This is a genomic window from Pedobacter jeongneungensis (assembly GCF_000633455.1).
In the GTDB taxonomy this organism is placed as follows: Bacteria; Bacteroidota; Bacteroidia; order Sphingobacteriales; family Sphingobacteriaceae; genus Pedobacter; species Pedobacter jeongneungensis_A.
On sequence record NZ_AYMG01000016.1, the window covers coordinates 113,667 to 171,337 of the forward strand.

52 protein-coding genes and 1 pseudogene (2 of these 53 cut by a window edge) are annotated in these 57,671 nt (G+C 41.9%); 25 read left to right on the forward strand and 28 right to left on the reverse strand.

Translation table 11 applies throughout. The features are described from left to right. The 5 genes from U859_RS0115775 to U859_RS0115795 all read right to left on the reverse strand — a co-directional run. Window positions 1–316, reverse strand: partial view of a hypothetical protein gene (locus U859_RS0115775; protein WP_025144312.1) — the 5' portion only. 62 nt of this gene lie to the left of the window's left edge; 316 of the gene's 378 nt are visible here — the first part of the coding sequence; it begins with the start codon at window positions 314–316; its stop codon lies beyond the left edge, outside the window. 155 nt (window positions 317–471) lie between these two features. After that, the gene (locus U859_RS0115780) at window positions 472–2,967 is read right to left on the reverse strand and encodes a TraG family conjugative transposon ATPase (RefSeq protein WP_025144313.1); all 2,496 of its coding nucleotides are present in this window, start codon (window positions 2,965–2,967) and stop codon (window positions 472–474) included. Then, window positions 2,964–3,293, reverse strand: a complete 330-nt coding sequence (locus U859_RS0115785) for a DUF4133 domain-containing protein (protein WP_316931573.1) — start codon at window positions 3,291–3,293, stop codon at window positions 2,964–2,966. Before U859_RS0115785 ends, U859_RS0115780 begins: the two co-directional genes overlap by 4 nt. After that, window positions 3,293–3,670 carry a DUF4134 domain-containing protein gene (locus U859_RS0115790; protein WP_410477225.1) on the reverse strand — a complete coding sequence of 126 codons (378 nt, stop codon included), beginning with the start codon at window positions 3,668–3,670 and terminating at the stop codon, window positions 3,293–3,295. The genes U859_RS0115785 and U859_RS0115790 overlap by 1 nt, the downstream gene beginning before the upstream one ends. Window positions 3,671–3,680: 10 nt before the next feature. Beyond that, a complete protein-coding gene (locus U859_RS0115795; protein ID WP_162799949.1) occupies window positions 3,681–4,151 on the reverse strand; it encodes a hypothetical protein in 471 nt (156 codons plus the stop codon). 1,089 nt (window positions 4,152–5,240) lie between these two features. On the opposite strand from U859_RS0115795, the gene U859_RS31140 reads away from it, so the two are divergent. From U859_RS31140 to U859_RS0115830, 5 genes are all read left to right on the forward strand, one after another. Beyond that, entirely contained in the window at window positions 5,241–8,018 is a 2,778-nt protein-coding gene (locus U859_RS31140) for a PAS domain-containing protein (RefSeq protein WP_025144317.1), read from the forward strand. A gap of 101 nt (window positions 8,019–8,119) precedes the next feature. Beyond that, window positions 8,120–8,476, forward strand: coding sequence for a response regulator transcription factor (locus U859_RS0115810; RefSeq protein WP_025144318.1), 357 nt, complete (start codon window positions 8,120–8,122; stop codon window positions 8,474–8,476). Between the two features lie 500 nt (window positions 8,477–8,976). Beyond that, complete coding sequence (locus U859_RS0115820) at window positions 8,977–10,173, forward strand: FAD-dependent monooxygenase (protein ID WP_025144319.1); 1,197 nt, start codon at window positions 8,977–8,979, stop codon at window positions 10,171–10,173. 317 nt (window positions 10,174–10,490) lie between these two features. Continuing rightward, window positions 10,491–10,856 (forward strand): hypothetical protein, encoded by a 366-nt coding sequence (locus U859_RS0115825; protein ID WP_025144320.1) that lies wholly within the window; start codon window positions 10,491–10,493, stop codon window positions 10,854–10,856. Next, window positions 10,840–12,243: a YihY/virulence factor BrkB family protein gene (locus U859_RS0115830; RefSeq protein WP_025144321.1), complete on the forward strand. Its 1,404-nt coding sequence runs from the start codon at window positions 10,840–10,842 to the stop codon at window positions 12,241–12,243. The genes U859_RS0115825 and U859_RS0115830 overlap by 17 nt, the downstream gene beginning before the upstream one ends. A 1-nt stretch (window position 12,244) precedes the next feature. Here the strand turns inward: U859_RS0115830 and U859_RS0115835 are convergent, their stop codons facing one another. Together U859_RS0115835 and U859_RS0115840 are read right to left on the reverse strand one after the other, a co-directional pair. Beyond that, on the reverse strand, window positions 12,245–12,559 hold the full coding sequence (locus tag U859_RS0115835; RefSeq protein WP_240183064.1) for a ribonuclease inhibitor: 315 nt from the start codon (window positions 12,557–12,559) through the stop codon (window positions 12,245–12,247). Window positions 12,560–12,641: 82 nt separating this feature from the next. Beyond that, window positions 12,642–13,157 (reverse strand): RNA polymerase sigma factor, encoded by a 516-nt coding sequence (locus U859_RS0115840; RefSeq protein WP_025144323.1) that lies wholly within the window; start codon window positions 13,155–13,157, stop codon window positions 12,642–12,644. Between the two features lie 229 nt (window positions 13,158–13,386). On the opposite strand from U859_RS0115840, the gene U859_RS0115845 reads away from it, so the two are divergent. Further along, window positions 13,387–13,668: a hypothetical protein gene (locus U859_RS0115845; protein WP_025144324.1), complete on the forward strand. Its 282-nt coding sequence runs from the start codon at window positions 13,387–13,389 to the stop codon at window positions 13,666–13,668. 689 nt (window positions 13,669–14,357) lie between these two features. Then, window positions 14,358–14,810: a hypothetical protein gene (locus U859_RS0115850; RefSeq protein ID WP_025144325.1), complete on the forward strand. Its 453-nt coding sequence runs from the start codon at window positions 14,358–14,360 to the stop codon at window positions 14,808–14,810. 246 nt (window positions 14,811–15,056) lie between these two features. Here U859_RS0115850 and U859_RS0115855 read toward each other — a convergent pair whose 3' ends face one another. Continuing rightward, window positions 15,057–15,530, reverse strand: coding sequence for a hypothetical protein (locus U859_RS0115855; RefSeq protein WP_025144326.1), 474 nt, complete (start codon window positions 15,528–15,530; stop codon window positions 15,057–15,059). A 748-nt stretch (window positions 15,531–16,278) separates the two neighbouring features. Here U859_RS0115855 and U859_RS0115865 point away from each other — a divergent pair. Beyond that, the gene (locus U859_RS0115865; protein ID WP_162799950.1) at window positions 16,279–16,995 is read left to right on the forward strand and encodes a hypothetical protein; all 717 of its coding nucleotides are present in this window, start codon (window positions 16,279–16,281) and stop codon (window positions 16,993–16,995) included. Between the two features lie 110 nt (window positions 16,996–17,105). Here U859_RS0115865 and U859_RS0115870 read toward each other — a convergent pair whose 3' ends face one another. Beyond that, window positions 17,106–17,843 carry a S41 family peptidase gene (locus tag U859_RS0115870; RefSeq protein WP_162799951.1) on the reverse strand — a complete coding sequence of 246 codons (738 nt, stop codon included), beginning with the start codon at window positions 17,841–17,843 and terminating at the stop codon, window positions 17,106–17,108. A 563-nt stretch (window positions 17,844–18,406) separates the two neighbouring features. Here U859_RS0115870 and U859_RS0115875 point away from each other — a divergent pair. Continuing rightward, a pseudogene (locus U859_RS0115875) lies at window positions 18,407–18,990 on the forward strand (CHASE3 domain-containing protein). A 185-nt stretch (window positions 18,991–19,175) separates the two neighbouring features. After that, complete coding sequence (locus U859_RS0115880; RefSeq protein ID WP_025144331.1) at window positions 19,176–19,598, forward strand: LytR/AlgR family response regulator transcription factor; 423 nt, start codon at window positions 19,176–19,178, stop codon at window positions 19,596–19,598. A gap of 755 nt (window positions 19,599–20,353) precedes the next feature. On the opposite strand, the gene U859_RS30480 is transcribed toward U859_RS0115880, so the two are convergent. Continuing rightward, window positions 20,354–20,578: an HU family DNA-binding protein gene (locus tag U859_RS30480; protein WP_240183065.1), complete on the reverse strand. Its 225-nt coding sequence runs from the start codon at window positions 20,576–20,578 to the stop codon at window positions 20,354–20,356. 811 nt (window positions 20,579–21,389) lie between these two features. Between U859_RS30480 and U859_RS0115900 the strand changes: the two genes are divergently transcribed. Beyond that, on the forward strand, window positions 21,390–21,533 hold the full coding sequence (locus U859_RS0115900) for a hypothetical protein (protein ID WP_162799952.1): 144 nt from the start codon (window positions 21,390–21,392) through the stop codon (window positions 21,531–21,533). 885 nt (window positions 21,534–22,418) lie between these two features. Here U859_RS0115900 and U859_RS0115915 read toward each other — a convergent pair. Beyond that, complete coding sequence (locus tag U859_RS0115915) at window positions 22,419–23,780, reverse strand: putative sensor domain DACNV-containing protein (RefSeq protein WP_025144336.1); 1,362 nt, start codon at window positions 23,778–23,780, stop codon at window positions 22,419–22,421. 717 nt (window positions 23,781–24,497) lie between these two features. Then, window positions 24,498–24,812, reverse strand: coding sequence for a DUF3892 domain-containing protein (locus U859_RS0115920; RefSeq protein ID WP_025144337.1), 315 nt, complete (start codon window positions 24,810–24,812; stop codon window positions 24,498–24,500). 296 nt (window positions 24,813–25,108) lie between these two features. Here U859_RS0115920 and U859_RS0115925 point away from each other — a divergent pair, with 296 nt between their 5' ends. After that, a complete protein-coding gene (locus tag U859_RS0115925) occupies window positions 25,109–25,375 on the forward strand; it encodes a hypothetical protein (protein WP_025144338.1) in 267 nt (88 codons plus the stop codon). 92 nt (window positions 25,376–25,467) lie between these two features. Here the strand turns inward: U859_RS0115925 and U859_RS0115930 are convergent, their stop codons facing one another. The 3 genes from U859_RS0115930 to U859_RS32495 all read right to left on the reverse strand — a co-directional run bounded on the left by U859_RS0115930 (window position 25,468) and on the right by U859_RS32495 (window position 27,141). Further along, window positions 25,468–26,019, reverse strand: coding sequence for an RNA polymerase sigma factor (locus U859_RS0115930; protein ID WP_025144339.1), 552 nt, complete (start codon window positions 26,017–26,019; stop codon window positions 25,468–25,470). A 694-nt stretch (window positions 26,020–26,713) separates the two neighbouring features. Further along, window positions 26,714–26,920, reverse strand: a complete 207-nt coding sequence (locus tag U859_RS32390) for a response regulator (protein WP_029985834.1) — start codon at window positions 26,918–26,920, stop codon at window positions 26,714–26,716. An 80-nt stretch (window positions 26,921–27,000) separates the two neighbouring features. After that, on the reverse strand, window positions 27,001–27,141 hold the full coding sequence (locus U859_RS32495; protein ID WP_084153089.1) for an ATP-binding protein: 141 nt from the start codon (window positions 27,139–27,141) through the stop codon (window positions 27,001–27,003). 204 nt (window positions 27,142–27,345) lie between these two features. Between U859_RS32495 and U859_RS0115950 the strand changes: the two genes are divergently transcribed. From U859_RS0115950 to U859_RS31145, 3 genes are all read left to right on the forward strand, one after another. After that, the gene (locus U859_RS0115950; RefSeq protein WP_025144341.1) at window positions 27,346–28,452 is read left to right on the forward strand and encodes a hybrid sensor histidine kinase/response regulator; all 1,107 of its coding nucleotides are present in this window, start codon (window positions 27,346–27,348) and stop codon (window positions 28,450–28,452) included. A 137-nt stretch (window positions 28,453–28,589) separates the two neighbouring features. After that, entirely contained in the window at window positions 28,590–30,389 is a 1,800-nt protein-coding gene (locus tag U859_RS31475) for an ATP-binding protein (protein WP_025144342.1), read from the forward strand. A gap of 17 nt (window positions 30,390–30,406) precedes the next feature. Beyond that, on the forward strand, window positions 30,407–30,796 hold the full coding sequence (locus U859_RS31145; RefSeq protein ID WP_025144343.1) for a two-component system response regulator: 390 nt from the start codon (window positions 30,407–30,409) through the stop codon (window positions 30,794–30,796). A 48-nt stretch (window positions 30,797–30,844) separates the two neighbouring features. Here the strand turns inward: U859_RS31145 and U859_RS0115970 are convergent, their stop codons facing one another. The 3 genes from U859_RS0115970 to U859_RS0115980 form a co-directional block, all read right to left on the reverse strand. Further along, window positions 30,845–31,309: a low affinity iron permease family protein gene (locus U859_RS0115970; RefSeq protein WP_025144344.1), complete on the reverse strand. Its 465-nt coding sequence runs from the start codon at window positions 31,307–31,309 to the stop codon at window positions 30,845–30,847. 343 nt (window positions 31,310–31,652) lie between these two features. Beyond that, on the reverse strand, window positions 31,653–32,990 hold the full coding sequence (locus U859_RS0115975; protein ID WP_162799953.1) for a serine hydrolase domain-containing protein: 1,338 nt from the start codon (window positions 32,988–32,990) through the stop codon (window positions 31,653–31,655). Between the two features lie 222 nt (window positions 32,991–33,212). Then, the gene (locus U859_RS0115980) at window positions 33,213–34,097 is read right to left on the reverse strand and encodes an RteC domain-containing protein (RefSeq protein ID WP_029985836.1); all 885 of its coding nucleotides are present in this window, start codon (window positions 34,095–34,097) and stop codon (window positions 33,213–33,215) included. 608 nt (window positions 34,098–34,705) lie between these two features. On the opposite strand from U859_RS0115980, the gene U859_RS0115985 reads away from it, so the two are divergent. Next, window positions 34,706–34,879, forward strand: a complete 174-nt coding sequence (locus U859_RS0115985) for a hypothetical protein (protein WP_162799954.1) — start codon at window positions 34,706–34,708, stop codon at window positions 34,877–34,879. 108 nt (window positions 34,880–34,987) lie between these two features. On the opposite strand, the gene U859_RS0115990 is transcribed toward U859_RS0115985, so the two are convergent. From U859_RS0115990 to U859_RS0116000, 3 genes are read right to left on the reverse strand one after another with little or no spacing between them, the layout of a single operon-like run. Beyond that, entirely contained in the window at window positions 34,988–36,448 is a 1,461-nt protein-coding gene (locus U859_RS0115990; protein ID WP_025144348.1) for a hypothetical protein, read from the reverse strand. A 1-nt stretch (window position 36,449) separates the two neighbouring features. Beyond that, window positions 36,450–38,498, reverse strand: a complete 2,049-nt coding sequence (locus tag U859_RS0115995) for a hypothetical protein (RefSeq protein WP_025144349.1) — start codon at window positions 38,496–38,498, stop codon at window positions 36,450–36,452. Between the two features lie 9 nt (window positions 38,499–38,507). Further along, window positions 38,508–39,716 carry a 3'-5' exonuclease gene (locus U859_RS0116000; RefSeq protein WP_025144350.1) on the reverse strand — a complete coding sequence of 403 codons (1,209 nt, stop codon included), beginning with the start codon at window positions 39,714–39,716 and terminating at the stop codon, window positions 38,508–38,510. Window positions 39,717–39,929: 213 nt separating this feature from the next. Here U859_RS0116000 and U859_RS0116010 point away from each other — a divergent pair, with 213 nt between their 5' ends. Then, window positions 39,930–40,568, forward strand: coding sequence for an alpha-ketoglutarate-dependent dioxygenase AlkB (locus tag U859_RS0116010; protein WP_025144351.1), 639 nt, complete (start codon window positions 39,930–39,932; stop codon window positions 40,566–40,568). Between the two features lie 110 nt (window positions 40,569–40,678). Here the strand turns inward: U859_RS0116010 and U859_RS0116015 are convergent, their stop codons facing one another. After that, window positions 40,679–42,463: a DUF6119 family protein gene (locus tag U859_RS0116015; RefSeq protein ID WP_025144352.1), complete on the reverse strand. Its 1,785-nt coding sequence runs from the start codon at window positions 42,461–42,463 to the stop codon at window positions 40,679–40,681. Window positions 42,464–42,478: 15 nt separating this feature from the next. Between U859_RS0116015 and U859_RS0116020 the strand changes: the two genes are divergently transcribed. After that, window positions 42,479–43,081, forward strand: a complete 603-nt coding sequence (locus U859_RS0116020) for a hypothetical protein (protein ID WP_025144353.1) — start codon at window positions 42,479–42,481, stop codon at window positions 43,079–43,081. A 256-nt stretch (window positions 43,082–43,337) separates the two neighbouring features. Here U859_RS0116020 and U859_RS32665 read toward each other — a convergent pair whose 3' ends face one another. Next, a complete protein-coding gene (locus U859_RS32665; protein ID WP_115684155.1) occupies window positions 43,338–43,571 on the reverse strand; it encodes a BsuBI/PstI family type II restriction endonuclease in 234 nt (77 codons plus the stop codon). A gap of 252 nt (window positions 43,572–43,823) precedes the next feature. Between U859_RS32665 and U859_RS0116030 the strand changes: the two genes are divergently transcribed. Then, on the forward strand, window positions 43,824–45,614 hold the full coding sequence (locus U859_RS0116030) for a PIN-like domain-containing protein (protein ID WP_025144355.1): 1,791 nt from the start codon (window positions 43,824–43,826) through the stop codon (window positions 45,612–45,614). Between the two features lie 249 nt (window positions 45,615–45,863). Next, window positions 45,864–46,460 carry a Crp/Fnr family transcriptional regulator gene (locus tag U859_RS0116035; RefSeq protein WP_025144356.1) on the forward strand — a complete coding sequence of 199 codons (597 nt, stop codon included), beginning with the start codon at window positions 45,864–45,866 and terminating at the stop codon, window positions 46,458–46,460. Window positions 46,461–46,498: 38 nt separating this feature from the next. Here the strand turns inward: U859_RS0116035 and U859_RS30485 are convergent, their stop codons facing one another. After that, a complete protein-coding gene (locus U859_RS30485; RefSeq protein ID WP_025144357.1) occupies window positions 46,499–46,771 on the reverse strand; it encodes a helix-turn-helix domain-containing protein in 273 nt (90 codons plus the stop codon). Between the two features lie 714 nt (window positions 46,772–47,485). Here U859_RS30485 and U859_RS0116045 point away from each other — a divergent pair. The 3 genes from U859_RS0116045 to U859_RS0116055 are packed head-to-tail and all read left to right on the forward strand — an operon-like array spanning window position 47,486 to window position 53,706. Next, entirely contained in the window at window positions 47,486–50,845 is a 3,360-nt protein-coding gene (locus tag U859_RS0116045; protein ID WP_025144358.1) for a SusC/RagA family TonB-linked outer membrane protein, read from the forward strand. A gap of 4 nt (window positions 50,846–50,849) precedes the next feature. Continuing rightward, window positions 50,850–52,223, forward strand: coding sequence for a RagB/SusD family nutrient uptake outer membrane protein (locus U859_RS0116050; protein ID WP_025144359.1), 1,374 nt, complete (start codon window positions 50,850–50,852; stop codon window positions 52,221–52,223). Continuing rightward, window positions 52,210–53,706 (forward strand): TlpA family protein disulfide reductase, encoded by a 1,497-nt coding sequence (locus U859_RS0116055; RefSeq protein WP_025144360.1) that lies wholly within the window; start codon window positions 52,210–52,212, stop codon window positions 53,704–53,706. The genes U859_RS0116050 and U859_RS0116055 overlap by 14 nt, the downstream gene beginning before the upstream one ends. Window positions 53,707–53,812: 106 nt before the next feature. Here U859_RS0116055 and U859_RS0116060 read toward each other — a convergent pair whose 3' ends face one another. The 3 genes from U859_RS0116060 to U859_RS0116070 form a co-directional block, all read right to left on the reverse strand. Next, window positions 53,813–54,136 carry a hypothetical protein gene (locus U859_RS0116060; RefSeq protein ID WP_025144361.1) on the reverse strand — a complete coding sequence of 108 codons (324 nt, stop codon included), beginning with the start codon at window positions 54,134–54,136 and terminating at the stop codon, window positions 53,813–53,815. A gap of 25 nt (window positions 54,137–54,161) precedes the next feature. Continuing rightward, on the reverse strand, window positions 54,162–54,617 hold the full coding sequence (locus U859_RS0116065) for a MauE/DoxX family redox-associated membrane protein (protein WP_115684156.1): 456 nt from the start codon (window positions 54,615–54,617) through the stop codon (window positions 54,162–54,164). A gap of 239 nt (window positions 54,618–54,856) precedes the next feature. Further along, window positions 54,857–55,444, reverse strand: a complete 588-nt coding sequence (locus U859_RS0116070; RefSeq protein WP_025144363.1) for a Crp/Fnr family transcriptional regulator — start codon at window positions 55,442–55,444, stop codon at window positions 54,857–54,859. Window positions 55,445–55,743: 299 nt separating this feature from the next. Between U859_RS0116070 and U859_RS31150 the strand changes: the two genes are divergently transcribed. Further along, on the forward strand, window positions 55,744–56,466 hold the full coding sequence (locus U859_RS31150) for a LytR/AlgR family response regulator transcription factor (protein WP_025144364.1): 723 nt from the start codon (window positions 55,744–55,746) through the stop codon (window positions 56,464–56,466). On the opposite strand, the gene U859_RS32015 is transcribed toward U859_RS31150, so the two are convergent. Then, window positions 56,463–56,606: a hypothetical protein gene (locus tag U859_RS32015; RefSeq protein WP_162799956.1), complete on the reverse strand. Its 144-nt coding sequence runs from the start codon at window positions 56,604–56,606 to the stop codon at window positions 56,463–56,465. The two genes, U859_RS31150 and U859_RS32015, sit on opposite strands and share 4 nt — an antisense overlap. A 66-nt stretch (window positions 56,607–56,672) precedes the next feature. Here U859_RS32015 and U859_RS0116085 point away from each other — a divergent pair, with 66 nt between their 5' ends. Then, window positions 56,673–57,671 carry the 5' portion of a sensor histidine kinase gene (locus U859_RS0116085; RefSeq protein WP_025144365.1) on the forward strand. Its footprint extends 93 nt past the window's final position, so 999 of the gene's 1,092 nt are visible here — the first part of the coding sequence; the start codon lies at window positions 56,673–56,675; its stop codon lies off the right edge, out of view.

Below are 57,671 nucleotides of genomic sequence, written 5' to 3' on the forward strand. Positions count from 1 at the left end.
AGCGGATCAGCCTGCCTTTTTTCTGCTCCTGCATCACCTGCCGCCCTTCATCCCATATCCCAGTCCAATGCTCGCTGTCCCACTCCCGTTTGCCCAGCCTGCCATCCAGTAAAACCTGATAAGCGGTGTTGCGAACAATGGGGTACACATTACCTTTTGCCTCACCAATTACGAGCGTGTCTGATGCTACCGCGAATTCTCCATGGCTATGGCTCACATACACGCCCCTTATAAATTCCTCAAGCGAAGCCCGCCTGCAATTGCCCAACACGCCCAGCATGGCTAGCAGTGCTATCACCATCAATCTGTTTTTCATACGTTTTTATTGATTTTAACTGGTTTATGATTTATTTTTTATCCCTAATAGGCTCAATAATTTTGCCCTCACCAATCCAAACTGGCCTCTCTACACCAACCTAAATTAACCCCCGCTCGCCAAAGCAAATTGCCCATCCAAAAAAGCCGCTATCCTCACCTACTTTTCACTCTCATCTCCGCCGCAAGCGCTTTTATCCCCGCTTCGAGGCTGCCCAGCTTTTCGCTATAAGCATCTACCTGCAAACGCTCAGTTTCTTCGGTCGTAAAGCATAAATATTCTTCCAGACTCACCTCTGTCCGGTACACCATCGACTTCTGACCTCCGAGCGAAACAAAGACCTCCTTATAGCGGAAGCTGGGATCATTCGCCCGATTCATCGAGAGCACCTGCGCCTTTTCCTTTTCCGATAAGCCCAGCAGCGCCTGGATGTCATCAAACTTGTTTTGAAATTTAGACTGATCTAAAAGTATCTTACAATCTGAATTATTGATAATTGCCTGCTTGACAATTGGAGAGGAAATAATATCCTCTACTTCCTGCGTGACTACGATTGCCTCCCCAAAAAACTTACGCACCGTTTTAAAAAGAAACTTGATGTATTCCGCCATGCCTTCCTTGGCTATCGCCTTCCAGCTTTCTTCAATCAGAATAATCTTGCGTACCCCTTTAAGTTTGCGCATTTTAGCCACATACATTTCCATAATGATCAGCGTGACAATAGGAAAAAGTATCGGATGGGATTTAATCGAATCAATCTCAAAGACAATAAAAGGCTGATTCAATAAATCCAGGTTTTCTCTCGCATTAAGCAGGTACCCAAACTCACCATTTTTATAATAGGGATTAAGCACAAAAAGAAAATTATCAATATCAAAGTTCCGCTCGGCCACACGCCCATCCTTTAGCACTTCTAAAAAATCATCCATCAAAAACTCATAAAAGCTGTCAAAGCAGGCAAAAACCGAAGGATGATCCGAGAGATAAGCATAGTACAGGTTCAGCGCATTTGACACCGCCACATATTCACTCTGTCGGTAAGTTTCCCCTTCGCGTTTCCATAGCGCGAGTAGCAAGGTTTTAATGCTTTCCTTTTTTTCGGTATCCAATACTTCCCCGGCAGCAATAAAAAACGGATTAAAGCAGATTGGTGAATCCTCGGAATAGGTAAAATAATAGCCGCCCGCCTGTTCACATAAGCCGCGGTAACTGTGTCCGATATCCACAATGACTACATGCGCATCTCCCGCGAAGCAGCTTCGCATCAGATGATTGGTAAAAAAACTCTTTCCAGACCCGCTAGGCCCCAGGATAAACTTATTGCGGTTGGTGATCAGCCCCAGCCGCATCGGCTCATCGGATAAATCCACATGCACGGGAAAACCCGAAAGCCTGTCCCCAAGCCGAAAACCAAAGGCAGAATCAGAAGATTGATAATTCCCTTCCAGATTTAAAAAGCAACAGCCTTGCTCCAAGAAAGTATCAAAACTGTCATTCATCGGAAAGTCCGCCGCGTTGCCGGGAATTCCAGCATACCAGATCTGAGGTGCCCCGTCTCGCTCCAACTTGCACACCGCATCGAGCCCCGCCATGGCTGAGGCTACCCTTGTACCACTAGACTGCCCTGAAGACTCGTCCATTGACCAGCACAGCACATTGAAATGCGCCCGAACAGCCAGCCGCTGCATCACCACCGCCTCATTCAAAAAATCATTCACCGCATCCCTCGCCGCCGCGTTTTCCCTGGAATAAGCCGAAAGCGAATTCAGCCGCCTGCGTTTAGCCTCCAGATTTTTCAGCGTCTTCCGCTCATCCCCGATAAAAATATACTGGTTATAGATGTGCTCGGTATCCAGCAGCAGTCCCAGGGGCGAAGCAAATCCTACCGAAAACTTAGACCTATCGGTGCAGTAAGGCTCATAGTTAATCCTTGGGCCACAGTTGCCCGGTAAATCCTCCGCATCGGACAGGGAAAACAATTCCACCTTTTTTTCACCGACAGAAATCCCACCCTTTAAGTGCACGTCCCGAAGCACCGAGGGCGAATCCTCCCCAATCAGAAAACAATAGCGCTCCAATAGGCCCGGCCTATTCGCCGTCCCGCAGAGCGCATCCTCATCTAACCGCTCAAGTTTAAAATAGCCACTGTCTTCGAGCACCCGTACGAACTGCGCCACCCCATCGAAGAATGCGGAAAACCCTTTATCCAGAAGAACTGATTTCGGTACGATCCGTTTTCGAAGCAGATTACTGGCCGCGGAACTGGAGAGTTTCCTGCAATGCCCCCTGCAGGTGATAAATACAAAACTTTCCTGCGAGAGACGCTGCCGACCGAAAAAATGCGCATTGCTTGCCACTTCCAAAAAATCACCCGCAGCTGAGCTGGCGCTGAACTTTTCCCTCAAGAACCAGTCCTGCTTATGAAAGATGCTATGCTCAGGCAATAAACGGATCGCTCTGATGAAAGCCTGATGCATCGCCTCATAGTCATTCGATGAAAGCGTAAAGATTTCCGGAAGCGTAAGCTTAAAAGCAACCGTTACATCCCCATTTACCGAAAGCAGACAATCCTTTTCTACTTTATAGATAGGAAATATCCCTTTCATTTTTACGCCTCCACCAGCCAGGCTATATTCAAATCTTCCCTTCATTGCTTTATAGATTTAAGCTGGGTAAACAGCCGCCTGGAATTAAACCACAGATATCTTGGCATTCTCCTCGCCGCCAAAAACTTCATCAGTCCATCTCTGCCAAAACGTTTTGAGAGCGTATTCACCACCGTAAATAGTCCTGCGCCAAGCATCCCCGTCAATGGCAAGAGCAATAGCAGCGGCAATCCTATAATGTACCCTGCTGCAAACCCCACTAGCAAAATCACCAGACCTGCACCCAGGTACGCAATGTACTGCGCCTGAAGCCCTTTGAAACTAATCGGCCTATTCAGCCCCTTATTAATCTGATATACTGTTCCCATCATTACACCCCGAAGAAAGATTTAAGGACCGAAGTCACAATGACCAAAAACACGCAGCTCCCGAACCAGGCCGCCGCCACTTTGCCCGTATCAGGTTCCCCTGCGTTCCATTTCTGATACACTTTCACCGCCCCGATGATGCCCATCACCGCGCCAATTGCATACATCAAATTAGTCCCAGTTGCAAAATAGCTTCTCACCTGGTTGGTTGCCTCCTGAATCCCCGCCTGCCCGTTCTGGGCATGACCAGCAAATGCCACCCCCAGCATCAAAACCAACACCCCGGTCAGGCTGCCCCAGAAACCAATTGAAAAGTAGCTTGTATCCAGGTCTGTTCTGGTAAAACCCCAGCACTTAAATTTTAAATATCTATTCATCATAAAAATTTTACTATCCCCAAAAACCTGTTAATTCTTCCCTCGACAGCGCAAAAGGCGCATGCGACTTAATAAACTGTCGCACTTCCACGAGCCCTGGATGAGAGAAGAGCTCCTCGTACTTCTCCTCGAGGCCAATCATTTCCCGAAAGAAATCCACCTTCCCTTTATCCCCGGCAGCGAGCTGCTGAAAGATAATTTTAAGCTCTGCTGTTACGTCCGCTACCAAACCCGACCCAGTACCCGAAACCGAAAAACGCAGTTCAGAAACCGGCACCTCGATCACCCCCTCATCCAGCCTCACCTTTCCCATCAGGTTATGTTCAGCAGGCTGATGAAAACTTAAATCTTTTACAGGTCCGCCGCGAATGCTTTTAATTCGCCAAGCCTTCAGCCAAAATAAGAGAATACCAAATACTAAAAGACCAGATAAAACCGAGACCTCAACCCAGTAAGGGGACAGTTTAGATAGTAAATCATCCATCGTTTTATTAATTAGACATCGGGCTTGATTGCCCATGCAGAACAAAGATTTGGATTTAGTGTAGCTGCTTTTCAGAACTGGGAAAAATAGTATTTGATAATTTCGCGATATCGGCCAGGCAATGTCTGAGCGCAGAAATATTCCAGTAATCCTTTAATCATTATTGCTAGAACTTGTGAAAAGACCACGGCCATCCAGAAATCAATTGGGTCCATTCGGCGTGTCCGAACGGACCCTTTGCCGTGGAAACATCACAGCAAGGATATCTAAACTTACACTTAAGCGCCAGAAAGCCAACCAGGCAGCAGACAAACCCAAAAAGCTTAACCTTTTTTAGAAGATCTCAAGGTCTTTAATCAGGCATAAAATGCCACGAGTTATTGTAGGATTGCTTGCTATTTTGTTGAATCACCACCCAACATCTTAACGCCTAACCGGTTAAATTTCCGAATGTCCATCCGGCCATTCGGAATGGCCTTAGTCCACTCAACATGCCCGAACGGCCCAATCAATACCAAGCTGGGCATGCTAACTTGCTTGAAAGATATGTGAAAATTATCTATAGCAAGTATACCTGATTAAGATAGATGGCTTAGTGGACCAGCCAGTAACCAGACACTTAAACACCACCCCAAAAAAACAAAAACGAAGGGTGTGGTTTTAATTAATACCCACTACCTGGACGGTATTCATCAGCAGCATCAAACTTTTCTTACAGGCCTATTTGCAAAAGCGCTAAGGCTTGAGTCTAATCTGTGTCACCAGACACAAATGAAGCATTTTTTAGTTACCAGTTTTAAGCTCTCCTGTCCAGAATTTAAAATTTGGAGCTCCATAAACCAGATCTAAAATACCGTAGATACTACTGAAAAGAAGCCATTTAATGCAAAACCCATAAAAATCTTATATTCCTAATTCGCCCTTAAACATTTGAAAATCTTTTACATTACAGGCGGCGAATTCCGACGGTAAAAAAGCGCTATACTGCATTATTTATCACTAAACGATGTTGCCTGTAGCCTAACATTCCCCAATGTTGTTAGCAATTGCAGAGCGATAAGGGCAATAATTTCCCAAATATTTTAGGAAATGTTATTTTTGAAAGCTATTTTTAAGCCTACTTACCTGTTGATGAACAACCTCCTTTCCGCTATGAGCAATCCGGCATTGCTCGAAATCTTAAACCAATCCACCCAGGCTACCGCGATTTATATTGGCCCAGACTTGGTTATACAGCTTGCCAGTCAAGATATGCTCAAATTCTGGGGAAAGGATGCGTCTGTAATCGGTAAAAAATTTGAAGAAGCCTTGCCTGAACTCAAGGGCCAGCCTTTTACCGCATTGCTAAAGGAGGTTTGGAATTCTGGAGAGAAATATGTCGGAAAAGATGTGGAAGCTACACTGGAAATTAACGGTGAACTGGTCAGTTCTTATTTTGATTTCGTCTACAAGCCCGTTTTTGACTCCCAGGGCAATATATTCTGCATCCTGCATACCGCTTCCGATGTAACTGAGCGGGTAAATGCCTGGAAACTGGTCAGGGAAAAAGAAGAGCGAGAGCAACAGATTAATGAGGAACTGGAGGCTGCTAATGAAGAGTACCAGGCCACTAACGAGGAGCTTGCAGCGGCCAATGACCAGCTTTCAAAAATCCATAACCAATTAATCTACACGGAGAACAGGATGCAGCAATTGGTGAGCTCATCACCTATCGGCCTGACCCTACTGAAAGGGAAAGATATGCTGATCGAGACCGCTAACCCGGAGATGCTCAAAATTTGGGGACATCGACAAGAGAAGGTGATCGGAAGGCCAATGCTGGAGGTATTTCCATTATTAAAAGACCAGATATTTTCCACCCAGCTTGATAAAGTATTTTCTTCGGCTGAAAAAATTTCCCTGCAACAGGTACTGGATTCGTCAAGACAGGATGAACACAACGGGGCCAAGTATTTGAGCATAGACTTTATTCCAATACTGGATCCGTATGGTAAAGTAGATGCCATCATGGCCACCGTTCAGGATACCAGCGAGCAGATCAGGGCAAAGCTGGCTTTACGAGCGAGCGAAGAGAAATTGCAGGAATATAATGAGGAACTTACCGTGTTGAATGAAGAACTGCAATCGACCAATGAAGAACTGAGCGTGATAAACGAAGAGTACACTTCAACCAATGAGCAGCTCGAAGCATTCAACCAAACGATCAGAACAATCAATCTCCAGCTGGAAGAAAAGAATGATCACTTGAATGATTCGAACATAGGTTACGAACTTGTAAACTCAGAACTGAACCAGGCGAACAATAGCCTTGAGCGAAACAATGTGGAGTTAAAGGCGCTTTATGATTCGGTAAATAAGCTTAACATCAAATTAAGCGATAGCGAAGCTGGCTTTAAGAACCTCATCGCTCAGGCACCTGTTGCGATGCTACTGGTCAAGGGAGAAGACTTTATTGTTACCATGATCAATTCGCCGATGCTGGAATTGATCGGAAAGGACGAAAGTATTATCGGAAAACCACTATTTAAGGAAATCCCCGAACTGGTCGGTCAGGACGCAGCAAAAAAACTGATTGAAACTTTCCAGGATGGACATCCGCGATCGGAATCATCGAGTACGGTAAGCCTTATTCGAAATGGAGAACTTACCGAAGGATTTTTTAATTTCAGTTATGCACCCTATATCGAAGACGGCCAGGTGACCGGCGTAATCGATATGGCGCTCGACGTTACTGACCAGGTTGTTGCCATCCGGGAGCGTGAACGTACGATACAGGAAAAAACAAAACTCGAAGAAACGCTGAGAGACAGTGAGCAAAGGCTGCAGGGAATTCTGGAGACTATGGCTGAGGGGGTCGGGATTATAGATATTACTGGACAGCTGGTTTATGCCAACCCAATGGCGCAGCAAATTCTCGGGCTTAGCTTGAGCGAAATTGAAGACCGCACCTATGATGACCCCCGATGGCAAAATCTTCGTCTCGACGGAACCCCGCTCCCGCAAGAAGAGCACCCGATGTCCGTCATGATGTCTACCGGGCGTCAGGTTTACGATGTGGAGATCGGTGTACAGCCGCCTGACCGAGACCGGATCTACATCTCCATCAATGCAGCGCCGATTTTTGATGAACAGGGCAATCTTACAGGTGGAATAGGAACCTTTATGGACGTGACTTCCAGAAGACTAATCACACAGGGAAAAGATGATTTTATCAGCATTGCCAGTCACGAACTCAAAACTCCCGTTACTTCGCTCAAAGCTTCATTACAATTGCTCGAAAGATCACACAATAAATTACCTGAAGAATCAAGGGAGAAACTGATTTTACAATCCATCAGAAGCCTGGAAAACCTTTCCCGATTAATCAATGATTTACTGGATACCAGCCGCATGGAACAGGGACAGATGAAAATGGAAAAAACGCTGTTTTCATTGGACCAGCTCTTCGACGATTGTTGTTCGCACGTCGCACAGAGCTCTAAACAGCAGATCGTTTTTGAAGGCGAAAAAGCGCAGATGATCCTCGCTGACAACCAGCAGATTGGACAGGTGCTCGTCAACTTCATCACCAATGCCATCAAATATGCCCCGGATTCTGGCAAAATCGTCGTAACGGCCAACAAAACAGCTGACAACGAAATTAAAATCGGAGTGAAAGATTTCGGACCAGGAATTGCCCAGGAAAAGCTTAAACATCTTTTCAACCGTTATTACCGGACCGACTACAAGGGACAAAAATTTACCGGGTTGGGATTGGGGCTTTACATCAGCGCAGAAATCATTAAGAATCACGGCGGGAGAATAGGAGTAGAAAGTGAACTCGGAAATGGAAGTGAGTTTTGGTTTTGCCTGCCTATTGGAAATTAATAGTTCAATTAAATCAACTCGCTATACCTTGATAATAACACGATTACAGAATATCCAAAACTAATAAACGGCGGATGTTGTTGTTTGGTTATTAAAAGGGTATGAGAAAAATATTTTTACTAGAGGACGACCAGGGTATAAGAGAGGTGCTCGAGCTACTGCTTACTTCAGAAGCTTACATTGTACAATCATTTGCAACCATTACCGATTTCAGGAACAGGGATACTTCCATCCTTCCGGATTTATATCTGTTTGATGTGATGCTGCCGGACGGATCAGGGATTGACTTATGCAAAGAGATGAAACAAAGTTCAGAATATGATGAAGTTCCGGTAGTCATTATGAGTGCCCACGCGCATCTTGAAGATTTAACTGGAATATGTGAACCTGAAAACTTTATCAGTAAACCTTTTGACATCAATGTTCTACTTGAGCGAATAAAATCTGCGATCGCCTAATTTCCTTGATAGTCATACGAGATAGTAAGCATCAATTATTTTGCCCCCAATTAAAACTAAAAACATGCTTTTGGGCCAATGAAATATTTAGCTGATACTCTTTTCTTAATCGTACTATTTCTTCTTGCTTTAATGATTTTAAGAGCGATATTACTGGTCATTGAATTTCGGATTATGCCATTACTTAGAAAGCGGAAAGGAAAACAAGAATGATACTCAAAGTGAGTTAAGATTAAGTGTATGACAGCCACCTTGACTCAGGAATTACCGATAATTGTGTATGAAGTTTATGCACTTGATTTTTTTGTAACACAATCAAAAAACATGTTGTTAGTTCATCAGCTGGAAAAACAGAACCTACATAAATCACGCTGCATTAAACTCATCTGGCTAGCGAAAATAAATTGCACTAACTTTTCGACACAGTAAAAGTGGCTTCATATTGTATACGAGAATCAAATAAATTGCACTACCCAATTAAAATGTATCATCAATTTTAAATGAAAAATTCAAATATCCTTGTCTCTGGAGCAAGTATTGCGGGCCTTACACTTGCTTTCTGGTTAGACCGGTACGGCTTTAAGGTTACTGTTGTGGAGCGATGTACCGAACTCCGTTTAGGTGGCCAGAACATTGATGTCAAGGGAAGTGCCTGGGAAATTATGAAAATGATGGGCCTTGAGCACAACATCAAACAGGCCAACACCACAGAGATCGGGATACGTTTTGTTGATCAAAAAAACAATACTCTTGCTGAATTCCCAAAAGAAGATGCACTGAGTATGACCCAGGAAATGGAAATCCTCAGGGGTGATTTCGTTAAAATTTTATATGAAAAGGTTAAAGAAAATGTAGCGTTCAGGTTTGGTGAACGGATTGAAGGTATTGAAGTGCGAAATGATAAAGTTAATATCGCCTTTAGCAATGGGCAATCAGCCTGTTTCGATCTGGTCATTATTGCCGAAGGTATCGGATCCTCTACCCGTGAAAAGGTTTTTGGAACAGCCGTTACATTCCGGTACCTTGGGCTGTATACTTCATATTTCACAGCGGCCAGAAAACCTTCAGATAATCAATGGGCCCGCTGGCATAATGCCCCGGGCGGAATCGTGTTTTTAATCCGGCCGGACAACCATGGAAGTACCCGGGTTTGCATTAACTTCCGTTCCAAAGAACAGGGATTCGAAAAGCTTTCAATCCAGGACCAGAAAGAAATACTCCTGCAACGCATCAAAGACGCGGAATGGGAAGCACCAAGACTGAAGAAAGACATACAGGAAAGTGAAGATTTTTATATGGAAAGACTCAGCCAGGTCCTCGTTTCCAAATGGAGTAAAGGAAGGGTTGCGATGATAGGTGACGCTGCCTATTGCGTAACGCCCATTGGCGGTAAAGGCACAGACCTCGCCGTTGCCGGAGCATATATCATTGCTGGAGAACTACATAACAATGCAAATTATCAGCACGCTTTCGAAAGCTTTGAAAACCAGCTGAGGCCATTTGTGGAAAAAGTCCAAAAGCTGCCACCCGGAGTTCCAGGGCTGGTGTACCCCAAATCCAGGACGGGTGTAAATATTTTAAACACTTTGTTTTCAATTGCAGGGAGCAAGCCAGCTAAATACATCATGAGGCTTTTTAGCCGAGATAAAAAAGCACCGCAAAAGGATCTGGAGTTAAAGCACTATTCAGGGGCATAGTCATGACAAATATTTTTTGAAATTTTTCAAACAAATTATCAATGTCAAGGTTGGATTTAAATAAAAAAAGATAGTATTACTATCCAACGAATTTAATGAACATCAAGTGTTGGTATGCAGGCGACCATCCATTCTGTCAATATTTAAAATGGATTTAACTATAGGGAGATGATAAGTAATTACCTATCCTGAATAAGCGGTTAAGCCGGCATTAGCTTAAAACTGATTAGAAAAACAAACATAAAACGGGACTCTTTAAATAAGATCATGATAGAAGTTATCGGAAAATATTGCATCATCAACCACAACGAACAGATATGGCTATAGCTAACAACAGACATGAGCGCATCATTGTCGAAATTCGCGAAAATTTGAAACTTAGACTGGAACTACTCAAATCGCAAATACTCATCTTGGTCGCAAAAGTGTTCTCGGATGTGCTTACTAACCTGCTGATTTCGGTTTGCATTTTACTCGCTTTTCTCTTTGGGACAGTTACCCTTGGATTTTTCTTTTCTGATTTGCTAGACAGTTATTGGATAGGGTTCAGCTGCCTTACCGCATTTTACATACTGGTTGCACTCATCATGCTTTCCAGAAATGCTTTCGTTGAAAAACTACTGATCAATTTTAGCATTAGAAGACTTTTAGAAAAACATTTAGCAAATGAAAAAACTCAGTAGGGATATCAGGAACATAGGCGATCTCACTGCTCAGCAATCCTTGTTAAAAAAAGAGATTGAAGCAGGCGAAAACAGCATCAGGCAGTCCGTTAAGGAAGCTGCCTGGGAAATCCCGGCAACAGTCGCTGAAAGCCTAACAAAAACGCCCTTCGAGCGAAATCTGGAAAGTCTGTCGGATCCTGCCGGTAAACTTTTACCCGAACTTTCCTCCCTGCTGGTTAAAAAAATCATTCCCAAAAAGGTCGGCTTTTTCAAGCGCATCATGCTCACCAGTGCTGCCAAACTGCTGGCGAAAAAGGTATTGAAGCCTTCCACAACCCCTAAAGGACGTTTAACCGAACACACGCACAAACTCATAGCACCCGAGCCCAAAGTTCTGGAACCAGAATTAAATATCAACCCCAAAAAAAATGATCCGCTTCCAACTCAGCAAAAAAAGAAAAAGATTAGTTTCAAAGGACTCTGGCAAGTCCTGAAAACGTCCTTTACCGGTTTCGGTGATCATAAAGTAACCAAAATCAGTGGATCATTAGCTTACTACACCGTTTTCTCCATGGGTCCCCTACTGGTTGTCATTATATCTCTATGCGGAATCTTTATGAAAAAGGAAGCTGCCCAGGGTAAAGTATTTGATCAGTTGAAAGGATTCTTGGGATCTGAAACGGCCATGCAGCTTCAGGATATCATCAAAAATGCAGGCCTGGGGGATAAAGGAACTATCGCATTTATTATTGGGCTAGTTACCCTTCTCCTTGGCGCCACCAGTGTATTTGGAGATATTCAGGATTCCATCAATACCATTTGGGGAATCAAGCCTAAGCCCAAACGGGGATGGCTAAAGATGTTGCAGAACAGGTTTCTTTCCTTTTCAGTCATTGTCTCCCTGGGTTTTCTGCTGCTGGTTTCTTTAGGCGTCACCGCAGTTCTGGATGGGTTCAGCACCCGGCTGCAGGCCAGGTTTGCCGATATATCGGTCATACTTTTTTACATCCTGAATACCGTCATCACCCTTGGGGTGGTCTCAGCTATCTTCGCTGTCATATTCAAAGTTTTACCAGATGCCAATATCAAATGGAGAGATGTAGCGGCCGGAGCATTGGTGACAGGCGTTTTGTTTTTGATCGGTAAGATGGGTATCTCATTATACATCTCCAAGAGCGATGTCGGCAGCACTTACGGGGCGGCAGGATCATTGGTTGTTCTATTGCTCTGGACCTATTATTCCTCCATCATTCTGTATTTTGGCGCTGAATTTACCAAATCTTACGCGATTACATACGGATCAGAAATTTTGCCAAACCATTATGCGGTTACCATAAAAGAGATTGAAGTCGAACAGGGATCAAAATCTGTACAGGACACCCACGCGGAAAACGATAAGCAATAAATTAAACTAAAAACAACTGAATGTTTTCATGGCTCCGAATGATTTCAACAATTTTATCAAAGTAAGTCATCCCGCGCCCAGCATCAAGCTCATTTAGCTGTTGCATAAAAAATGTTTTGTTGAAAGGGGATCCAGGCTCCAGTTTTTTTAAATAATACTTTCTGGTCAGCTCTCGCCCCAGCGCATCAGCAGAGAATTGGTGATTTCTCCAAATGAGGTTGATATGGGGATGTGATTTTAAAATACCATAACCTCCATATAACAGATCATCAAATGCATCCAGACTCTCTGCAATGCTCCAGTCTTCTTCCTCCATAAAGAGGCTATTTATGTGCCGGTAGAAGGAGTAGATATCTATAATCAGCTCCCCTTCTATGGTAAGCGCTTTGGGACTGTCGTTAGTTTTCACAACAGGAATATTGATGTAATGCCTTTTGAAGTTGGACACGGGCCGTATGGATTCGCCGTTTCACCGTACCCACCGGAATACTCAATGATGCAGCTATTTCCTCATACTTATAACCTTCAAAATGGCGAACAAAGGCAACGGCATAGATGGGGCTAATGCCTGCAAGAGCATGTTGGATATCGCGTTTAATAAAAGATCCCTCACTCAGGTTCTGCGCAGCTCCCGGCAAGAGTTCAGCATAAGAAACATCTGAAACTAACCGACCTGAAATCTTGCGAAGACTCATCTTCTTAATATCATTGATGTAACTGTTCCTCATGATCCAATATAGCCAGCCACCAAGATTACCATCCTCCCGGTAGGTTTCATATTTATCCAGCGCTTTTAAGAATGTATGCTGCAAAAGATCTTTTGCAGCATCTTCATCTCTGGTCAAATTCAGGGCATGGGCGCTGAGTATATCAGCATGGTCAGCGATCATTTTTCCAAAGATTCGTTTTTTCATCTATTTTATTAAAACTTTAGCAACAAATATAATAAGGATTATTGACCGAAATGGGATTGAATGAAGTAAAACATAGGAAATCATCATCTCCATTGGTTTTTTAACTTGACAGAAGTAATAAGTCATTGACATGATTGATTGATTTAAAAAGAAAATATCACCCTAAGTTGTCTACCATCACTGAACATTCCAGCACTAAGCGTTGTTATGTTATTTAAAACGATAAAATATGATTGACACTACAGAAAATAAGCAGCTGTTATTCGACTACTACCGCAAGCAGTTTATCGATAGCTATCGCAGTAAAGTTGAGGGGGATAATACCATGATTTTTTTAGTCAGGGAGGACACCGATTTATTGCTTTATGCGAAGGCAGCAAAGCAGACCTGGGAATCGGCAGGCGATTATCCGGATAGTTTTACAGGTATCGTAAAAACAGAAAAAGGAAACGGATTTGCAAGTTTTACCTATATCGGTGCAATAGCTGCTGTTCAGAAGGCTCTCAACTAATTGAAAGTTGATGAACATACGCTGTTTTAAATAACAATGAGAAGAGAAGAGGCCTTGAAAATACCTATTTCCTTAGTATTCAAAATTATAACCCATGGCCAAGTTAAATTACCCACCAGTGGACTAAAATAACTCAAATCACAAGCAACGAAAAAGCAGCTATGTTTTTTACCTGAACTAAAAAAGTCAACAGTTAATCCAAACTATCGAGATGCATTGGCCATTGACCATCTAAATGGATTAATAATAAGCGTCTAAATTATATTAAATGGCAAATCAGTTTTTAATTTTAGATACTATCCCATACTCTTGATCGGATTATGTTCAATAGTCATATAATTTGGGGCTGATCTGATTAATCAGCTTAGGTTGCGAAAAGTTATCACTCCTGCAAAAGAGATGCAACGGTGTCAATTCCCAGATGTATGATCCTAACAATTATCAACCCTTGCTTTAGGAGATATAAAATGGTGATTTGTAAAATATGGTGATGATGTTTATCAGGCCTGGCCGCACATTATATATAGTTTTATATTAAAACGACAATATTGTAGTTTTCATTTGATAAAAATAGTCAAGCAAACAAGTCTATAGAAAACTTATGAAAGGGCAATACCAAAGTTCGTCGAACCTTCATGTATAACTGGCTTTAAATTTGATTGTGTTAAGGAAAACTAAAAAAAAACAACATGATATATAAAATGATACTGGGGTTGACACTAATTCCAATTTTATCACTCGCAGATATAAAAAGAAACGATAACCACTCACTTTTCGACAACGAAACTGATAAGGCAATAGCAACAATCAACCAGGAAAAAGTACCTAAAACAATCATCATTAAAACTAAAAAGTTTAAAATCAGAATCGACAAACAGCCAAACGGAAACTACCTATACCAGTCCTGGGGAGCAAATGCCAAAATCACTGCAAAACCAGACATGATCATTGCTGATGGTGAAATCATTCCCGATGGAAGCGGTGGCAACTATTATTATGAATTCAATAATAACAACTATAGCTACAAAGTGTACAGAAATTATCTTACTGATTCGCTAAACCGAGCTCCATATACTTTGGTTGTAATCGACATCAACAATAAAACCTTGGTAAGACAAGATGGTGTTGTTGTAAAACAATAAGATCATATACTAAGCAAGAAAATAACTTTTCTATCGAATTAATAATTATTTATTGAAGATGGGGTTTTAGCTATTCCCCAACACAACTTACGTACACTTACTCGAGATTGCATGCAAAATAAATTTTCTCCCAACAGAGCGGATTCACCAAAGATTAAACAAATCCTTGCCTTTTGGACTTTAAATAAATCACCGGGTAATTCACCAACTTCCCGACCGCTCCAAAATATATCTCATGTACTCGATTTACCGGGATTTTTTATTAATAAAACTCACCTGGTAATCTTTGACTAACTGTCCATCCATGATATAACTACTGAATTCGCAACCCCAATTGCTGTTCATCATCGTAAAATGGGGATTGACGGCATAAGCAAACCCATATATTTTTTTTGCCGGTTCACCAGCAATTTTTATTATCAAAGTATCGCTTAGCAGGATGCGTCTTTCAATGGTGTAATGTCTTTGTAGCCTTAGTGAATCAAAAAACTTTTTAGTAATCGTATCCTTATAATCCGCTATTATTTTTCCACTGCGTAATATTTTTACGGATACCGAATCTGCATCTTTAATGGCATAACCAGACAAACTAAGCTCCAGCCTATCGAGACTGTTTTTTTGCGAACATTCCTTTTCTGCCCTAGCAAACTTTGTCTCATCACTTTCACAAGCAATAAAAAACAACATAATAATAACAGGTACAACTTTTATGAATTTCATAACAAGGTTACATTTAGATAATTGAATACAAAAGATTATACGAGATCAGGCTGAAACGGCTTCAGCTTATGGAGTATTAGCCAAAACACTAATGATGCAACGAGCAAATAAAGATAAGAAGAAAAAAAAACGCTGATGAATACATCCGCGTGAGAATAAGAGCTCCATGAGCCTACCCGGGCATCGAAAAGGTTATTATTGACCATGTAAAGCAACAAAAAAAACAACACTGTAGTGATGCCATTTTTTAGCTGAATATTCAAGTTAAATACTTTGAGCACTTGCACTGTCGGAAAAATAAAGAGCACCAGCAAACTGACTACCAGTATTTCCTTATAGAACGGACAATTGAGACAGTCTGCAGACAGCTCTGTCGCATAGTGCCGCATGCTCAGGTAACTTTGCAGACCACAAAGCATATAGGCAATGATAGTCAGGTAAATGGTTTTTAAAAATTTCATTCCCAGCGAATTATTCTCCTTTAGATTGTAATCTTTGAATTTATATTAGTTAGCTCTCAAAACCATGATATGACATTAAACGATAACTATACAAAATAATACCCTTTTATGCAGCAATCAATTCCGATGTTAATTTGCTCCCTGCGGTTTAAGGTAAGAAAATTTATTTATTAACTTTGGTAAGTCACCTTTTACAGAGGCACAAAATTGAAATCATTAGCGCTTCCTTTATCAAATTATTAAAGCTATCTATGGCAAAAAAGTTTTTCAAAACCTTATTATTATTTATGGTCCTGTTCATCGGAAAATCCTATGCAGGCTGGTATGAATGTTACAACTTCAAAGGAAATATCGCTAACAACCCAATAACACTTTCTATTCAAATCAGAGAAAGTTATTTTGGAGAAAAAGAGAAAAAAAATTATAACCTCGTCGGTACTTACAAATACGACAGGTACAATTCGCCGATAAGGCTGGAAGGAAAAATTGATCTTAAGAATAATCAGGTCGTCCTGTATGAGCTCGTTAACGAAAAACAAACTGCTGTTTTTGAGTTTAAATTTTCACAAAATGCCATTAATGGTTCCTGGTTGAATAAATCCACTTCAAATAGACGCCCATTGCATTTACAAGTGGTATCGAAAATTACGGACCTAAATCTGGCAAGCCAATTTTCAAATGTTGATGTACTCCAATACCAGTCACTCAAGGATTTTTACCTGATTGGTAGCTATTCGAAGACCAAGGGAATTGATCAAGCGCAAATGAAATTACTAAAGATCATGAGCAAAAAAGACAATTCATTATATCAAACCATTGATCTATCGAATGTGAGCTATCAAACAGGAAACCTGATGACCATAATTTTTGATAATGTCCTGGTAGTTGATTTCGACAAAAACAACCTGGGTTTATCCCGTCAGCTGGGAAAAAATCAGGATCCGCTGAACATCTTTTACAACGTCCGAACCAGAAAATTTGAGATAGACCAAAACAACAAATAGTGCCGAAGCCAATTGTTTAATTAGGCTCGAATTATAAAAAAACTACTTCCATTTACCTACAGCACTACCCAATAGCTTAAATTTACAGGCTTTTAACAAAGTCGATAATTTCATCCTGAGCAGTCAATGGGATTATCCATCACGCTATGCTGAGGCAAAACCGGTTTTGAATCTTTTAAATTCCCATTAGCTCTGATAAATTGCTTGGTAGATGTGGAAAAAGTAAAACCAGTGTTGGATAGCGTTAGATTAATCAATTCTCCATAATCATTTGTCTGCTCTCCGGACGGTTCCCCGACCAGCGTCGAAAGTTTGTAATCCTGTATCTTATTGGCCATCATATTAGCGCTAGAGAAGGTCTTCGCCCCGATTAAAACAAAGAGTTTACCAGTGTGACGCAAAGGATTCCGTTGGCTAGAGGTTGCATTAATATTTGTGTCGGAAAGTATACTCCTATTGACAGCCTGAAAATAATATCCCATTTTTTCCGCGCCCCTACCATTCATATTTTTATTCAGTTGCTCTTTGTATTCCTGGCTAACTTTCCACCTCACCCCGCCGGTCATGAGGTAAGGCTTATTGGTAATATAGCCCAAAAGGGTCTGCGCAAGCTGTGAATGCCCTCCTGCATTCCTCCGCAGGTCAACAATTAGTTTACTTGCATGACCTTGCTGCAAGCTGGTAAAGCAAGAATCCAGAAAACCTTTAAATGCATCGGGTTCAGCAGCTAAGGAATTGACCGAAAGCAGTCCAATTTTTGAATCCAGATACTTAAAGGAATACTTTGGATAGGCTGGTGCAGATAAAAACGTTTTTCCTCTTTCCTTGGCATTAGCCCGTAAAGTCATCCAATTGATCGCCTTTAAAATAACACGACCAGTCTGACCGTTTCTCAGATCATTAATCCGGTACGGACTGGTTATACCATAGAGATAAAGGTAAGTAATCAAATTTCGGCAAACATCAATAGATCTGTATGAATTTTAACCCACCAGCATACCCGCTTAATTTATCTATCAAGTCTGATGAACTTATACCATTGATGGAAACAATTATTGTCCAGGCCAGTTACAAAAATGCATTTTTGTGTTTGAATAAATATGTCATACAATGTTATTAGCATAAATAGGGAGTGAAATTTTTTCGGCGTTAATACCGAATATTAACTGAGTCTCAGACAGGTCTAAAGTATGCTGAAAAAAGTAGATGAAAAAAAGTTATTTTTGCTACAAAAACCTAGATGAAAACATCCTTTATTAACCGGCCTATATCAGGCTTTATCATCTCCATAGTCTTTACTATAGCCACTTCAGCCTTCTCTTTTTATTCTATAGAAAAATTTTTTAAGAGTGAACAATGGGTTGAGCACACAAATATGGTTCGTGGGAAGCTAGAATCCATTATTTCAAAAATGAAAGATGCTGAAACCGGACAACGTGGATTCTTATTGACTGGAAATGAAGTTTCCTTGAGCCATATTCAAACTCGGAAGTATCAGTCAGGTCAGCCTTTGATACCGTGCGTGTACTTACTGCGGACAATGGCGCACAACAGTCCGAATTAAGGGGGTTAAAGAATTTAATTGACGCAAAATTTGACTTGATCAAAAACACCATTGTACAAAAGAAACAGGGCGGACTGGTAAGCACTGAATTGCTGCTAATGGGTAAATCCTACATGGATAGAACCAGAACCATAATTACCAGAATGGAAAACAGGGAAGAGATTCTTTTAGCTGTTCGTCTGGCCACCTCAAATGTCGATGGCACTATTACGCAGGTATCTATCATACTTGCATTCCTGATTTCACTGGCCAGTACTATCTTTTTTTATAACAGAACGGTTAAAAATTATTCAGAACGTCTCCGGCTAGAGCAATCCCTTCGGGATGAAACAGCCAATCTTGAAAGGAGAATTGCGTTCCTGAAATCGCATTCGGAACGAATAGGAAATGGGGAGTATGGTATTCAGCTTGACAGTGACCAGTTGCGTTAATTAACCGGGCGCGGGATAGGTTTATTTCCAACTCAATTTTTAAAAAATAGAAGCGAATGGCCTGATATTTTTCCCTTGAAAGCACCATGTTCCAGATTTTTAATTCCCTGTTGAAGTGCGTTTTTAGAGTGTTAGAGATAAGATAGGCATAACATTTGTTTCCATTACTCCGAAAAAACGCTTTAATGAAATCAACCAGTAATAAATGGTCATGTGCTGTTGTAGATGATGATGCCACAATGGTCGCTATTTTAGAAAGTTATATCAGTCAGATTCCAAAGCTGGAACTAGTGGGGAGTTATACTGACCCTAAAGAGGCTTTAAATAGACTTGGCCATGGGCAAGAAGTAGACTTTTTATTTTTGGATATAAAAATGGAAATCTCAGGTTTGGACATCGCCCGTATGCTGCGAAACAAAATTAACCATATCATTTTTATCACTGCTTATAAGCAATTTGCGCTGGAGGCTTTTCAGGTGCACTGCGATCATTATCTTGTAAAGCCTGTCGATTTTTCCAAATTTCTCACTGCTATCAACGATGTCGTAAAAAGAAAGCGGAGACAGGAAATCTTAACAGAGAAATTGGAGATCAAAGAGACATATTAGACAGCCTATTTTATTTTTTTTAGGTAATATCTGTCTATTCCACTTTTGCCAAGTATCTTTCTTGCTTCAAAAATCCTTCGTTTTACCTTTTCTGAGCGTGAGACCAAGTATTTCAGATATTTCTAAATACTTGTCTCCGTGGATGTAATAAACTAAAGGAGACCGGTAGAGAGGGGCAACCGAATTTACAGTAATACAGATGTCCGGAATGGATAGGTCTGAATCTGCAGTGTTGTCAACAATTAATTTACCAGTAGCGGCCGTATCGAGATGTTCAACAGGAATAAGAGTGGTATTTCTTTTGACTTTAGAGCGAAAATCGTTTATAAACTGGCTTTTCATGATTCGGAATAGCCAGTATTTCACATCTGCTTAGGTGATCATAATGATGCCGATAGGTGTAGACACGAAAAAAAGTTTGCTGAATAAGATCCTCCGGATCATCAGAATTTCTGGTTAGGTTAATGGAAAGCTGCCGCATTTCTTGCGAATTTCTGTAAACCCTGTTTGAAAATTCCTGAAATGTCATAAAAATATTCCAAGCTCGTTTGTTAAAAGAATATTTTTTCTGCAAGTATGTGATTGGATACTATTAATGATTTTACGGTCTTTTTTGCACAGAAAATCAATATTTACGATCAGCTATGAAGTCATAGGACAATCTTGTCCACTAGTTTCTTTTCTCATCATTTCTTCAACTGTTCACATGAGCAAAATCGGAAGTTACGCAATGCGCTGAACAATTTGAGCATTATTCACAATTCAACCAGTTTGGTTTTCATCATCGCCTTGAACTCTTTTGAAGGCTTGAAATATGGTATATAGTGCGCCGGTATTTTAAGAACCGTGTCTTTGGAGATATTCCTTCCTGTTTTAGCTACACGCTTTTTAACGATAAAGGATGCAAACCCACGGATGTAGATAGGCTTTCCTTCACTCAAGTTTTGCTTAACCGATTTTAGCAGGCTTTCCAGGATCATGCCACGACTTCTTATTCCTTTCCGGTTCGATCGGCTATCATCTTAATTACATCAGTCTTTGTCATAGGTTTGGTCAAAGCGTAAGGTCTAAAGTAGAAAAGTAAGCCTAAGCTTATGAGCGGTATACATCCAAACGACAAATACTTTCCGCTTTTTAGCCACAAAGTGCCCAAGGAAACGCAAGACTCTTAACGACACCGATGAGTTTATTTCCCAACATGACAGAGACAGGTTAAGATTAGATATATCGTGCTACAACCTTCCAGAATGTGTTTTATAGCTGGAGCTGAGAATTTATTGGTTATATTGAATTCTAAATTAACGGCAATGAATATATCAAAAGGTGAAGAGTTGCGAAAACTTCTCTTTGAACATTTTAAACTCTCAAACGCTAGTTCCTCGGATTGTGAATATATCTCGATAGCAATATTTCAACAGACCGGGGACTACCTCAGCAGGTCAACTCTAATAAGGCTCCTTGCGCAAGATGGCAACAGCATCTACAAGCCCACTCCCTTTGTTCAAAAAGTTATTTACGAATTTATTAATCAAGGGTTTTCGAAAGACAACCACAACCGCCCTGGCTGATAATGTCATGTTAAATAACCAGATTAGAGGTTTCTCATCGCGAAATAATGCGTTTTAGATGCTGCCGGCAGCAAATTCATCGTTCGTAATTTCAAGTAGAGGTATTCATTTCATCCAACCTGAACACTTTTAATAATTTGCGAATATCAAACTGTATGTTTGTGTAATGATTAGACATGGTACCATCCAATCTATTGATCCAGTGAATAAAACTGGAATAATCATGGATTCCAATTTGCAGGATATAGAATTCATCTTACCAGACGAACATGAATTTTATCCAGGGATGGATGTGGTTTTTGTTATTATTATCAATAGCCAGTCCGGTGGGCTTATTGCATCTGGCGTGGCCAGAGATGCAATATAACACATACCTAATTTGGTTTTTTTTATATCCTGGATTTCAAAAAGATGTTGGTTCAGGGGGACTGAGGAAGAACGGTTACCCGAATTCGTTTGTCTTTGGGAAAGTATCGGCGGACCCTGTCAAATTTTATTTCCTTGTGGTCTTCCCGGGAAATCTGCAAATCAACTTAACCCATACAATCGGAAATTCTGAAAATACCAGTTCCCGTCCTGAAGAAAGTTTTAGCGCTTGCAATTGATTTATCAGGTCTATAAAGTTCGGAAATCCTCCTTTGGCTATATCGATATATTGGGATGTATCTAATCGTTCGGCTTCTTTTAATGCTGTTATGAGCAGCATATTTTTTTTGTTTTGGCACTAATATTTCGGGTTGTTGCTTAGCCATAACGCTGTTGTTGGCCTGATGCTCATTTTATAAAATCCAATCACATCAGAATATCAGCGAATTGAGATAGCTGTTGAAGTTCGCGTTTATTTTTCACATGTTATCAGCATATACATCTTTCGCCCTCAATGCCCGAAGCTGGCGATCCGCGATATGAAACAGATTCTTATAGAATATATCATCATCTGTGTGCTCGATATTTGCCAAATAATAGCTTAAATGCCGCTGATAAAATTCAAGAAATCCAGATTTTTTCAGCGATTTTTTTTTTAAAACAGGTGTTTTAAAAAATACGATCGGATCCAGGTTATAGGGTTCCCGATATCCGAACTTTCATCAGAGAAATCGAAACGATTACACGGCCTGAAATAATTATTGAGCATATTTAACCGGTTTATCCACATATATCACATTTCTTTCAAAAAGGATTAAAGATGCTTTATCACCACTGCTAAGGGCAACCTTGCTATTACGGTTTTTGATATAAGTTTGAAATACTTCTATCCGATATCATCACGCATTTTCTTTTTAATGGTAATGTATTTCTTGCCAGTGGACTTTCTTTGTGTACGGATATATTTTTGCGTTCGAATGTTTTCCCATACCACAACACCCTCTCCCAAAGCCATAATTGCCCTCACATCTCCATCTTTGGATACGACAAAGCCAACCGAATCCTGCACAGCGCCACAAAAGGTGATCATCGACTGATGTCTGGTACCAAGGTCTTTAGGGTCTCCATGATTTAGGTTGTTGCCAGCAGTATCACCAGCAAAAAAAATCTTTTCAGGTACCTTTAGCTTTTCAATTACCCCTCCGAAGCCAACCATTTCCATTTCTGAATTAAACAGGATCAGTCCATCTACGCAGCTCGATGAGGCAACAAAACGAATTGCTCCCCTAAGCTCTTCATTGGCAGAGGCCAAATCCTGGCGTGCAAGGGCGATATCGCTAGCCAGCCTGGGCGGCAGCGCCTTTGAACTGAATTTTAAAGCCTTACTTTCATACAGGTCCACCTGGGCTGTAAAAAAGGAAACCCGGGTAACTGCCTCGGCAAGCCTTGAATAATCCAGCTCATATTTACATTTAATACCTTTTATTTCCTTTGTGATTAAAAATGCACCGCCCTGGTTATAACTCCTGATTTGTATGAGCAGACGGGATAGTGTATTTTTCCATACTTTATCAAATACATCCAGCCAGGGTTCTGTCGGAATTTTTAAATATTCTGAAATGTTTTCCAATAGTTTATTCCTTCTTGCAGCGGTATTTTCTTTAATAAGGGTAGCAATTGGCCCCGAATTCAAAACATCCAGAAAGGAAGTGGCGAGTATGTTTTGCTTTAAGGTTGCTATCAAATCAAAGCGGTAAACTATGGATAAGCTCCCGATGCCTATTATAGAGGCCTGAAAAATACCTGCCTGTTCTGGTTTTGCATCCGTTTCATGGTTGATGTAGCTCTGGGTGTGTACCGCCTGGTCAATCAAGCCATGGATAATCAGATTGTCATCATTGTCAAGGTAAACGCCTATAGAGCTTGACCAGGGATCTGCTGCGCGGGAAAGTTTTAAGAGGTTCTTGATGTCCAGTTTCCTGCTTTCCTTGAAAAGCATGAGCTCCCAGCTATGAGAAGAGAAAGCAGCTGTTGCCGAATTATTTTTAGTTTTCGGGTCAATAAAAACCACATTCACTTTTATCTGCTCACCTTCTTCTGTTTTCATGCTTGTGAAATACAGGATTTCAAAAAGCCTGGAGAGTATCTTGGAAGTAATGCGGCCATCGAAGCGTTTTTGTTCCTGTAGATATTCATGCACATACTTTGCAAGATGAATGGTATTGGAGAATTCTTCGCTGTTGTGCATAGGTAAAATTTTTGCAGACTTCTGTAACTCCCAAGATATGAAATCTAACCTATAGTTCTATCTGATAACTGAAATTAAGTCAACAGTAGAAACTTTTTATTCAGGAGGGTCTGATAATTTGGTTTTTTCTAGGAAATAGCGGTAGACATGATCTTTGGTAAAGATAATCCAGATCGATATTAAAAGTATAAATTTGTTGTTGTCACAATAGTACCTCAATAATCAAATCCAAGAAGCTAAGTAATCCACCTATAGAAATATCTATGAATTGTGTAGTTTCTAAAGCAGTAGCCCTTTTAACTTGTAGCTTAAGCGTGTTTATTTGTTACGGAAGCGCGTAGACATCAAATTCTTGCTTAGCGACAATATTCTCTTAAGATTTGTGGACATTCCATTTATCTATAAAGACTAATAAACGCATTAACATCTCGACATGAACCAGTTCGCTTTGAGTTTTAACATGATTTAGACGTTCAAGAATATCTTAGTGAAAATGGTTTTCCGGAACCAAAATTAGCGAGCACTTTTAAGTCCGGGAGGTTTAATGTAGTCTAAGAGTATAAGTGGCAATGTTGAAGACAAATCACATTCTCAACTTACTGGAATATCCTTCTTAAAAGGTTAATAATTATTTGAGTGCAAAAAATCATAATAGGTAAAATTTAATAAAATTAAGCCATTAAATAATACCTATCATAATTTGCAAGGATAATTCACCTATCTTGCTATCCAATCAAAGTCGATCAAATGAGCTAGATTATCAGTCACTTTTTTATCTGGATTGGAACGTAGATATTTTCCATTACTCCCATTTACAACCGTAACTGTTTCCCCAGTATCCCATCCTCCCCTCAAATAGTTCCAGATCCAAGTTATCGCGCTGTTTCCATTTATTTCTAAAAGGGCAATGGCTTGGGCTTTAGTTTTTTTGACAGCCAATCCAATTGAATCTTCCATTACAGTATGAAATGCATAGGCTACAATGGTGTCATTTGCATCTTTCCAGACACCAGAAATTCTATATTTTGCCATAATTTTTTTTCTGAAAATTAATCAAAGAAATCATGGCAACTTTACGGGTTTCCCGTAAAGTTAAAAATTAGCCTTTTGATAAACACTACCCGTGCTTCACCAAACAAAGACAACTATATTATACAGTTGAATCATAGTTTTCAAAAAAAGCTCAAGATTAGCCTTCGAATTTTTCGTAAATCGATTTTATTGGCTATATAATTAGTATATTAAGAGTCACTGTTGTCGGCTTCAACAATCAGAAGCCCGAATTTGTTGATAACAACAGAAGGGATCTATCACTTAATCGTTAAACCATGGATACAAAAAATGTCCTCTTGCTACTCTCGCAGCTAACAGTACTTTTGGAAGAAAATAAAAATCGGTTATTGGCCCTATCTGATTTAAACCCTTCTCCCGAGCAGCTTTTGGCTTTTAAAGTATATCATCAGAATGTTGAGCAACTTATCCGAAACCTATTAAGTTATGTTGCCCAAACGGATTGCTCTCTTACTGATCTGATCAATTACAGGATTTTTGAGATGGACCTTGATGGGCTTTTAAATGAATCCCGTATTTCATAATTGCGCCTAATAATTTTTTGCATTCTTAGCCCACATACCTATCTTTAAATTTAAATGAATTTTCAACATGTCAGTTTATCCTTAGGTTAAATTTAGTCATGCCGAAGGGATGGATTAAAATTTTTTCGAAGAATAATGATAGCATGCCTGATAGCGGTTTTTACACTTCCAAGTGGAATGTTAAGAGCCTTGGAAATTTCCGAGTGTGTATATCCCTTGAAGTAACAGAGTTCCATGATGATTTTATGCCTGGGATTAAGTTCATTTAGCATGGGCTTTATGCCAATCAAATCTGTATTGATTACATGCATGTAACCTTCAAGTTCAGTTGTGGCATCCTGAAAATCGATATGTGTTTTTAAGGCTTTGGATGATTTTAGCCGCAAATGGTCAATTGCTGCATTTCTGGCAATATTAAGCATCCATGTGAAAAGCCGGGATTTCTGGGGATCATAACTTCCAGCGGATTTTTGAATCTTCAAAAAAACCTCCTGCAAGAGATCTTCGGCGGTTTCCTGCTGATTGACAATCTTGATGATCACGCCAAAAAGATTTCCGGAATACATTTTGTAAAGGATGTTGAAAGTATGAATGTCGCTTTTACGCAATCCATCTATCAAAATTTCTTCTGTCAGATTAATCAATGCTATCGGTGGTGAATTTTAAAAAATGAGTGGGTCTATTGATTTTGGTATAGGGCTCTTGGCAAAACCTTGCTTGCGAACTGAAAGAATAATAGCAGAAGAAAATCCTCAGCAGTATTAAGGATAATAATGAAAGTATTTATTTTTGAATGACTACTCGAGTAGCCACTTTTGTCACTTCCCCAGACTGTGCAGAAACATTGCCATTAACTGCCACCCTAATCGCTGCCATAACCAAAATATTTTTTTTCATTGTGTGATTTGTTGTGGTGGCATTTACGAAACTGACCGTGTATTTGGATTTTACAATTATTAATTATCCCGAAGATTTTATGCAATGACTTAGCTACCTTAAAAAGCCCGTAGTCAATGCTTCGAAAAGTATTAAGGGGAAACCTGCACCAGTTAGCATCGCCAGGTCTTTAGAATCATATAAAAAAAAGATTTCACCGTAGGCAAAATCTTTTTGATTCAATAATTATTTGGGCAAACCTGAAAGGCAAACTTTTTTTGCCGGTAAATTGTTTGATCATGTTATCAATTGTGCAGCGTTTGGCTGACCTTGCCCAGTAAGTCTGATATATCAAAAGGCTTGGCGACAAAACCATCAGCCTGGCAACAATTCTGAATCTGTGACGGGCTCACTTTAGCACCCATCATCAATACAGGGATGTTACGGGTTTCCTTGGCAGATTTAAGCATCCCAGAGACCTCTATACCGTTGCCGTCGGGAAAGCATGACATCAAGCAAGAAAAGATCAGTGTTTTGCTTTCTATCGCTGTGAAAGAATTCTCCTACCGATGCAAATGCCAGCACCTCATAGGTTTCTTCATGAAGGATCAATTCAATTACTTCCCGGATGGATTCATCATCTTCCAGAATACAGATACGCTTCGCCATGTTTTTTGTTGCGCTTATATTTCTATAATCGTGAACCAATGGGATTTGTTTGATTTTTTTTTCACCACTAAAGAAAATATCTATTTAGGCATGGTGAACCAAAATGTACTCCCTTCCCCAAATATACTTTCTAACCCGATTTCCCCACCATGTTTTTTTATGATTTGCGAACTGATGTAGAGCCTGAGACCCAGACCGGAATAGGGCTTGCCACATCGCAGCTAGATTTAAAATAACGTTCCAGCAGGATAGCGTTCATTTATATATTGGTCAGGAAATTCAATGCCTTTGGATGTATGTTCCCGAATAGCAAACATGTGCTCATTGGCAAGACAATATCCAGAAATGGCAGCCATTCCATTGGATAAGCCTTAAACCGTAGGATGCTGTTGAAATAATACTAATTTTGCGCCAAATTCAATCTGATGATCCTACTTGTTGACGATATTGCTGAAAACCGCTTCTCCCTTCAAAAAACGCTGGAGGAACATGGCTTTGGTGTGGATACTGCAGCAAGTGGTGAAGAAGCCCTAAAAATGGCCTTAAAAAAAAACTATGTGCTGGTCATTCTTGACGTGCAGATGCCTGGGATGGACGGCTTTGAGGTCGCAGAACTGCTTTCAGGTTATAGCGGAGCTAAAAACACTGCCATTCTCTTTCTTTCTGCGGCGGCGCTGGAAAAACAGTTCGTAGTCAGGGGACTGGAAAACGGGGCGGTGGACTACATCACAAAACCAGTCGAGCCGCTTATACTGCTTTCAAAAATCAACACCTTTTACCGCATATATGAACAGAACAGGTTGCTTCTGGATAAGCACAAAGAACTTGAAGCGGAGATAGCGTCCAGAAAAAAAGCAGAATTACTCAAGGATGAATTTGTGAGCATCGCCAGCCACGAGCTCAAAACCCCGCTGACCAGTGCCAAAGCTTATATACAGTTGCTGGCCAGAAATATCGATGGAGGGGACATGCTGAAATTAGGGCAATACCTGAACAAGGCCGGTCTGCAGGTCAACCGCCTGGATGAGCTGATTTCTGATCTGCTTGACCTCTCAAAAATAGAAAGTGGGAAGATGTCCTTCAATATGACTACTCTGGAAATTGAAATTATACTGGAAAGCGTGCTCGAAACTTTCAGGGACAGCTATCCCCGGCATGATTTCAGGGTTCTTAAGAGTGCGACTGCGAGGATCAGTGCAGACCCCGCCAGAATTGAACAGGTACTGGTCAACCTGCTGAACAATGCGATTAAATATGCACCCGACAGCGATATTATTGAAATTGAAAGTGAGGTTACAGAAGGCGCTTTCCTCATCCGTGTGAGGGATTTTGGCATCGGTATCTCGGCTGAAAGCCTGGATGCTGTTTTTAACAAGTTCTACAGGACCAGCGAAGTGGAAAAAAACTTCTCCGGCCTCGGAATGGGGCTTTACATTTCAAAAGAGATTATCCAGCGTCATGGCGGACAGCTTAGTGTCGAAAGCATCCTGGGAAATGGATCCACCTTTTCCCTTTCACTTCCCGTACCATAATCTCCATTTACTTCCCAGCAGGGAAATATTGATGAAAACCATTGAACTGCTTAGTTGTTAATGATATCATAACGCAATATCCAAAGTGTAAAAAAGGTATTTCGTCCAGCTGAAAAAACGGTAAGAAAGTGAAAGATATGGAGAACTCCTTTAATAAAAATATTATCCCTGAAGATGATGAAGCCCGCGTAGCGGCATTAAAATACTATAACATAATTGGTTCTCCTCCTGAACGTTCATTTGACAACATTGCAGCGCTTACCGCCAGGATTTTTAAAGTTCCGGTATGCCTGATTTCCCTTGTAGATAAGGATGAGGTTTATTTTAAAGCAAATTATGGATTGGGTGACACGGCAGCTTCGCCCAGGGGCATAAGCCTCTGCTCGCTATCGATTTTAACTCCCTCAGTTACGGTATTTGAAAAAGCGGATCAGGACCCCTGCCTGTTGACCAACCCCGATGTTGCCGGAAGTTTCGGACTCCGGTTTTATGCAGGTGCACCTTTGACCACCTCTGAAGGTTATCGGATTGGAACTTTGTCTGTCATCGATAAAAGACCCAGACAATTCTCCCCTGTTGAACAAGAGATTCTGGAGGACCTTGCCAGAGTGGTCATGGATGAGATGGAACTTCGCCGGGCGGCTATAAGCGATTCTGAGCAGCGAACTGCCGACCTGAGGAGTATAGAGGCGCTCAACGAAATACTCGAAACCTCAAACGATAACCTAAAACTAAGCAGGCACAACAACGAGCTCATTAATGAAGAACTTATTGCTGCCAATAAAGATTTTATTTCGGCCAACACCGAATTTGCAGCCTTAAATAAGGAGCTTAAAGAAACCCAGGAAAAACTTTTCACAAGCAATGCGAGCCTGGCTGAAAGCGAGGAGATTAAAAATCTTGCCATCGCCCAGGCAGAGGTAGCCGTGTGGTACGTCGATCCGCAGACAGGAAACTTTAAGACTTCTCAGCGTCTGAGCGGTTTTTTTGGATTCCCTGAGGGTGAGGAGATTTCTTACCAGGCGACTTTTGAAAAAATCGACCCGGAATACCGTACACAAATAACCAGTGAAATCAATACCGCGATTGCAAACGGTCATCCATTTGAACTCGAATTCCCACTTGTAGTCAAAAAAGACGAAAAGCAGCGCTGGGTAAGGGCAACAGGGATGCAAAACCCGGCTCAGGATGGCCACAAAAGTTATCTGTCGGGCACATTTACCGACATCACCGAAAGAAAAGCGGATGACTTAAGGAAAAGTGATTTCATCAGCATGGTCAGTCATGAACTTAAAACTCCACTGACCTCCATGAACGGTTATTTGCAGGTGCTCCAGCTCCGCACCCAAAAAAATGGTGACGAGCAAAGCAGTGGCATCATTAACAGGGCCCTTGTGCAGGTTAGAAAAATGAGGTCGCTGATTGATGGGTTTTTAAATATGAAGCGGACCCAGACCGGTAAAATACCGCTGGAAATATCAACCTTTGACATGGCTGACCTGGTCAAGGAATCGGAATCTGAATCCCAGGCAACAATCACCTCCCATAAAGTCATTTTTGCGCCAGTGGAGCCAACAATTGTGCGGGCTGATATGAATAAGATTGGCCAGGTGATCACCAATTTCATCAACAATGCAGTGAAGTATTCACCGGCGGGTACGGCGATAAATGTAGCCTGCGTAACGATTGAAGGAAACGCCGTGGTGAGCGTAAAAGACGAGGGAATGGGTGTGGCCGAGCGTGATAAACCAAAACTTTTTGAGCGTTATTTCAGGGCTCAGAGAAAAGAAACCCAGACCATCAGCGGCTTTGGGATCGGGCTATACCTATGCAAGGAGATTATTGATGCCCACCATGGAAAAATAGGTGTCGAAAGCGAAGTTGGAAATGGCAGTGTGTTCTATTTTTCATTGCCGTTGGAAAATTTAAATTTGTAAAATATTCCCTTTTACGAATGTTTATACCCACGAAAAGAATTCTGATTGCCGATATCACTCCAGAAATTTTGGAATCCACAAAATTACTTTTGGAAGATTTTGGCTATGAGGTGTGTACGGAAAACAATCCTGAGCAGATAATTAATTTAGTAAAAAATTTATCTCCAGAACTTTTGCTTTTACAAACCGAACTTCAATTTCATGACGGGAAGGAAATATGCAATGCAATTTCGAGAGACGAAAGTGCAAAAAAGACACCGGTAATTTTAATGTCGACAGAAACCTTGGCATATCCTGCCATTCATTATGGAGCAGTAGGATATATAGGCATTCCATTTCATTCGGCTGAATTCATTGAGACCATTGAAAGTATGTTCGATTCAAAGCAAAAGGCCCCGAGAAATTAATCAGTTCCAACAACTATCCACCAAACGATCGGAATTAGCCGGAATCCATCACTGCTCCAACCCCTGTTTTACCCGCAGGCCACTTTTCGACTTCTGGTTATTTTCCGCCGCATCAATCGAATGGGTACAGGTGATATCATCTTCCTTTTCCGCAAGCTCGGAAAGCTGTTTATAAAACCGGTGCAGCTTATCCAGTTCGGCCTCAGTTAAATCCTCAATATCAACCATCCGGTTACTCGCCCCCTGATGCGCGGCTAAGAGTTCATTCAACTTCAAATGAATCGCCTTGGAATCCTTATTTTGCGATTTCTGTATCAAAAACACCATCAGAAAAGTGATAATCGTCGTACCTGTATTAATAACCAATTGCCAAGTTTCAGAATACCTGGCCACCGGGCCGGTCGCCGCCCAAACCACAATGGCACCAACAGCAGAGATAAAAGCAGCCGAGCTACCCGTTGCGGCAGTCGCCCAATTGGAAAAACGCTCAAAAAAATTCTTGTTTTTTGCCATGACGTAAATTTTAAAAATGCAGTAAGATAGATTTATATTCTCATCTTACCACACAATCAAATTTTACTTCACCATTTCTTCATCATTCCATAACTCCAGATAATTTTCTAATAGATCCAGCCAAAGATTGAGTTTCCCCATCTAAGACCAACTTTAAATTCGCTTCATGCATTTTTTCGAGAAGTTAGTTCCCCACCTCATCAATTACTACTATTTAATTCCACAAGAAACTTCGAACACGCGCTTATCCCCTGCATCATCGCTGAATGAAGCATCCCGATTTTATTCAAATAACATACAAACACATCAAAAGCACCTATACCCTTTCAAAAACTTACCAAAATTAAAGGTGTTCGCCGGATTTTGTAGTAAGGCCGTCGCGGATAACAAGTGTTAATTTACCAGCTTTATCAGCGCTGATAGCGATACTCATATTGGAGTCCTCAACAAAAAATTTATTTTCATTTTCAGCATAGATCCGGAACGGTTTCTGACCAGCAGTCTGCAGGTAAAGCTGATTGTTAAGTAACAGTATAACGGTCTGATATGCGCTGCTTACATCGTATCTGCCCGCATAACGCTTAAGCATCTCAGGGGAGAGTTCGACTGACTGTTTTGGTACCGGCAAAGTATAAGGTTTTTCATATAATATTGCGATCAGTTTTGCAGCAATCGTTTCAATCCATGTACTGGTTTGATTGATAAGCATGATAATGCAGATATCATCCTGCGGAATCCTGCCAAAATAACTTGTTGCACCTTCAAGGTTTCCAGGGTGGTATGCAACTGTTTTACCATAATAGGAATCGATAAACCAGCCTAATCCATAATCACCCTGAATACGTTCATAACTTTTCTCCAGGGAATTAGCACTAATCACTCTATTATATTTCAATGCGTCATTCCATTTCAGCAAGTCATCCATGTTCGTATAAAGCCCACCGGAAGCGCCAGTCCAGCTCCAGTCCCAAATTGGTGCAAGCACCTGACGGCGGGTTGATATGTATTCATAAGGAACTGTTTTTTTACTCCCCTTAAAACGTAAATAATCAAATCCACTTCCCGTCATGCCAAGTGGAGTAAACAGATAACGTTTCACAGCGCTTCCATAATCCATGCCTGTTACTCGTTCGGCAACAAACCCTAGCAAATCATAGCCAGAATTACTATAAGAAAACGTACTGCCTGGCTCGAAGTCCAGTGGTTGCGTAGAAAAATACATTACTAACTCTTTCCTATCGGTTTTCTTTCCTGATATAATCCTCTGCTTAAATGACTCGTTACGCAATACCTCCCTGATCCCAGAAGTGTGGTTGAGCAGATGCGCAATGGTTATGTTTGTTTCAGGGTGTATTTTGGGAAAAAATTCTGTAATGCGGGTGTCCAGGCTCAGTTGTTTCTCCTCAATAAGCTTTAAAATCAGCACTGCGGTAAAAGTTTTGGTTAATGAGGCGATCTGGAAAGTATCATCGCCCGAGAGTTTGATTTTTTTTGAGATATCCCTGTAACCATAAGAACCTTCGATAATTGTCTTTCCGTAACGGGTAATCACAATATTGCCATTAAATTTATTAATGGCAGCATAGGCCTGAATTAAGCTATCAATTTTTGAATGGATAGACTGCGCCGAAAGATTTAAAAGATTAATAAAAATCAACAGGCAACTCAGGATATATTTCATAAAGTTAAGGTTCATATACTATCAAGACGAATGTAATCAAAAAGGGTTGCATTGTTGCTTTCGGTTTACGCAGTCAGTAAACTTAATGCTGATTATTGTTCAAAGATGAATTATCTGAAACCTGTTAACAGTCAAATTGATTACTCAAAAGTAGAATAGGCACACCACCAAACCAGTCATGCAGAAACCTCAAAACACCATTGATTAGTGTTATTAGCCACATTAAAACCGGCTCTCCGGACGGTATTCATCCGCAGCATCGAACTTTTCTTCCAGACCTTTCTGCAACACCTCTAAAAAATGCGTCCGGCTCAGCCGTTTTCTTGATTTTACATCCTCGAATCCCCTTTTTGGAATCCCCAGGTCAATTTCAAAAAAGGCACCCACCCTTGCAAAAAACTCCATCACCCCCAATTTGCCATTATCTATTTGACCCGAAAAAAATAACGCATAGCAAAGTTCTATCAAATGCACCTTTTCGCCCGTCCAGCGCATAGGAACAACAACAGGCTTTGTCAGAACAACAGCCCCATCATCAACACCTTTTACCTCCAAACCCTTTTCCAGTGCACCAATTTTTCCCACTAAATACTCAATCACCTGACCACCCGCCATAAACTTCGCCCAAAGGTAATCGCAAGGCGTACTAAACCCCTGATCATCACCCGGCTGACCGGTGGGCACATCCCCCCCACTGCCACGCAAAAAATACACCCTATCCAGCTCAGTCATCCCCTGACGGAAATAAGCATAATGCAAAGGAAACCGCTGAAGGCTACGCTGCACATAATCCAGCTCCTTTAAATAGTAATCCATTTGTTTGGAACTAACACCCACCGGACAAGCCAGATCAATCGCAAAACGGTCCGCCGCATAAAGCAGCCAGCTTCGGATTCCAGGTTTAACCAATTTAAAAAAATCAATCTCTTTCTGCTCACTGCCAAACCCAGTCATTTCCATCTCCACGCGGAGCGCAGCAAGCTGCTTATTGACCAACTCCACCACTTCCCGAAGCTGCTGCAATGGCAGCCCAACGCCCGCATAAATTTTTGAAACCTCATCAGCCAACTGGCTGCAAAGCTTCATTGCCTTTTCTTTTTCCATCATTTAATTTTTTTAGAAATTATGGAATAGGAATAAATGCAATTCGATAATAATCTCAACATGCAAAAACGTAGGCTTTTACTTACTCCTTTCCGATAAGACAATATTAGCCCGCATACCGATAATAACCTTTGATCTGTGACACAATCTAAATCAACGAAAACATAACCCCTTTCGGTGAATTAAATCATTGCAAATTTTTGCGTTATCACTGTCTAGTAAAGAGCATGTACAATACTTATAGGTTCTTATCCAAACTCCCTTAAGCATAAATTTAATTTGTTACCAGAACGGAATTTTAGCATTGGATTCAGCAAAGCCAAAAAATAAAAAAATTGTGTGTAATACAGTATGAGAGCATATTAGACTATAAAACCAGCGCTAATATAAACTGTATATTTTTCAGCATTTCCTACTGCTGGATGATAAATGGGATAATCAGAGGCGCGACGCAAATAATATTAGCTGATATTTTTCTCGATCTCCAATAAATTTGAATTATTGATGCCCAATGGTAATTGCTTTAATGGAGAAAAAAGCCAATCATTTTTAGCAAAAAATTAATTTGTGTCTTGTGACACAAAATCCCAAAGAAATTGGCCCCGGAAAATATGGAGGAGATTACCGATGCGACCGAGGCCAGCCGGACGATCATGGAGAAATCAATCTGGAAAAGGAAAGGTAATCTGGACATTCTGGTAATCCGAAATATTTCCGCAGGATGTGCAGGAGAATTACCTGAGGATAAAAAAGGAAGTCGTAGAATTGGTAGCTGGTACCCTTAGCGCATTATTGCCTTCGGAGGAGCCACAAAAGAAAACAAAAAAGAAACAAAAATTAAAAGCAGCAAAAATTCAGGATAGCACGCTATCCTGAATTTTTGCTTATCTCAATTAGTCCAATTTTAGTATTTCCTGGTAAACTTGTTGATTGATGAAATTAAACCGGCCGCGCTGGTTATTGTAGGGTATCTGGGGATGCCCAGAGTAAATTTTCTGATAGGGTCCAATATATTTTTTAAACTTCTCATACTTTGCGTTTTTTATCTCCCCAATAGCATTCTGAAAAACGAAGTAGCATGGGCATTCAGGTTGGCTCTTGCGAAGATTTATGACCTGTTGCGCTAAAACGTGCGGGTCAAGATACTCACTAGCAAATAAGTAACTTGCATTGAAGATTAGGCTATTTGCCTGCTCCATGACCTCAAAATCGATGTCATCAAGGGTTTTGACATAAATGTTAGGTGTTTTTGGACTAAAGTGGTCATTGTCCATGAAGTACTCCGCGCCCGCTCGCATGGTGGCAAAATAATCTACTCCGATATAGTCGAAGCTGACCGATTGATTGGTCTGCTGATAAAGATGTTCGATGAGGGCAAGCCCGCTGGTAGCAGGTCCGCAACCAATGTCGATAAACTTAACTCTTCCCGTTGATTGATAAAGTGTAAGGAACAAATCAGATCGTTCGAAAAGATGCTGGGCGGCAAAGTAGTGCATCCGCATATTGCAGTAAGCGTAGAGGCAGACGATGTCCATTCCAGCGAGTCCCGCTACTGGTTTATCGAAATCGGTTTGACCAAAATTGATCACTACGCTTTTGGCATCCTCAAAGGAATAACCCATCAGGATATTGTTCCAAACGGTCCTTTCATGCGCTTTGATCGGTTCGATGATTTTGTCCTGGAACAATTGCTCAGACCATTCCGTGGGTTCAAACACCTTATCGGTTAGTGCATGGGGTTCAAGGCTGATATCGAATTGGTCGAGATTGGCCCGATAAAAATGGAGTATAGGGAATTCGCTAGCGAGCTCGTCTGATTGAAAGTGGTCGATAAATTCTTGTTTTGCAGCTTCCGATACGTATTTACCCAGGACATCACAAGCGTAAGTATAGTAGGTGTGCATGTCTCGTACGACCTCATTTTCATAGCTTTCCTCCTCCTCGCTCAGTGCAGCCGAGATTTTTGTGAGGTATTTGGGCAACGAAGTCAGGTTATGGCCAAAATCGTTATAGAGCTGGTAGTGCATCCAGGCTTCCAAGCGATTACGCAGCACCGAAGGGTTGATCTTAGCGATGCAATTCGATACACCCGCCATATCATCAGCGCGTTTAAAATATAGACCGAGTTGGCCATATAAGAACTGTACCTGTGGGGATAACCGTTCATCCCCACTTGCCGCAGCATGCCGCTGCGAAAGGTGTCTAAGGATAGACTTCAACTTATCATGCGGCTCATTACCCAATGGCGCATGGATGAACAGCAGCTGTAATTCCCGCCGGTGTTCAGAGACGAAGTCAATGATCTCCGTGGTTGACAATAGCACGAACTGCGCCAAGAATTCATCGATATCCATCTTAAAGCTCTTTGTTTTCTTTGGCCAGATTTATCCTAATCTGTAGCTCCTCTGGACGAATGCTATCCGGCGTGGCTTTTAATCGTTGAATTAGTTCGTTTTTTGAAAAGAAAGCTTCTTTCAATGCTTCAAATACGCCTCCTTTGATCATGCTTTTGCTACCGGATGGCGATAGTTCGGGCAATAGACCCAGCTTTTGGCACAAGAAGCCTAGCTCGGAGTGGTATGAGATCTTTTCCGCTGCCTTGCTCAGCTGGTTGATGAGTGCTTCAAAGTCCGGTATGAGCGATTTGGTCTTGATCTGTTCATATTCAAGGTCGAGAAGACTAACCCTTTTCTGGGCAATCTCAATCTTGCGCTCATTGTTGACGATGTGCGTATCTTCCACAATAATCCCCTCTACCCCTTGTTGTGGTGTCCTCTCCGAACCGAACACATAGTCAAAAACCACATCGATGACCCTTCGGTCAAAATCCTGGTCTATTTTGAACTTAATCTCTGGCTTCGCCTTTGCAGTCCTCGATATTGCTGCGGGTTCGCTTACCGGGCTAATTCGTTCTTCACTGTTGGACAGCGAGCCATAGCCGTAGAAATAGCCCAAAAGGGCGAATGCATATTCGCCGTATGCATTTGAGTGCTGTCCAATGATATCTCTCCTAGAAATAAGGATGTTGTTCTGCTGGGCATAATTTCTAAGATAGGCAAAGATATACAGCGGCAATATGGCCGTTGACTTGCCCGATGGAAGCTGCTCAACAAGTTTAAGCGCGGTCTTTCGCTTAATGGCGTCTTTTAAGGCCATACTGATGTCCTTAAGTTTGACCAGCGAAATCGAATCATCGCCGCTATGAACATAAGCGCTGAGGAAATTTTTTAGATCCTCATCGTTAAAATTTTCCCCAACCGCTATTCGGTCGAATATCCATTTTAACAGTACTTTGTCGGGTGGACAGTCGCCTTGAAACAGATATCCATAAAATTCAGATAAGCTATTATTTGACAGTACGGTTCTGCCGAATGCTGGGTCAATGGCCTGCATGGCTAAAAAGAAATGATCAGAAATGGTTTTATAGGTCCCGCTAATGCCCGAGGTCAGGTAGGCGTAATTCCTTAAGAAAGCCAGCAGTCCAAGGATTTTATCGAATTTGGTGAGCTTCCCTAAATGAATGGGTCCTTTTTTTTCAACGGCGTATTCACTGAGATCAATTTTACTAACGCCTAATTCGGGAGTGACTTGCACTAATTGTTCTGGAATGAATCCACCGTCAAAAAGCGCTGCATCGTTAAGAATAGTCTCTTTGTTTTTTTCGGTTCTAACCAGCACCGCAGAGAGGTGCGTGGTGGGTAAAGCAAAGTCCATCAGCGCAATGCTGCCACGAAGGGCTAGCGACTCTTTTTGCGGCTGAGATAACCTGAGTTCAAGCAGAATCATATCCTCATTCGTACTCAAGGCGGAATTGGCGAGTATCAGCTGGTCTTGATAAGCGGACTGCGCGTCGGAAAAGGCACGGTTGTCAAAGTAAACGGAAGGCGCGATGAGCGCCTTTGAAAAATAATGGTAGATATTGCCCTTATGGATTTCCAGATAAACTTTTCCAGAAGGATCAAAGTCCGCTTGGGCCAACTGCCCTACTTTCCCTGTCAGATTTTCAGCTTGACCTTCCTGTCCTGACGATGGGGCAAGTTCGGCAGCACCGCCGCGTTCAGTTGGCTCACCTACAGCTGATGAAATTGCTGCTGGGCTAACCTGAAGGTCAACCTTGTCGATGTGGCTTTGCTCACCTGTGTCTGATGCAGTCTCACTGACCACTTCCATGGAGATATTTTTGGGATTTTGCTTAACCCCTTTTGCTTTTGCTTTGCTGCCTCTCTTTGGTGCCTTTTCAATGACATCGGTGCTCCCCACTCGTTCAATTTCGGACTGTTGATCATTACCGGAAAGCTGCGAATCCTGGGTTTGCCCGGCATTTGGAGCAGCGGAAAATAAATCATCCTCTAGCCCTTTGGGCTGCTGTTTCACATTGGCGTTTTTATTTCTACTTTTTGGCATATCAATATTTTAAAAAGGAAGATCATCATCTTCATCGGGAGCAGGCGGCGTATAAAAGGCCATTACTTCGGGCTTTTGGTGACAGAGTACGAAAAAATCGGTCTTCGCCCTGGTGATGGCCACGTAGTAATGATTAAGGGTTGCCTTAGGCCGCCCGTCTTTGTTTAGCGTGTTGGTGGCGACGTCGGCCCTTTCGAAAAACGGCAAAACCACTACGTCAAACTCCAATCCCTTACAAGATTCAAATGTAGTAATGAATGGCGAACTTAACCTAACTTGCATTGCTTTTTCATCAATTTTGCTCATGCCGTAATAATAGTAAGAAAAAGAGCGTGCCAGCGGGGCGTTCATTGCGCATGAGTAGCCGTTTTGTTCCAAGTGCGTCTTGATGATTGTGATTTCCTCGGTTGAGTGTACTAATATTCCGATGTTACTGTTTGCGTTGGCTTGGATAATCTCCAGCAGGGTATTTAGCTGCTGGGCTTGATTCAGATTTAACCTAATATCCGGCTGATTACCACTCTTGAGTCTATCGGTGTTCATCCTGAGTACTCTGGGGTCGCTTTTCATAAACTCCTTGGCGAATTCAAAGATCTCTTTGGTGTTGCGGTAATTCAACTGGAGATATTGCCGGTCGCTAGCAGGATCTTGGCTTTTTAATGCCTCCAGGATCACATCTTCCAATTCATCAGTGGTGTAATGTCCCTTGTAATTCTGTGCACGATCCGCACCAACGGAGACGACTTCGCTTAAAATGAAAGCATTTTGATAAACGGTCCTGGGTAAATCCTGCCCCTCATCAAAAAAAAGTTCGTCAAACTTGCCCTGTTCGGCCGCGTAGGATTCGAAATTTGTCTTGGTTTCTTCCGCCGCTTCCTGTGGGTTATAGTAAGTGATGTTACTGTAGTGCCAATAGTAAAAAGTGGAGAGCTGATTGTCGACCACTTGGTCAACCTGCTGCTGATCGAAATCACCGAACAGTTCCTCTGAGCGATCCTTGAGTGTTCCTTTGATGGAGTAAATCAAAGCGCGATTGTAGGTGAAGAGCATGATATTCTTTTGTTCTAACACCGTCCTCAAAAAGCGGTAAATGGTGACAACGGTTTTGCCACTTCCGGGGCCTCCAGTAATGAGCATTGGGGTTCTTGGATCATAGGCCAACTGCTGGTCACTATTGAGCGCAGTGATGGCCGGCAAGAAAAACTTAAATTCCGGCATTATATTTTTTTGAGAGGTTAATAAATTTACACCCGGTAAATTGTTCCACAATTCCCTCGGGGCGTTTATACAAAAATATAATTTCTTGCCAAAATCGCTTCATTTTAAGACAATAAAAAATAAATTTGAGTTTTACTAATATTTTTAGTAATTTCATATCAAATACTCATTCCTGGAGAATTGTCCCGAAATACTTACCTTTGCGAAGCGTTTATGAAAAACCGCCCAAAATTCGACCTTTTTAATCCCCCACCCCAGCAGCCTTTACCTGCCGCCGTGGATGTGGTTACGATGCCCGTCCCTATACCCGGCCTGGACTACCGGGAGGATTTTATTACCCCCGAAGAGGAAGACAATTTGCTGGCCAATATTGCGGCAGAGCCCTGGCTGGGTGATCTTAAACGCAGGGTTCAGCACTATGGCTGGAAATACGATTACCGTGCCCGTTCACTGGACTACAACATGTATTTAGGGCCTTTACCGGTGTGGATTGAGGTCATTGCCGATAAACTCATCCAGCAAGGATTGATCAAGGAATGTCCCGACCAGGTGATTATCAATGAATACAAACCCGGTCAAGGCATTGCCAATCACGTTGACTGTGAGCCTTGTTTTGGCGATACGATCATCTCGTTGAGTCTGGGTTCCGCCTGTACAATGAATTTCATTGAATCGCTAAGCAAACAAAAACGCGAGGTAATCTTGAAACCCAGAAGCGTGGTAGCCATCTCCGCACAGGCCCGTTACGACTGGTCACATGGCATTCCAGCACGATTGGCAGATGAAATCGATGGAATCAGGGTAAACCGGTCACTTAGGATATCAATGACCTTTAGAAAGACGATCGTTTAAAGTACTGCGCGAACTCGCCACTCAAATAATATATCCTTTCCGGGTCGTTATGCCTGTTCAGATTTCTCGACATCAGCTCCATTCCCAGATAAATTCCTTATATCGAAATGCTACCGCAACTGTTCGATCTGGAAGTTTATTTCCAAGTTGTTCATATTCTTGGCCAGTTCGTTTAGGGAGAATTTGGCAATATTGGACTCAAATTGGTCTATCTGGGTCAGCAGTGTACGATGACTTTTCGCAGTGTCCTGAACGGCCAGTACAAAAATAAACTTTCGGTTTGTGAATAAGTCGATAAACGCCCTTTTCTTTAAATTCGCAAATTGTGCCCTGACGTTCTGGGAATATTGCGTAGGTCCCTTGCTTGCTGTAACCGTATCGTAAAGTTTGCCTAAAAATTGGTAGCCATTTTTCTCATCTTCCTGTACACGTCTAGCCGCGATCAGTACCTGGGCGCACAGGTCCCGCATGGTATTGGTAAAGCCTTTTTTGACGTGGTAAAAGTAAATATTGTTTTGGTCCCAGCGCAGGATATCACAGACCTCGATGTTCGATGGCGTAAACTTATCAAATACCAGTGCATTGGAGTCACCAATGTAGGAGGCATTATAATCATTTTCCGAGTCATAGCTGCCCGCCCAAGGGCCCATTGCAGGTCCGCGGTATTCTCTTGAAGCCAGGAACGACTTGCAGCTTTCATTGATCTTATCGATCATGGTCTTGCCGATCTCATACCAATCTTTTTCGATGAGAAAGTAACTTTTTAAGTTGTGGCGTTCCTCGGTGCAGTAATGGCTGCGCATTGGGTCGGTGGTTAGCTCTGTTCCAGCATCGTCATAGGTTATGATTGAAGAGAGAGACACGGTCCGTTCAAAGTCGGCTTGGGAAAGCGTGGAATCTACCTTACGAATCTCATCGAGTAGCGTCTGGACCTCTCGAATGGGCTCATCGCTCCTAAAGTCATACTCGTCTCTGCCGATTTTAAAATAAAAAATGGTGTATGTGGAAAGGTAGTACTTCTCGAAGTCCCTGTGGCTGATTTCTACATCACAGATTTTAACGGGATCTAGGTAATTTAGGTATACCTTGCCATCAAGCTGGCCATTTAAGGCTTTAATCAATGGCAGTTTTCCCCTACCGAGTTTTTCTACCGAGTTGATCTCCATTTGTGGGGTGGTCTTGAGCAGGCCCTCACATTTGGTAATGATCTGTAGCAGCTGTTTGAATGAGATCGATTTTTTGATGGAAAAGCTGTTTTTGGCAATGCAGAGGCTTTCGGATTTGATTTCGCCCGAAGTAAAGCCGAATACATTGACAAGCTTGTCTACCGCAACGGTGGCGTTGAGTTCGTTGTAAATGCTACCAAAGCTTTCGTTATCGTAAAGATTATAATCGTTTCTAAAGATCTTGACCGAGCCTAAAATTCCCCCTACCAGGCTTCTTTCCTTTGAGGACCTGAGCGCTTTGTCTTCGGGCTTTAAAATCCGGGCAAGGATCTGCAACCCCAGGTCATTTGTGGCAATGTCTTGGATGACCATGTGCCCGGTGCCGCCGGTGGATGCATAGTAGCATTTGCCCTTTTTGGAATAAAGGAGCAGGATATAACTTTCGTTGTTGGTTTTATCGCTTTTTAAAATTGGCTCACCAGGTTGAGCAATACTTGCAATAAATTCTTTCCACTTGATGTCGCTGGTCTTTTTTTTAAAAAATAGGCTGATATCGTAATTCGAATTTAAATTGGGGGTTACTTTTTGTGCCTTGTATCCTTTGTCCTTCATCAGCTTGGCTAGGTAAGCATCGTTGATGGTTTGGGTAGTGGCTTTGGTGATGCCTTTGCCGGAGATGGTGATGGCATCTTTTAGTAGATAGAAACTGCTTTGGATCTTTTCTGACATGAGGGTTAAAATTAGATGAATTTGAAGCGTTGCAAATCCTCAAGCGACCAGCTGGTGAACTTTAACCAAATAGCTTTGGAGCTTTGCATCGCTAAGATAGGCTCAAATTTTGAAAACCCAATACGGTTTCCCGTAAATTTAGATTTAGCTCGCTTTGAGCTCGTTAGCATCGGCCAAAATCGCAAAATTAATCTTCTACATCTTCCTGAAGTAAAAAGGCTTGCAGATTCTTATATATTGACGTTGAATCATTCGTCAGCCAATAGTAGAATTCTTGGTGTTGATCTTTCAAGGTGTAGAGTAAAAGTAGATGTTCCGCGGAACGAAACCTCGTATCGCGGAAAAGGGCTTCTAGAACGCGTTACGCTTGTTACTTTTCAGATCCGCATTGAGCTCGACGCTATCAATGCAGCTGATCAGAATTTCCCGGTTTTCTGGCGTGTTTTCTACATCCTGAAAGTCAAAACCATGTTCGCGAAGGTCAAAAAGATTAAAACAGGTGAGCACATCTTTTTCGTTTGGATTTTTTTTTCAATAGCAAATCTGCTGACATTTGTTCTAATGCCGTTTTTGCAAAATGGGCAATATCTCGTGAGAAATTGGGTTGTTGTAAGTTGATGAGTGCCACTGAGACGCCTAGGGCGTAGATTTCTTGATCACTAAGTTCATCGAGCTCTTTTTCAAAATCGATCTGCACTTTTCGTTGCCTAAGTTCTCGAGGATGGCTTCGATTTGTGCTTCCTGCTCATTTTTGATATCCAGGCAACGCCTAGCTAAGATGTCTGAAATTTTCAAAATGATTTGAGTTTGTTGTTAATTTAGAAAATAGGTTAAGTAAGGTAATCCAGCCTTGAAAAACATTAAGTTTTCGGGCTCAGATACAAACCAGGCGAAATAATCCCAGGTGATGGCAGCAACGATTTTTTTTAAAAGCCTGCGTTTCGCGGTCGAGATAGGCTGTAACGAAAGTGACGGTATTATGTGGAAATCCTGCGGCATCGGTAAGCTCATAGATGGCTTCCTTTCTCCGATCGCTAACTGGTCCATCGCTAGCCACTACTTCGATAAATACCAGAACCGGGTTGTTAGGTGCTAGATTAAGTAAAATCTTTTTTAATGGTCGTTTTCCGTTGAAAAACTATTTATCGGTTTTTGTAAACTCAAAAAACTATTTTAGCATCACTAAATAAAAACTCTTTACATACTTCGCAATGCATTTGACATCCATCATGGGTTTATTGTCAGGTCTCAAAGCTTCGCAAAATATCTGCTAAAATATGCAAGCAAAAAATAAAATTAATGCCTCGGACTATTTTTAATTTCATGTGAGATGCGTACTATTACAAATTAATTTTCGCTCATGCCTTTAAAACCATTTGATAGCTTTACTATAGCGCCAGAAAAACACGAACGTTTGTGGAAGAACGCAATTATCGTTTTCGACTCTTCTGCACTTTTGGATATGTACTTTTACTCGTCCAAGACTAAACAGGTTGTTATAGATGAGATTTTCAACAAGCTGGATGGAAGGCTATGGATACCTCATCAAGTAAATTACGAATTTTTAAAGAATCGATCAAAGGTCATCCTAAAGCCCGTTGGAAGCTACAAGGTATTGGAAGGAGAACTCAAAGAAACAGTGAATGATATTTATAAAAAATATCAAACCGGAATAAGAGAATTAAAATCAAAGACGAAAAAGGATGACAAGCATCCGGTGCTTGATCAAAACATTTTTCAGGAACTCGACGATATTAACCAGCAGCATGAATCTGCATTAAAAGCACTTGGAGAGAAAATCAAAGAAGCCATAAAAGATCAAACCCTGGAAATCGAACGCACAGCTGAAAACGACATTCTACTAGCGGCAATCGATAAATTCTTTGACGTTGGTGATGAACAGTCTTTTTCTCGACAAATGGCTTTGGTAGAAGAAGGAAAGAAACGCTATGAATTCCAAATTCCACCTGGATATGAAGATGGTACTGGTAAAGATAAAAAAACCGGAACGCAAATATTTGGTGACCTGTTTATTTGGAAGGATATTATTGAGCAGGCCAAGATCACGAAAAAACCAATTGTTTTCATCTGCAACGACCTTAAAGCCGACTGGTGTGAAAAAAACGAAAACACGCCCACCTATGTCGAATACCCAAGACACGAACTGATAAAGGAGATTTGGGACGAAGCTGGTGTCGAATTCTGGATGTACAGTAATCCACAATTACTTTATTTTGCTCAAAAATATCTCCAAAGCGAAATCACTGCTGACCAGATCAAGGAAGTTAATGCAGTCGCTAAGCAAAGAGAAATCTCAAATGAAGATGGCTTAAGTTGCGTTTTTACCTGGCCGGTGGACGAAACAACAGGTATTCCCGGTGAATTTGCTCTCGAAAAATCACTGATGTTTTTGATCGGGCATCAGTACAACCCCCTAAAGGTTGACTGGGGTGATGGATCTCCCCTGGAAATTGTTTCATCAAAGCAAGCCGTTTATCATAAATATCCAGCAGCAGGTCAATATACAGTACGCATCTACGGCTCACTGTTTTGGTTCTGTGCAATGGGAATAGGGCCTGGGCGCGGAATTCAGTTTCCTGCCGTTTCAGAACTTTCCATACCTAATGGTATGAATTTGCACCGTTTGCAATCAGTGTCTGGACATCTGACGACACTAGACCTAAGCACTATGCCAGATTTGGTGCAACTTCTTGTTGGAAACAATCTGTTAACATCGCTCGATGTTAAGCGCTCAGAAAAATTGATGCTTCTCTATTGCGATAATAACCAACTCACGCAACTCGACTTATCAGGTAATTTATTTTTGGAAAGATTGCTGTGCAGTGAAAATAAAATAACACAGTTGGACCTTTCAAAGAACAACATTATCGAGAGGTTGAATTGCCGAGGAAATCTATTGGTAAAGATAGACTTAACCAATAATAATAATCTGGTAGAATTAAACTGCGGTAATAACAGACTCAACAAAGAGGCTTTAGATGATATTTTTGAAAAGTTGCCAAATGTTAATCAGGGAAAATTATGCATCACAGGCAATCCAGGAGCGGATACCTGCAACAGAAAGATTGCACTCGCTAAAGGGTGGAAATTTGAACACAATCCAAATTACCTTCCCGAGTTGGGAAGTTGATGATTATTGCTAACAAAGTTATACCCCAAACAAAACGGTAACCTTGGTTCCCTTCAAAAGCGCTTAAAGACTTCTTAATAATGAATTTCCCTTCTACCATTTTTAATAACATTAGTTAAAAATATTAGAAACATTTTCACAACACAATATTAGATCAAGATCATCCGTTCTAAATGCAGTACCCTTCCGAAAAGTACATTTTATAGGTTAATAGAGCGAGCGGTTGAATTGTGATACAATCAATTGCCCATGAAAAATTTGATTGAAGAAGCCAATTTATTGGATGTTCTTGGCTTCACCATTCCCCTACCCTCACATTTGCAGAGTCGTTTAAATGAGGATATTCTAACTCAAGAATTCAGAAGAAAGCATTATCTATTAAGGCCAGGTGAAATTTGCAAAAGATTATACTTTGTTTGTTCAGGTTTTATTAGAGCCTATTTCATCGACCAAAATGGAAAAGAATGCACAACTTGGTTTGTCGGAAAGGGAGATTTAGTAATATCTGCCAATAGTTTTTTCAATCAACAGCCTAGTTATGAATATATTCAAGTTTTAAAGAATTGTAAACTTCAATCTTTGACCTGGCATCAAATAAACGCTTTATACGCCGAGTTCCATGAAGGCAATCTTCTCGGAAGGATATTTATTCAAAAATATTTTATAAATAGTGAGGAAAGATCAATGTTTCTCAGAATACAACAACCAGAAGAAAGGTATGATAGGGTAATGTCGGCACATCCAGATTTAAATCTTCAAACTACACAAACAAATATTGCATCTTACTTAGCGCTCAGCCGAGAGACTTTGAGTAGAATTAGAAGAAAAAAAATTAGTAAAGTTTGAGACACACATATTATAATGAATGCAATGATCTAAAGCTATTATGATTTGATTTCATCATAATCAGAATTGAAAAAACTGGATAAAGTGTAGTCTATCTTATTCAATATTTTAATAAGAGTTGAAATCCTTAAATCTTGTGAGCCAGTTTCGTATTTACCATATTGAGCTCTATCAATATCATAATGATGTGCGAATTTATCAGAATTACTAAATCCTAAACTTTTACGAATATACTTAAGCCTTATACCAATCTTTTTAATATCATTTGGCAGCAGTTTATCGTCTAAAGTTTTTTTAACATTTTTTCCCACAGGGCACTAATGTGAAAAAAAAGTATCCCAAATTTTACTCTTAATTAAGAGTATTTATTATATTTGATTAATAATTAAGGTATTATCAAAGAGTCTCTCTTGACAAATTCTCACATAAATTAGAGCAGAGACAATAGATTTATGCCTATAGCGACTTTTTGTGTATTTTCGTACGCACTATAGCGCTATGGGCTCTATTGTAATTCCAAGCTCCTGGCTGTGAGAAGCCTGTCAAGATGGTTTTTAGAGCCCAGCTATAGTGTTCTAACCGCCCGAAGACTCGTAAACAAATACGAGCAATGAACAAAGCAACCATCATCAATTATCCTTACAGCCAACTCTGGCCAGGGCCACGCTTTGCTCGCTCCCCTCAAATCTTTCATTCACACAATGAAACCATTTCCACCTATCCCTTCGACCGGCTCTACGCCCTAAAACCCAAAAACCCCGTTTAGCTAACCTAAACCCGCCGACCTGAGATTAAACAAATTGGTTCTTTGATAATGCCTAAGTCGGCGGGTTTATCTATGATATCAGTTCAACAAGCTATCTATCACCAATCAAAATACCACCAACTAACCAAAACCCACATGAAATAAAGATACCGGCCAGGCAGGGTCTCATGGCAACCAGTTAATGATTAATAATTTCTACATGAGCCCTGTCCTGGTTTTTTAACCCCTAACCTAGGGCAATCTTACCAAAACCAACCAAATGAAAAAAACAACAATATTTATTGTATGGGAATCCCTTTGCCCAAAATTTCGCAGACCACCCAAGGCATCCCAAGGAGAAAAATCAGCAGAAATGGCTGACTATATTGCTTTGAAACAATTCTCGCTGGCCTGCATCCGCCTGGAGTTGTTATTAAGACGTGCTGCATTAAGATCCATGCTCGTCATAACTTTCATAGCACTACTATCCTCGCAGCTAAATGCTCAAGACAAATCCTACACGCTTTCTGGCCAGGTTACTGATATGAACGGAAAAGCATTAAGTAGCGTCACCATCCAGCTTGAAGGTAGCACCAATACCGTAAAAAGTGATGAAGAAGGACGTTTTAGTTTAAATGTCCCCGCTTCAAAAGGCACCTTGCTCATCAGACTTCTTGGCTACAAACCAATTTCAAAAACCTTTGATGCGGCCACCACTAAGCCCACAACCATCCGCCTGGAAGAAGATTCCAGCGAACTTGAAGAAGTCACCATCATCAGCAACGGTTACCAAAGGGTAGATAAGAGTAAAGCCACAGGCAGTTATACCACCATCGACAGCACTTTGATTAACCGCAGCGTATCTTCCAATATTTTAGACCGGCTGGATGGCGTAACCAGCGGACTGATTTTTAACCGCAGCAAAACCCAGGGCAATCAAAGTGATCTCAACATCCGTGGCCGCAGCACCATCAATGGAGAAGACAAGCCACTCATTATCCTGGATAATTTCCCCTATGAAGGCAACATCAATAACATCAACCCCAATGACATCAAAGACATCACCGTATTAAAAGATGCCGCGGCAGCCTCCATCTGGGGCACACGTGCCGGTAACGGCGTCATTGTCATTACCACTTATAAAGGCAATTACAATTCCAGCCAGCAGATTAACTTGAGCACCAATTTCACCCTGGCGGACCAACCCAACCTGCACCGTGTACCCTGGTTCAGTCCGCAAGAATGGATCGGCATTGAAAAATTCCTTTACGATAAAGGGGCTTATGCCTCCACCATCAGCTCCATCTATTCCCCCATCTCCCCTGCGGTAGAAATTTTTGAACAGCGCCGCAAGGGACTGATCTCCCGGACAGACTCACTCACCAGGATCAACCAGCTAAAAAATAATGACATCAGAAGTGAAATGATGGAGTATTTAACCCGTCCAAGCTTTAATCAGCAATATGCCCTCAACGTCAGCGGCGGCAGCCCGTCCAGCCAGTATTTCGTATCAGCAGGTTACGATCAATACCAGAGCACCAAAATCACCGACAGCTATCGCCGCACCACCCTTACCGCAAACCATTCCTTTAAAGCGCTAAGCAACCGGCTCGAGATCAGTACCGGAATTAATTTTTCGGCTTCCAATACCCTATCAGGCATCGACAGCTATTCCCCGCTTTCTCCATACGACCGGCTCATGGGTGAAGACGGGCAGGCACTTGCGGTACGCAATAACCTGCGGTTAGGCTACGCCGATACCGCCGGAAAAAGTAAACTCCTCGACTGGAAATACCGCCCGCTGGATGAGGCGCGCAGCGGCGGAAAACTCACACAAAATAGCTACCTCATAAATGCAGGGCTGAGCTATAACATTATCAAAGGACTAAAGGCCACTGCGCTTTACCAGTACCAACTTCAGCAAAGCAGCGCCACCGCGATTTATGATGAACAGTCCTATTATACCCGTAACCTGATCAACAGCCTGAGCAGCATCGATGCGGCCGGAAACCTTATACGGGTTATCCCCCTGGGCAGCATCCAGCGACAGAATGATACCCGCTACCACTCGGACTATGCCCGCCTGCAACTGAACTTTGACCGTGACCTTGCTGAAAACCACCAGCTCACCGCCATTGCAGGATTCGAAGTGCGGGACAACCAGACCGATAACCTCTCGCAAAGCCTTTACGGGCTGAATGAATCCATTGGCATCAATTCCAACGCCAACATTGACTTTACCAAAGACTATCCGCTATATTATAGTCCGAGCGCCACTATGCGCATAGACCCCGGACAAAAAAGCGGATACCTGATTGACCGATACCGCTCAGTGTATGCCAGCGCCAATTACAGCTATCTAAAGCGGTACGTACTTTCCTTAAGCATCAGAAAAGATGAATCCAATCTTTTTGGCGTCAAGCCCAACCAAAAAGGCGTACCGCTATGGTCGGCAGGACTCAGCTGGGATGTCGGAAAAGAAGAGTTTTATTATATCAAATCCTTTCCCACCCTTAAACTTCGGGCAAGTTATGGCTATACCGGAAACGTCAGTAAAAGCATCAGCGCATACCTGACCGCAACAGCCATCGGCAACAACATCTATGGCGCGCCATTCAGCTATATCGTCAATCCACCCAACCCCTCGCTAAAATGGGAGCAGATTAAAATCATCAACCTCGGCCTTGATTTTGCCATGCCCAAAGTACTCTCGGGAAGCATCGAGCCATACCTGAAATATGGATCAGACCTATTCGGCACCAGCCCGCTTGTCCCACAGACAGGCGTACTAACTTTCCAGGGTAATTTTGCAAACACAATCACCAAAGGGCTGGATGTCACCTTAAATGCCCGCCTAAACATTGGCGAAGTCAACTGGCAGGCAAACCTGCTCTATTCGGCAGTGCAGAGCAAGGTCACCAGATACACCGCCTCTACTTCCACCAACGCCAACGTTGTGCAACAGAGCTATAACAACCCCATTGAAGGCAATCCGTATTTTGCCATCTACGGCTACAAATGGGCTGGATTGGATGATAAAGGAGATCCGCAGATTTACTTTAACGGGGCGAAAAGCAAAAATTACGCCGCCATCAATAATTCCACGGACCTGAGCAACATTTCGCTTATCGGATCAGCGGTACCCACACATTTCGGTGGTTTCAGGAACACATTTTCATTCAAAGGATTTGAACTATCGGCCAACATCACCTTCCGGCTCGGCTATTACTTCAGGCGAAGCTCGCTGGATAATGGCGCGGTTTACAGTACGAGCGGGTTTCAGTATGCCGTTGACTATGATAAACGCTGGCAAAAGCCGGGCGATGAAAACCTGACCGATGTCCCCGCGCTCCTCTACCCCAATGTCTCCCAGCGCAGCACGGTCTACCGTTATGCGGATATCCTGGTTGAAAAAGCAGATAACATCAAGCTGCAGGATGTACGCCTGGCCTACAGAACTCGCCTGGGCAGCAAAAGCCGAAGCCTGTTCAAAGACCTACAGCTCTACGTCTATTTTACCAATCTGGGTTATGTATGGAAAGCAAACCGCTATGATATTGATCCGGACAACCAGGCCAACGCTTTAAGCAATATTCCCAGCCCGCTAACCATTTCATTTGGACTTAAAACAAGCTTATAAATTTATGAAAACGCACCAAAACTTATGGATAATCACCCTATTAACCTGCACGCTTTTCTCCTGCCGGAAAGATTTCCTGGATCAAAAGCCATCCTCAGACATCCTGGCCCCGAAAACGCTGACTGAACTGCAGGGGATTCTTGAGGCCGCGGAAAGAATTTGCCCCACCGGCGGACTGCCACAGCTTTCCTGTGATGATTACCTGATTATTGCCGACCAAAACTATAATGCGCTGATCACCGCCACCCAGCGCAACGCCTATACCTGGCAGAAAAACCTTTATGAAGGAGAAAAAGTGGAAGACTGGAATTCGCCCTACCAGACTATTTTTTATGCCAACAGCGTGCTGGAGGTATTGGCTGAACAAAATTATGCAAACCCGGCAGAGGCCAACCGGATCAAAGGATGGGCCTATTTTGTACGTGCTTATGCCTATTACGACCTGGCCAAAAACTTTTGCAGAGTGTATAGTCACACCGCCGGGAATGACCTTGGACTACCGCTCCGGAAAAATGCCAGCGTGGATGTCATCGAAAAACGCTCGAGCCTGGAAGAAACCTTCCGCTTTATCCTATCGGACCTGGATGCCTCATTGCCCCTGCTGAATCCGCTGGTCGAACCGTTAAACAAAAACCGGCCTTCAAAAGCTGCCAGCTGGGCCATGAAAGCCCGGGTGTATTTGTATATGGGGGATTACCGATTAGCCGAGGCCAGCGCAGATAGTGCACTGCTTTATCACGATAGGCTCATTGATTTTAGTACCATAAGCACCAGTTCGGACACCCCTTTCAGCCACAATGCGGCCGAAGTGATCTATCATTCCAATCAGATTGGCGCCTATTCTTCCACAACCGGCACCGGTAACCGTCCTGATATTGAAGTCAATCCCGAACTCTACCAAAGTTTTGCTGCTGAGGACTTAAGAAAATCAATATTTTTCCGCACCAATACCCTGGGCAGGATTAACGTCAAAAGAGGATTTATGAGTGCTGGAATCTACCAGTTCAGCGGACTGGCCTGCGATGAGTTATACCTGATCAAAGCAGAATGCCTGGCAAGGAAAGGTGAAACGGGATTAAGCCTACAATATTTAAACAGGCTGCTTTCTACCCGTTTCAAAAAGACTCCCAACTTTCAGCCGCTTACCGCCGCTACCGCGGCTGAAGCATTAAACATCATCCTCCGGGAACGCCGAAAAGAGCTGATCTGGAGAGGCATCCGCTGGTCAGATCTGAAAAGGTTAAACCGTGAAGGTGCTACCATCACTTTAAGCAGATCCGTTAACGGAAAGACCTATACCCTGAGCCCGAATGACGCCCGGTACGCCTTCCCCATTCCCGAACAGGAAATTAACCAAAGTGGCATTGAACAAAATTAAAAACCAAAAAAAGATGAAATTTATAATCACTATCCTTTTAAGTATCCTCATTCAGGATGTCTACGCCATTACAAAGCAACACTCCAATAATGCCCGTCAAAACCGCGTACATTTTATTGTCCACCATCTCGATCCGCAGAACGCAAAAGATAAGCGCATGTTAAAACTCAGCTGCGCGCAGGTTCCTTCGGTTGCGCACATTGTTTACAACACCACCGACACCGTGTTTAGCGACAGCGTGAATGAAAGGTCTTTTGATCTCAATATTCCTGCGTCCAAAGTTGGCCTGCGCATCGATTACACCATCAATGGCCTCACTGGCAAAGCCTACAGAGATTTTATACAGGATTACCTGATTCATTCTGGCGATACCATAGAGCTATTTCTGGATAAGGACTCACTCCATTTTGGAGGCAAAAGCGCAAAGCTGCTCAATTTGCAAAGTGAACTCTTCGAATTGCAACGCCCAAACCTGCCTGCATTATCCAACGAAAGTTCAGTATATTTTAAAACGGTAGACCGTACGTTTGAGGCGGCGCTATATAAGCAGCTCCAGTTTATAGAAAAGCATAAAGCAGCGTTTAGTGAAAACTTCTACCGGTATCTTAAAAACCAGGCCATGGGCTATTGGTACTTCATGAGTGTAAAGCAAATATTGGGCGCCCCCTTCAACGGACCTGCATTTGGCGAAAAAGCGATAAAATATTACCTGGACAACCCATTGAGGTTTGCAATTCCGAAAGACGAAGATCTCGACCAGTCCTCGAATTTTATTGACTTCCTATACCACAAAGAGCGGCTGGATTACGAGGCCTTTCATCCGACCCTAAACTTTGAAAGAAAAGGTGGCGCAACCATCATGGACAATATCTCCTGCAAATATACCGGACGCGTCCGAGACCGCCTGTTAGTGGTCGCATTCGTTCATTTATCGAAATCCTACTTAGACGTCAGCGACTACTTTTTCAAACATCAAAACCTGATACCACCATCATCCCCCTATTTTGAAGTCTATACGAAAATCAAGCGAGCGTTCGACCCAAGTAAGCCGGCCTATAATTTTGCATTGCCAGACAGTACGGGAAAAATCGTAAAGCTAAGCGATTTTAAAGGGAAAGTGGTTTTAATTGATTTCTGGTTCACCGGATGTTTGCCATGCAAGTACCTCACTGCAGCAATGGTTCCGGTTTTGAAGCATTTTAGCAAAAAGCAACTGGTCATGTTAACGGTAAGCGTTAACAAGAACAAGGAATTATGGATTGAATCGCTAAAGTCAGGCGAATATACCCACCCGGGTAGTATCAATTTATTAGCGCTTGGTGGAAATGATCCTATCCTCAAGAATTTCAATGTAACAGCCTATCCAAGACTGATGTTAATCGATAAAAACGGCAAGTTCGCCTCGATAAAACTGCCTACTCCTCATACACCTGAAGGAAAAACAGAGCTCATTGCAACCATAGACAAAGCGATAGACAAATAAAATCTGGATGGCAGACTAGATCAAAAATATAACTATCTAATCTTAAACTGTTTAGAATGCTGGTTAGAAAAAAATTGGGTAGTGCGACGCACTACCCAATTACTGCTTAGTTAAAGTAACTTCCGGCTGAAGAACCTGGATATTTGGTTGCTCCAGCATCTTGTGCTTCCTGCTCAGTTATGTTTAGCGGAGGAGTCGGATTAGGTGAATCGATTTGCACCACGCATTCTTGAGTAGCTACCGCGTCACAAAGACCAGTCGGATTAGGTGTACCGGTGATTTTCTCATAGCGCTGGTTAAGCACATTCCAACCATAATTTACGGTTGCAAATTTGGATGCTTTTTCTGCTTTTGTTTCTTTAAAAGCACTGAAACTTAATGTTAAGGCAATCGCTGCGATGCCTAAAAACAATCTTTTAATGTTGTTCATGATTTTTAAATTTTAAATGTAAATGTTAAGGTAATTTCCTGATCCGGAGCGCCAGCGCTGCAAGGCCAATAAAGCCCAGGTTAAACAGCAGGTGCGCCCGCCAGGATAAACTTTCAATGATACCACCACAATGACAGGGCAACCTATCCAGCCAAATCAATGCTGCTAATATGTAAAGCGTGAACAAAACCATCACGCCAATAAAACCCCATAAACCTATCTTGTTCGTCTGGGGGATGAGTAAAAGCAGCGCGGTGAGAAGCTCCGCGGCGGGCACCGCCCAGCTTAGCGGCAATGCCCAATTACCGATAAAGCTGACCCTGGCAAGCCCTTCCAAAAACCTTTCGTGGTCCAATATTTTCTCCCGCGCTGTATAGACAAATAAACTCAGGCAAACCAGGCTAATCAGTACCTGAAAAAGGTCCCGCAACCACGGCTGTAGTTTTCCCGGATATAACCTGCTCATTTTTATGCTTATCATTCATTCTAGTTTGGTATTCATCAATTAGAGGTGGCCTCCACCACCATAAGCCATTGGCTTATTTATGCTATATTTTATTTTCCAATCCTCCTTTCTTTTTAAGCCTGCAAAAGCAGTTCGGTTTACTTAGATAAAGTTCGGGCAGATAAAACTCCAATCGATGATACAATTGTCACCACCTGGGGTAACAATTGTCACCAGTTGGATCTACATGTAGAAAACGTTGCCAGCAGAATCCGCTAATGAAGATTTTTTAGGTAACGCGTGAGGTTATGACTTTTTACCCCAAAAAAAGAAGCCAGGTCACGGTGGAGCGCGGTATTGAACAGCATTTTGTGCTCGTTAAAAAGCAACTCAATATGATCGAGTCTTTTGAGCATCACCAGATCGGCTGCATAACGCTTTCTTTTTTGGTAGTCCTGATGACGGAACTGCTCCACAATAATATTCACCTGCGGAAAGCTCTCCTCGAGCCGGCTTAAATCCTGATCAGAAATTTCCAGCACGACTGAGCCCCTATAGATTTCGATGTCTACCAGGCTTTGTTCATTTATGTAAAAACTCCCCTGAATAACTAAGTCGCCAGGCACCCAAAACCAGCTGCTTAGCGTAAATGGAAAGCTCTCCGTTTGACTTACTTCCCTAGCAAAGCCTTCGATGATAAACCAGAGATAAACCTGCCGGTGTCCCGCACCCAGTACAAATTGATTTCGTGTAAATGTTTTTTCGACCACACATGCGCGCAATGCGGCAATGAAAGGCGCAGATAACTCCGCCAGCATCCCCAGGCGCTCAATCAATATCGAAAAGTTTTCTTCCCGGAACATTAGCCTTCTAAATTATGATCCGACCCAGCAAAAAAGGGAACCAGCCGCGCTCCCTTTTTGGTACCAGCTTCCGAGGTCTGGTGAACTGAACGAAAGGTCGAAATTGATCAGTTAATGATAAATAATTTCTAAGCCAATGTGGATAAGCTCCTCAAATGAAAAAATTAAATTATACGAAAGCGCTGAATATCCGCATGAACGGCAGGCTTAGATACACGAACGACATCCGGTAAGCAAAGCCTTGCGAATTCAGTAAACAATCAGTAAATTAGCACTATAAGGAGTAAGCATTTGATGACATGAACTTAAACTGCAGTGTGATTGATGATGAACCAGCTGGAATTACCATGGTTGAAGATGTAATCGAGCAAACCTTTGGTATCAGGCTCTGCAAGAGTTTTGACAATGCCTTTGATGCGCTCATTTTTTTTCAAACGCACGGACCGGTAGACATCATATTTTTAGACATCGATATGCCTTTCATCAACGGCATCGAGGCAGCCACACTACTCCATCCCTACTGCACCTTTTTAATCTTCATTACCGCACACCGGGAATATGGACCCGAGGCTTTCGAAGTCAATGCCGACGGCTATCTACTCAAACCGCTCATGAAAAGCAGGTTTTTGGAGCTGATGGATAAACTCCGGAAAGAAAAAATCCAAAAAGCTAGCATCCAAAAAGATAACCGTTATCTGCTGGTCAAGGGAAGTTTAAAAAATACTTATACCAATATTTGGGCTGAAGGCATCCTGTACATCAAGGCGATGGCCAATTATATCCAGATATTTCAATCTGAGGGAATTAAAACAACACAGATGGGATTAGGCGCCATTGAAAAGGTGCTCGAGGGTAACCCTTCATTTTTGAAAATAAACCGGTCCACGATTATCGCTGTCGATAAGATAGCTACAATTGATGGATATAAAGTCGTGATGAATGACCAGATGGATTTCACCGTGGGCCGGCAATACAAAAAAGCTTTTAATGATTTTGTGATTAAAAAAGCATTAAATCCCTAACGGATAAAAGCCGTATCAGTCGTGGTCACGGTATTGGTGAGTGAAGTAGTGGGATCAGTATTCATTTTTAATTTTGAAGTGGAAGATTTGTAAACAAACACCACTTTTTTAACAAGATTAATTTTTTTAACATTTTCCATAGTCGTAAATTTTATGGTCAATGTTAGCCTCAAGGCGATCGGGAAACACTTTTATTATACAGATCTATGGAAACTAATCATGAACGACATGTCTGGCCAAACAAAAAGCACCTGATACATTTTACCTGCTGGGCCATTCTGATTTTCCTGGAAGTGATAGTCGCCGGTGCCATCAATAACCGCTACAGCAGCCCCTATTATTACTTTTTCTTCTATGCGCTGAACATTTCCCTGTTTTATGCCCATGCCAACCTGGTTATGCGCTTTGCAAAGTTTCAGGGTACCGTTACCATACTCCGTTTTTTGGTCGTACTTTCCTGCCAGCTCGTCATTTATGTTTTCTTATCGGTATGTATCAGCCTATTTTTGGAATACGTGCTCAGAATAAAATCCAGTCGACCGCTGACTTTCGACTTCCGGTATTTCGCCGTAGTCTTTTATCGTTTAGCATTATTTACCGCTTACGGAACCGGATTTTATTTTCTAAAAGACCATTTAAAAAATGAAAAAGCGCGCATGCAGCAAAAACTTGAAAATGAGCAACTCCGGACCAGCCTGGTAACGATAGAAAAAGACTACCTCAGGGCGCAGATTAATCCACACTTACTTTACAATACCTTAAGCTTTATAAAAGTAAATGCAATCCGAAGTCCCGAGCAGGCAGATGAGGCCATGGAAAAACTCACGCTCATCATGGATTATGCACTGGAAAGCAATAAGGAGATATTCGTTCCGCTTATTAAGGAAATTGAACACCTGGAATACCTGATTGCCTTGAACCAATTGCGCTATGCGCAGAATCTCAACCTCAATTTCACAAAAAGCATCACAAACCATCACTGTAAAATCCTGCCCATCATACTGCTAACATTGGTGGAAAACCTGTTCAAACACGGAAACCTTTTAGACCCTTCCCGACCGGCACTCATTGAACTGGGCGCAAGTGCAGACCGTATTACCTTCCATACCCGTAACTTGATTAAAGACAAATTAAAAAGCAAACGCGAGCAAACGGGACTTCGTAACATCGAGCAGCGGCTGGCAAAATCCTACCCCGGTCAGTAC

Bases quoted from the DNA above. Each gene is read 5' to 3' on its own strand.
- U859_RS0115825 (WP_025144320.1), top strand. From the start codon at position 10,491: ATGGCTATAGCTAACAACAGACATGAGCGCATCATTGTCGAAATTCGC.
- U859_RS0115790 (WP_410477225.1), bottom strand. From the start codon at position 3,670: ATGATGAATAGATATTTAAAATTTAAGTGCTGGGGTTTTACCAGAACA.
- U859_RS0116010 (WP_025144351.1), top strand. From the start codon at position 39,930: ATGAAAAACCGCCCAAAATTCGACCTTTTTAATCCCCCACCCCAGCAG.
- U859_RS0115975 (WP_162799953.1), bottom strand. From the start codon at position 32,990: ATGAAATATATCCTGAGTTGCCTGTTGATTTTTATTAATCTTTTAAAT.
- U859_RS0115980 (WP_029985836.1), bottom strand. From the start codon at position 34,097: ATGATGGAAAAAGAAAAGGCAATGAAGCTTTGCAGCCAGTTGGCTGAT.
- U859_RS30480 (WP_240183065.1), bottom strand. From the start codon at position 20,578: ATGATCCTGGAAAGCCTGCTAAAATCGGTTAAGCAAAACTTGAGTGAA.
- U859_RS0115950 (WP_025144341.1), top strand. From the start codon at position 27,346: ATGATCCTACTTGTTGACGATATTGCTGAAAACCGCTTCTCCCTTCAA.
- U859_RS0116065 (WP_115684156.1), bottom strand. From the start codon at position 54,617: ATGATAAGCATAAAAATGAGCAGGTTATATCCGGGAAAACTACAGCCG.
- U859_RS0115850 (WP_025144325.1), top strand. From the start codon at position 14,358: ATGATATATAAAATGATACTGGGGTTGACACTAATTCCAATTTTATCA.
- U859_RS0116045 (WP_025144358.1), top strand. From the start codon at position 47,486: ATGAAAAAAACAACAATATTTATTGTATGGGAATCCCTTTGCCCAAAA.
- U859_RS0116000 (WP_025144350.1), bottom strand. From the start codon at position 39,716: ATGCCGGAATTTAAGTTTTTCTTGCCGGCCATCACTGCGCTCAATAGT.
- U859_RS32015 (WP_162799956.1), bottom strand. From the start codon at position 56,606: ATGGAAAATGTTAAAAAAATTAATCTTGTTAAAAAAGTGGTGTTTGTT.
- U859_RS0115900 (WP_162799952.1), top strand. From the start codon at position 21,390: ATGGATTCCAATTTGCAGGATATAGAATTCATCTTACCAGACGAACAT.
- U859_RS31475 (WP_025144342.1), top strand. From the start codon at position 28,590: ATGGAGAACTCCTTTAATAAAAATATTATCCCTGAAGATGATGAAGCC.
- U859_RS0115865 (WP_162799950.1), top strand. From the start codon at position 16,279: ATGGTCCTGTTCATCGGAAAATCCTATGCAGGCTGGTATGAATGTTAC.
- U859_RS0116060 (WP_025144361.1), bottom strand. From the start codon at position 54,136: ATGAACAACATTAAAAGATTGTTTTTAGGCATCGCAGCGATTGCCTTA.
- U859_RS0115995 (WP_025144349.1), bottom strand. From the start codon at position 38,498: ATGCCAAAAAGTAGAAATAAAAACGCCAATGTGAAACAGCAGCCCAAA.
- U859_RS0115820 (WP_025144319.1), top strand. From the start codon at position 8,977: ATGAAAAATTCAAATATCCTTGTCTCTGGAGCAAGTATTGCGGGCCTT.
- U859_RS0116030 (WP_025144355.1), top strand. From the start codon at position 43,824: ATGCCTTTAAAACCATTTGATAGCTTTACTATAGCGCCAGAAAAACAC.
- U859_RS32390 (WP_029985834.1), bottom strand. From the start codon at position 26,920: ATGGCGAAGCGTATCTGTATTCTGGAAGATGATGAATCCATCCGGGAA.
- U859_RS0115970 (WP_025144344.1), bottom strand. From the start codon at position 31,309: ATGGCAAAAAACAAGAATTTTTTTGAGCGTTTTTCCAATTGGGCGACT.
- U859_RS0116035 (WP_025144356.1), top strand. From the start codon at position 45,864: ATGAAAAATTTGATTGAAGAAGCCAATTTATTGGATGTTCTTGGCTTC.
- U859_RS0115795 (WP_162799949.1), bottom strand. From the start codon at position 4,151: ATGGATGATTTACTATCTAAACTGTCCCCTTACTGGGTTGAGGTCTCG.
- U859_RS0115925 (WP_025144338.1), top strand. From the start codon at position 25,109: ATGGATACAAAAAATGTCCTCTTGCTACTCTCGCAGCTAACAGTACTT.
- U859_RS0115855 (WP_025144326.1), bottom strand. From the start codon at position 15,530: ATGAAATTCATAAAAGTTGTACCTGTTATTATTATGTTGTTTTTTATT.
- U859_RS31140 (WP_025144317.1), top strand. From the start codon at position 5,241: ATGTTATTTTTGAAAGCTATTTTTAAGCCTACTTACCTGTTGATGAAC.
- U859_RS0115870 (WP_162799951.1), bottom strand. From the start codon at position 17,843: ATGACTTTACGGGCTAATGCCAAGGAAAGAGGAAAAACGTTTTTATCT.
- U859_RS0116015 (WP_025144352.1), bottom strand. From the start codon at position 42,463: ATGTCAGAAAAGATCCAAAGCAGTTTCTATCTACTAAAAGATGCCATC.
- U859_RS0116020 (WP_025144353.1), top strand. From the start codon at position 42,479: ATGAATTTGAAGCGTTGCAAATCCTCAAGCGACCAGCTGGTGAACTTT.
- U859_RS0116050 (WP_025144359.1), top strand. From the start codon at position 50,850: ATGAAAACGCACCAAAACTTATGGATAATCACCCTATTAACCTGCACG.
- U859_RS0115785 (WP_316931573.1), bottom strand. From the start codon at position 3,293: ATGATGGGAACAGTATATCAGATTAATAAGGGGCTGAATAGGCCGATT.
- U859_RS0115990 (WP_025144348.1), bottom strand. From the start codon at position 36,448: ATGGATATCGATGAATTCTTGGCGCAGTTCGTGCTATTGTCAACCACG.
- U859_RS31150 (WP_025144364.1), top strand. From the start codon at position 55,744: ATGAACTTAAACTGCAGTGTGATTGATGATGAACCAGCTGGAATTACC.
- U859_RS0116070 (WP_025144363.1), bottom strand. From the start codon at position 55,444: ATGTTCCGGGAAGAAAACTTTTCGATATTGATTGAGCGCCTGGGGATG.
- U859_RS0115845 (WP_025144324.1), top strand. From the start codon at position 13,387: ATGATTGACACTACAGAAAATAAGCAGCTGTTATTCGACTACTACCGC.
- U859_RS0115840 (WP_025144323.1), bottom strand. From the start codon at position 13,157: ATGAAAAAACGAATCTTTGGAAAAATGATCGCTGACCATGCTGATATA.
- U859_RS0115915 (WP_025144336.1), bottom strand. From the start codon at position 23,780: ATGCACAACAGCGAAGAATTCTCCAATACCATTCATCTTGCAAAGTAT.
- U859_RS0115880 (WP_025144331.1), top strand. From the start codon at position 19,176: ATGAAATCAACCAGTAATAAATGGTCATGTGCTGTTGTAGATGATGAT.
- U859_RS0115780 (WP_025144313.1), bottom strand. From the start codon at position 2,967: ATGAAGGGAAGATTTGAATATAGCCTGGCTGGTGGAGGCGTAAAAATG.
- U859_RS0115835 (WP_240183064.1), bottom strand. From the start codon at position 12,559: ATGGAGGAAGAAGACTGGAGCATTGCAGAGAGTCTGGATGCATTTGAT.
- U859_RS0115920 (WP_025144337.1), bottom strand. From the start codon at position 24,812: ATGGCAAAATATAGAATTTCTGGTGTCTGGAAAGATGCAAATGACACC.
- U859_RS0115985 (WP_162799954.1), top strand. From the start codon at position 34,706: ATGGAGGAGATTACCGATGCGACCGAGGCCAGCCGGACGATCATGGAG.
- U859_RS31145 (WP_025144343.1), top strand. From the start codon at position 30,407: ATGTTTATACCCACGAAAAGAATTCTGATTGCCGATATCACTCCAGAA.
- U859_RS0115830 (WP_025144321.1), top strand. From the start codon at position 10,840: ATGAAAAAACTCAGTAGGGATATCAGGAACATAGGCGATCTCACTGCT.
- U859_RS0115810 (WP_025144318.1), top strand. From the start codon at position 8,120: ATGAGAAAAATATTTTTACTAGAGGACGACCAGGGTATAAGAGAGGTG.